The sequence below is a fragment of the Micromonospora sp. NPDC047134 genome (assembly GCF_040643455.1).
Taxonomy (GTDB): Bacteria; Actinomycetota; Actinomycetes; order Mycobacteriales; family Micromonosporaceae; genus Micromonospora.
This window is the reverse complement of record NZ_JBEYUI010000009.1, coordinates 114,330-169,095: the sequence shown is the minus strand read 5'-3', so window position 1 is coordinate 169,095 and position 54,766 is coordinate 114,330. Positions and strand designations below refer to the sequence as shown.

Here is a 54,766-nt window from a genome sequence, read left to right as displayed (position 1 = left end):
GGCGGCCTGCTATGGCCTGGCTATTCCGTACCAGAAGAAGTTCGTCGCGGGCAGCAAGCTGTCCGGGTTGTCGCTGTCGGCTGCGCAGTTGGTGCTCGCCACGGCCCAACTCGCCATCGTGGCGCCGCTGGTGGCCGGCGCACCGCCCGCACCGACCAGTCTGTCGCCGAGTGTGGTCGTCGCCGTGCTGGTGCTGGGCGCGATCGGTACCGGCCTGGCCTTCGTCATCAACCTGCGCAACATCCGGATCGTGGGTGCCACCACGGCCGCCATGGTGACCTACCTGATTCCGGTCTTCGCCATCGTGATCGGTGTGCTTGTGCTCAGCGAGCGGCTCACCTGGCATCAGCCGGTCGGTGCGCTGATCGTGTTGCTAGGGGTGGCTGTGTCGCAGGGGCTGATCGGCCGCCGCCGACCCGTCGCGCGCCCTTCCGACGCAGTGGCCGCCGGGACGACCCCGGCCGCGGAGCTGGCGAGCCGCTGACCACCAGCGACTGGTGCCGGCGCCGTTTCGGCGTAATGGCGGTGACGCGGCGCTGCGGATACCGCCATTACGGCGATACGGAGTGGATCAATGGGTCCAGGTGATCAGGTTGTCGGCGGTCCAGGTGTTGATGACTCGGTCGGTGGGGACTCCGCAGAGGGCTGCCCGTTCACAGCCGAAGCGTTGCCAGTCGAGCTGGCCCGGGGCGTGGGCGTCGGTGTCGATGGCGAACAGGCAGCCGGCCTCCAGGGCGCGGCGGATCAACCGCTTCGGCGGGTCCTGACGCTCCGGGCGGGAGTTGATCTCCACGGCGGTGCGGTGTTCGACGCAGGCGGCGAAGACCGCGTCGGCGTCGAAGTCGCTCTCCGGGCGGGTACGGGCCCGGTGCCCCCGATCCCCGGGGCCGGTCACCCCGGCCGGGCGGGAGGAGACCATTCGGCCGGTGCAGTGGCCGAGGATGTCCAGGTGGGGGTTGGCGATCGCGGTCAGCATCCGGCGGGTCATCTTCGCCCGGTCGTCGCTGAGGCCACTGTGTACGGAGCCGACGACCACATCCAGCCGGGCCAGCAGCTCCTCCTCCTGATCCAGAGAGCCGTCGGCGAGGATGTCCACCTCGATGCCGGTGAGGATCCGGAATCCCTCCGGCAACGCCTCGTTGAGTTGCGCCACATGGTCGAGCTGTCGACGTAACCGATCCGCGGTCAGGCCCCGGGCCACCTTGAGTCGGGGGGAGTGGTCGGTCAGCACCAGGTACTCGTGGCCCAGTTCGACCGCGGCCAGGGCCATCTCCTCGATCGGGGAGCCACCGTCGGACCAGTCGGAGTGGGTGTGGCAGTCGCCGCGCAGCGCGGCCCGCAGCCGGGTGGCCTCGGCGTCCAGGTCGGTGCCCTCGGTGGCTAGCAGCCGCCGCAGGTAGACCGGTTCCTCGCCGGCCAGGGACTCGACCACACAGCGGGCGGTGACGTCTCCCACCCCGGCCAGCTCGGTGAGCTTGCCGGTGCGGGCCCGCTGGGCCACCTCCTGCGTGGGCAGGGCGGCCAGGGCATTCGCCGCCGACCGGAAGGCCCGGACCCGGTAGGTGGCCTCGTTCGCCCGCTCCAGCAGAAAGGCGATCCGACGCAGGTCGGCGATGGGATCACGGGTCATGTTCTGCAACCTACGCGCCCGCGCCGCCGGTCGGGAGACGACCGGCGGCGCGGAGTAGGTGGGACCGGGGCCACCGGGATCAGCTGTACGGCAGCCGGATCAGCGAGCGGTTGCCGATCCCCAGGGTGGTGGGGTTGGTGCCGATGGCGGACCAGACCTCCACCCGTACGGTGCCGCCGCGCAGGTTGCCCAGCGAACCGGTGCTGGAATGCAGCCCGGCGGCCTGGGTGTAGTTCTCCCAACCGGAGACCGGGTCGGTGGCGAAGTAGCGGTAGGTCTCCACCCGGTCCCAACTTCCGTCGCCGGTCAGGTCGTACGAGATGCGGGTCTGCACCCCGTTGCCGACCGCCGAACCGGCGTCCAGGAGAAGGTCGAACGCGGTCTGCCCGCCGTTGTGGTTGAGGTTCAGCCCGGTCGCGGTGAACACCATCGGGTTGCGCGGAGTGCCGTCGTAGTTGGCGCCACCGGCACCGGTCACCGTGGTCGTGCCGGCGTTACCGGCCGCGCCCAGGCCACCGCCGGACAGCAGGTACCGCACCGGCGAGCTGGACGGTGGCCCGGTGGGGGTCGGGGTGGGGGTGGGAGTCGGAGTGCGGGTAGGAGTCGGGGTGGGGGTCGGTGGGGGTGTGCCGCCACCGCCGCTGCCGCCGCTCCAGGTGTGCGCGCCGCTGGTGGCGGTCCGCCCCGGGGCCACGGTCAGCTGGGTCCCGTCGGAGAACCGTACGGTCAGTTGGGTGTTGGAGATGTTGCTGGCCACGTAGGTCCGGGCGCCGTTGCGGTTGAAGACGGCGGCCAGGGGATGGTTGGCGGTGACCCCGGTGTCCACCCGGCCCAGGGCGGCCAGGTTGCGTATCCAGTGGAAGGTGTGCGCCCGGCTCTCCCCCTCCTCCGGGGGGTAGCCGGGGTTGGCCCGCAGCTTGGCCAGGGCGGTGTCCGGGTCGCCGAGGGCCAGGTGCTGCCAGTGCAGGTCCTGCCAGATGGTCGGCTCACCGCCGTTGTTGCGGACCAGTTCGGCGTACTTCTGGGCGTTGTCGTCGGGGTGGTAGCCCAGGTAGAGGTGCCCGCCGGTGATCGGCAGCAGGTTGATGCCCTGGATCATCTCCGGTTCGGCGCTGAACCAGGTGGCGTACGCCCCGCCGTCTCCCCAGACCATGCCGACGTTGTTGTGGCCGAAGGCGGCGGGGAAGTTCTCGCCGCTGACGTCGAACCAGTACTCGTGGATGGCCGCCGCCTGGGTGGTGTAGATGAAGATCCCGGCGTCGCGTACGGCGGTGTTGCCGGTGGCCTGTCCCCACTGGATCAGGGCGTTGGCGAAGTTCATCCCCTCCGAGGAGGACTCCTGGTTGTTGCCGCTGGCGAACGCCCCGTGCCCGGAGGCCCAGTCGTGCCCGGCGTAGATGTCGAAGTCCCGCAGGTACGGGAAGCGGCTGTCGGTGCGGTCGTAGTTGTTGGCGTCCCGGATCAGCAGGTCGATCATGCCGCCGTACTGGTCCTGGCGGGCCCAGGTCGGGTCGAACTTGGCCAGGGTGGCGGCGGCGGCGATGTAGTAGCCGTAGTGGAAGTGGTGGTCGTTGAGTTCCTGGTCCGAGCCGTACGAGCCGGGGTAGCCGATCAGGGTGCCCCAGCGCTGGTCGTAGTAGAAGAGCCGCTCGGTCTCGCCGGGCGAGGCGGTGAGCCAGTCGGTCAGGGTGGCCCGGATGGCGTTCAGCGCGGCCGTACGGGTCTCGGTGTCGCCGACCTGGTCGGCGATCTCGGCGATCCGGGCCGCCCGGCCCAGTCCCTTGCCGGTCCAGTAGGTGTCCCCACCCCGCTGATCCATCGGGTTGCCCCGCACGGCCGCCAGGTGTTGCCGCAGGGTGGTCAGGTCGGCCCCGCCCCCGGTGGCGACGGCGGGCACCTCCGGCAGTACCCCGTGGAAGCGCATCGAGGTGCGGAACTCGGCTACCCCGGTGAGCACCTTCATCCGGCCCCGGGCCGAGGGGTAGGTCTGGGTGATCGGGGTGGCCCCGGTCAGGGCCTTCCACTGGTGCGGGTAGAGGCTGACGACCGTACGGGTCTCGGTGCCTTCCCGGGGGGTGGTGGTGAAGGCGTACCGGGTCTCCACCTGGCTGCTGGACTGCTGGTAGCTGTAGGACACCCGGGTGCCGGTGACGTGCGCGTGCGCGTACCGGCCGTAGGTGGTGGCCAGTTGGGTCCGGGTGGTGGCGTCCGTGCCGGCCGGCAGCAGGGCCAGGGAGAAATAGCCCCGCCCGGCCAGGTTGGAGCTGATCCGGCCGCCGCTGACCGTCCAGGTGGCCCCGGTCGGCGCGTACCCGACGTAGTCGTGGCCGCGCACGGTGAAGCCGATGGTGGCGCCGCTGTTGGACCAGACCGTCGGGCTGCCGCCGGTCACGTTGATCACCGCGTCTCCGCCGGTGCTGCGGAAGTAGGTGAAGGGCAGGCCGTGGCCGATGGTGGCCCGCAGGGTGCGTGACCCGTCGCTCCAGTACGGGGTGACCGTCCAGTCCGTCCAGTCGTCGACCAGCACGTTCGGGGCTGCCAACCCGGCCACCCCGACCCGGAGGTCCTCGACGTAGGGGTACTTGAACTCGCCGACCCCGGTGGCGGTGCCGGTGATGGTGGGGGTGGAGGTCGCGGAGAAGCCCAGCCCGTCGGTGACCGGTTGGTAGGCCAGCGGGTGGGCGTGCAGGGGCTCACTGAAGGTGCAGTTGAGGCGCTTCCACAGCAGGGAGGACCACCAGTCGTTGGTCGGCACCGGCCCGGCTGGTGCGGAGCTGGTGGCGTACTGCCGGGGGTTGGTGGTGATGTTTCCGCAGCCGCTGGGGAGCGGTCCGACCGGGGTGGTGGTGTAGCTGCCGGCGCCGACCGGCGCGGCCTGGGCGGCGGGGGTGGCGATGACGGCCAGCCCGCCGAGGACGAGGGCCGCGGCGGCACCGGCGGCCAGGAGTCGATGGTGGGTGCGGCGTGGGACGGGAGGTCGCATCTTTCCTCCAGCGCGCCCCTCCGACCGATGTCGGCGGCGCGTTTCGTCGTCATTGTGAGTTAAGTGCTGTCAGAGAGCGCTCTCTGAGTCATTAGCGGGACGGTAGTTCACGAATGAGACATCCGTCAATGTTGCGAGGTGATGACGTGCGAATGACGCGGGACGGGACCTGCGGCCTCCGCCCCGGCCTCAGCGCCCCGGTGGTTTCGCCGGACAGCCGTTGCGGCGGTGCCAGGCGGCCACCTCGGCCGCCGGTGCGCGGTTGCCGCCCTTGCGCCACGAGTCGAGGTACGGCGCCGGCCAGATCACCCCTCGACGGATCCACCAGCCGTCCTCACCCGGGCACGGCGGAGAGATGCCGAAGTGCAGATGGCAGACGTTGTTGGCGTTGCCGGTCCGACCCACCGTGCCGAGTTGCTGACCGGCCCGCACCCGTACGCCCGGCTCGATGCCCTCGGCGATCTCGGTCAGGTGCGAACCGTAGTACCGCACCCCGTCGTCGCCGAGCACGGACACCGAAAGACCACCGTTGTACGGGCCCTGGGGGCCCCGTCTGTCGTACCGGTCTCGGCGGCTGACCTCGCCGATGGTGCCGTCGGTGACCGCCACGACCGGCTCCCCGCAGTCGGCGAAGATGTCCGTCCCCGGGTACCCGGAGTGGGTCGGGTGGTAGTCCGCCTTCCGGGCGCGTACCGGAAAGACGTGCGGCAGCCGGTCCCGGCCCGGGGTGGCGGTCGGCCCCGGCTGGCCGGTGCCCTCCGGCTCACCGGCGGTCGGGGTCGCGCCGGGCGTGGGGGTGACAGCAGCCGTCGGGCTGGACGGGGCCGTCGGGTCCTCGCTCGGGGCGGACCAGGTGGGCGCGGGGCCGGTCGCGCAGCCGGCGGCCAGCATCGGCACGAGCAGCAGCGCCGCGTACGGCAGAGGTCGTCCGGTCAGCGCAACCACCCGGCCATCCTGACAGACCATCTCCCCCTGGGCCCGACCGCGTACGCCCGCCAGGGGCGTCGGCGACGACCGGGCCGGTACGGTGGCAGTACCACCGACCCAGCGTGGCAGGAGTGGCCAGCCATGATGCCGTACAGCCCGTCGGGCCTCTTCCCCGCCGGGCGCCGCCCGCGTCCCACCTACCGCGAACCACACCCGGTCAGCGGAGCCGCCGTCGCCGCCGGCGCCACCGGCACGGCCGCCTGGTTGGTCATCTTCGGGTTGCTCGGCCGCGACCTGGCCGGGTACGCCTGGTGGACCCTGCTGGCCGGAGCGCTGGCCTGGCTGGCGGCCCTGGTGCTGGTCCGGTACGGCGACCGGGGGGTGGCCACCGGCATCGCCATCGTCACCGCCGGAGGGTGGAGCATCGCCGCAGCCGCGGTGGCCGCCCGATGGTGGATCGGTGGTGACTGGCCCCTCTGGTGATTCCTGTCGACATCGACTGCGTTGCGTCGTCGTGCAGGCACTGAAACCCATCTTGACTGGGCCGCCGGGACTCGGCACTCTCCCGGTATGGCCTGGACCACTCCGCGGCTCGATCCGGATCGCAGCCGCCGCCGGATGCAACTGCTCGCGCAGTTGGCGGACGCCCGCGCGTTACGCGAACGCGAACGGCCACAGCGGGTGCGTACCGAGCGGCTGCGCGAACTGATCGCCACCCGCCGTCGGCTGGCCGGCTGAGCGGGGCAGATACTTCCCCAGGAATGCCGACCCTTCGGGGCGTTGACCGCTCTCCTGCCGATCCGACCGGCTAACGTGCACGCGTAACGGCTGGCGTGAGCTGTGCCAAGGGCTACTTGGGGGGAACGTGTCGTACTTCGCTGCGGCCGTGGTGCGCGAGAAGGGTGGCTGGACGGCCGCCGAGTTGAGTCTGCGGGGTGCCACCGACGTCGACGAGGTCGCCGAGCGACTGCGCGATGTCGGTCCGGACGCCGACCTGTCGCTGCTGTTCGTCGAGGCGGACGACACCTACCTGGTCATCCTGCGCCTGGACGAGGGCGAGGACCTGCGCATCTTCGGCTCGGACTCGGCCTTCGCCGAGGAGTCCCGGCTGGGTGCCCTGCTGATCGGTGACCTCAACGCCTCGGTCACCGGTCTGGAGGAGGCCGAGGAAGCACCTGCGCCGACGACCACGGACGACGACAACGAGCAGCCCGCCCTGGACCCGGAGGCGGACCCGGTGGGTGAGGCCGACCTGTTGGCCGACCTGGGCATTCCCGCGCAGCAGTTGCTGGCCCTCTGCGCCCACGAGGGGATGATGCCGGCCGACGTCACCGCCGAGGTCTGCCAGGTGCTGGGCTGCGTCGACGACGTAGAGGAACTGCGTGAGGTCTGATCCAGTCGGCGGAGCGCTGCCGGGTGGTGTGGGATCTGCCGGCGGATCGTCGCTGGGTAGCGCCGGATCCGCTGGCGCGCCGATGGGCGGTGGGGAACCGGCGGACGCGACCGATCCGGCGTTGGAGACGGTCCGGGCCGGGCAGCCCACCCCCGGTGCGGTCGGCCGGGTGGGGCCGGGCGCGCACGAGGGTCTGGCCGATCCGACCGGCATCGGCCGCCGGCAGCGCCACGAACTCTGGATGCGCCGGGCCCTGGAGGTCGCGGTGACCGGCCCGGAGGTCTCCGACCGCGCCCGGCAGGCCGACGACGTGCCGGTGGGGGCGGTGCTCTACGGCCCGGACGGTGACGAACTGGCGATCGGCCGCAACGAGCGGGAACTGACCGGAGACCCGACCGCCCACGCCGAGGTGCTGGCGCTGCGGCGGGGGGCCGAACGGCTGAGCCGCTGGCGGCTGGAGGGCTGCACCCTGGTGGTCACCCTGGAACCCTGCACCATGTGCGCGGGGGCCCTGGTGCTGTCCCGGGTGTCCACCGTGGTCTTCGGGGCCTGGGAACCGAAGACCGGCGCCGCCGGCTCCCTCTGGGACGTCCTGCGCGACCGCCGTCTCAACCACCGCCCGGAGGTGTACGGCGGGGTCCTGGCCACCGAGACCGGCACCCTGATGCGCGCCTTCTTCCGCTGACGCCGCTGCCGTTGGTGCTTCTGTCAGGCGGGGCGCAGCAGGGCGCCGGCGATGCCTCGGGCGAGGTCCGTCCAGGGGGCCGGGCGCAGGGTGGCCGGGTCCAGCCGGACGACAGCCCGCCGTCCCTCGGCGTACCCCGTCATGCCGTCGAGGGAGTGGAACCGGAAGCCGTAGACGGCGCTGCTGGTGCCGAGGTGTTCCACCCAGAAGTGCACCCCGACCGGGCCGGTGCCGGTGATCGGGGCCTGGTAGGTGATCGCGAACTCCCGGACCGCGTGGAACACGTCCGGGGTGGTGGCCTTCCCGTTGCGCAAGGCGACCCCGTTGGCGGACCAGTACGCCGTCAGCGCCCGCTCCAGCAGCAGCGCGTACCGGGCGTTGTGCAGGATGCCCATGGCGTCCAGGTCGTCGAAGTGCACCATGGCGTGCTCGACATGGCCGTACTCGACGGCGGTGGGCTCGGCGACGACATTGCTCATGGGGTGCCTTCCGGTAGCAGGGTGGGATCGGGGCACAGACCCCGCAGCCGGTCCAGCACGCTTCGGCGGGCGTGCCGGTAGGTGCTGTCCGGGTCGAAGAGTCGGGAGCGCATCGCGGCGGCGATCCCGAAGGAGTCGATCTCGTACGCCAGCAGGGCCACATCCACCTCGGCCGGGAGTTCGCCCAGCTCGACCGCCTCGCGGACGAGTCGCTCCAGGAAGGCGGTCCAGTCGGTGAGGACCGTGGCCAGCCGGTCGTGGACCGCACCCGGCCGAGCGTTGAACTCGAACTCGGCCGTGCCGAAGAAGCAGCCTCCGGGCAGCACCCGGGTGGCGTAGAAGTCGATCCGGGCCTCGTGCAGGGCGTGGATGCGGCGTACCCCCCGGGGGGCGCGCAGGGCCGGGCCGATGATCAGCTCCTGCCACTGGGCCACCGCCCGGTCGATGGTGGCCAGCTGGAGGGCCTCCTTGGAGCGCCAGTGCGCGAAGATGCCGGACTTGCTAACCCCGAGGGAGTCGGCGAGATGCCCGAGCGACAGCCCGTCCAGGCCGTTCTCACTGGCCAGCACGACGGCGGCGTCCAGCACTGCGCTGCGGGTGCGCTCACCCCGGGCCAACCGGCCGTCAACGGTCATACCGTGACCCTACACAATCCGACCGACCGGTCGTACTTATTTTCTCGTCGAGTGCTTCGCCGTTTCGGCGTAGTGGCGGTGACGCGGCAGCACGGATACCGCCATTACGGCGATATGGAGTGGATCAAGCCGGTGCGCGAAGCGTCCCGCCACCGACTAGCGGTGACGGGACGCCGACGGGTGCCGCCAGGTCAGGCGACGATGGTGTCCAAGGCGATCTCGACCATCTGGCTGAAGGTCTGCTCCCGCTCCTGGGAGGTGGTCTTCTCGCCGGTCTTGATGTGGTCGCTGACGGTCAGCAGGGTCAACGAACGGGCCTTGAACCGGGCCGCGATCGTGTAGAGCGCGGCGGACTCCATCTCCACCGCCAGCACCCCGTAGTCGGCCAGCCGGTCGTAGAGGTCCGGCCGGTCCGTGTAGAAGGCGTCCGCCGCCAGGATCGGCCCGACCCGCATCGCGATGCCGCGCCGCTCGGCCACCTCCACCGAGGTACGCAGCAGCCCGAAATCGGCCACCGGGGCGTAGTCGATCAGCCCGTCGAACCGCACCCGGTTCATGTTCGAATCCGTCGAGGACCCGATCGCCGCGATCACGTCCCGCAGCTGAAGATCCTCGGACAGGGCGCCACAGGAGCCGACCCGGATCAGGGACTTCACGCCGTACTCGTTGACCAGCTCGTGGGCGTAGATCGAGGCCGAGGGCATCCCCATCCCGGACCCCTGCACGGAGACCTCGACCCCGTTCCAACGGCCGGTGAAGCCCAGCATCCCCCGGACCGTCGAGTAGCAGTTCGCCCCTTCCAGGTAGGTCTCCGCGATCCACTTGGCCCGCAGGGGGTCACCCGGCATCAGGACCCGCTCGGCGATCTCGCCCGGCTTCGCGCCGATGTGCGTACTCATGCCAGTGATCCTGCCAGGCCGGGCGGCCGGGGACCGGTTCGGCGTCCGAACCGGGAGTCCTGTAGCCTCTTCGGCGGTGGCGTGTCCGAGTGGCCTAAGGAGCACGCCTCGAAAGCGTGTGAGGGTTTACGCCCTCCGCGGGTTCAAATCCCGCCGCCACCGCTCGTGAAGTGCGAGAACGCCCGGTCGATCCGCGAGGATCGGCCGGGCGTTCTGCTGTCTGCCCCGGTTCTGGCGGTGTAGGCCCCGATGTCTGGCCGTACAGACATGGCTTCCGATCTACGTGTCCCTATGCTGTGAGAGCTACTTACGGGATGCGGGGGTTTCGATGCGACGCAGGCTTGCCGGGCTGACGGTTCTGACGATGGTGGCAGCCGGGTTGGCGGTGAGTGCTCCCGCCCAGGCGGCCGACGAGTTCCGGACCATCACCCGGGATGGTCTGACCATGCAGTTCCACCGGGTGTCGAAGGCGGTCACGCCGGTGAAGGGGACCGGGGCGACCCGTTCCGACTTCGACGGCGACGGGGTCGACGACATCGCGGCCTCGGCCAGCTGGCTCACCCACAGCCTGCCGCGCTATCCGACCGGCGTGGTGGTGGTGCGCTACTCGTCCGCGCCGCACGTCGACTACTTCATCGGCACCGGGGTGGACAACATCTCCAGCTTCGGCATCGCGCTGGTGGCCGGCGACTTCAACGGTGACGGCTACGACGACCTGGCGATCGGTGACGCCGACGAGGCCGACACCAGGAAGAACAATGCGCATGGTGGCGGTGTCTGGATCATCCCAGGCAGTCGCACCGGCCTGGTGGTCGACTCGACCAAGCACTTCAACCAGAGTTCCCCCGGGGTACCCGGCGAGTCGGAGGACCGGGACGCGTTCGGCGCCTCGCTGGCGGCCGGTGACATCAACGGCGACGGACGGGACGACCTGGCGATCGGGGCCTTCAAGGAGGCGATCGGCAGTGTCAAGGAGGCCGGTGCGGTCACCATCCTCTACGGCGGAACTGGTGGCCTGACTGGGACCGGGGCCCAGCAGTTGCACCAGAACCAGGCGGCGGTGCCCGGTTCGGCGGAGCGCCGCGACCATTTCGGCATGTCGCTGGCCATCGGCAAGGTCAACAACAACAAGTACGCCGACCTGGTCATCGGCGCGCCGCACGAGAACGACGGCAGCGGCGCCAACGGCAGCGGCATAGTGACCCTGATGTGGGGTTCAGCGAGCGGGGTGAAGCTCAGCGGGGCGACCTCGGTCACCGGCGCGGGGGTGTACAAGGCGACCGGGCGCAAGGACACCATCGCCTGGTACCTGGGCATGTCGCTGGCGATCGGTGACGTGAACGGTGACGGGCTGGGCGAGGTGATCGCCGGGGCACCGAACGCGCAGACCCCGCACCTCGACGGTGGTCTGATCGCCGTCTTCACCGGTCGTACCGGCGGGGCAGGGCTGTCCGGCAAGGCCGTGAAGATCATTACCCAGCGTACGGCCGGGGTGCCGGGTTCACCGGAGGACGGTGACCGGTTCGGCGCGACCCTGGCGGCCGGTGACGTGACCGGCGATGGTCGGGCCGACGTGCTGGTCGGTGCCCACACCGAGGCGATCGGTACCAAGGACGAGGCGGGCATGATCACCCTGCTCAAGGGTTCCTCGTCCGGGCTGACCGGCACCGGCGCGCAGGGGTTCGACCAGAACCACTCCGTCGTTCCGGGTGGGGCCGAGCGCGGCGACCGGTTCGGCGGTTCGGTGGCGCTGCTGAACCTCAACGGCAAGGGCCCGCTGGACGCTCTCGTGGCGTCGACCCGGGAGGAGGTCGCCGGGGACATTCCCGGCTATCCCTCCGCGACGTTGTCCCGGTTCCACGGCTCCTCCAGCGGGATCGTCGCGCAGTCCGGTTCGTGGAGCGGGCGTGCCCTGAACACCGATCGTCTGGAGTTGCTGGAGTACGGCCAGCGGATCGCCGGGCCGCAGAGCAGCGGACCGTGGTACTGAGCAGGGAGAAGGGGGCGCAGATGCGGCGCAGGCTTGCCGGAGTTTCCGTGTTGGTGGTTGCGGCGAGCCTGATGGTGGGCACTCCCGCCCAGGCGGCGGAGGAGGAGTTCCGGACCATCAGCCGGGAGGGCGTGATCCTCCAGTTCCACCGGGTGCCGAAGCCGATGACCCCGGTGAAGGGGACCGGGCCTACCCGTTCCGACTTCGACGGTGACGGAATTGACGACGTCGCGGTCGCCAGCGACCTCACGCAGGACAGACTGGCGCACCGGGCGACCGGACTCGTGGTGGTGCGCTACTCGTCCGCACCGCATGTCGACTACTTCGCCAGCGTGCTCGTTGCGGAAGGCGGCTGTCGCTGCTTCGGCATAGCGCTGGCCGCCGGCGATTTCAACGGCGATGGTTACGACGACCTGGCCATCGGTGACTCGGTCGAGGTCGACCCAGTGCAGAGGACCCGTGCCGGTGGGGTGTGGGTGATCCCGGGCAGCCGGGATGGTCTGGTGGTCGACTCGGCGCAGCACTTCAACCAGAGCAGTCCCGGGGTGCCCGGGGCGTCGGAGAGCGACGACTGGTTCGGTACCGCGCTGGCCGCCGGTGACATCAACGGGGACGGTCGGGACGACCTGGCGATCGGGGCGCCCGGCGAGTCGATCGGCAAGGTCAAGCAGGCCGGTGCGGTCACCGTGCTGTACGGCGGGGTGGGTGGCCTGCGGACGACCGGTGCTCAGCAGCTGCACCAGAACCTCGCCGCCGTGCCGGGTGCCGCCGAGCGTCGTGATTACTTCGGCCGGACCCTGGCCATCGGCAAGGTGAATGAGAACAAGTACGCCGATCTGGTCATCGGCGCGCCGCACGAGAACGGCGATCAGAACCGCAACGGCAACGGCATGGTGACCCTGATGTGGGGCTCCAAGAACGGGGTGAAGCTCAGCGGTGCCACTTCGGTTACCGGCGCAGGAGTGCGCAAGGCGACCGGCCGTCAGGACACCATCGTCTGGAATCTCGGCGAGTCGCTGGCGATCGGCGACGTCAACGGGGACGGACTGGGCGAGGTGATCGCCGGGGCGCCGAACGCGCAGACCCCGCAGACCACCGCCGGTCTGCTGGCGGTCTTTACCGGTCGTTCCGGTGGCGCGGGCCTGTCCGGCAAAGCCGTGAAGATCATTACGCAGCGTACGGCTGGTGTCCCGGGAAGCCCGGAGCCGGGCGACGGGTTCGGGGCGACGATCGCGGTGGGGGACGTGACCGGTGACGGCCGGGCCGACGTGCTGGTGGGTGCCCCTACTGAGGCGATCGGTAAGAAGACCGGGGCAGGCATGATCGCTCTGCTCAAGGGGTCAGCCGCCGGGTTGACCGGCGCCGGCGCCCAGGGCTTCGACCAGGACCATGCGGTGGTGCCGGGCGGTACGGAGCGCTTTGACCTGTTCGGCGCCTCGGTCGCCATCCTCAATCTCGACGGCAAGGGGCCGCTGGATGCTCTGGTGGCGTCGACAGGTGAGAACGTAGCCGGTGATCAAGACTTGTATCCTTCCGGGACGTTGTCGCGGTTCCACGGCGCCCCGGGCGGCCTCGTGCCGCAGGCGGGCTCTTGGAGCGCCGCGTCGCTGCGCACCGATCGACTCTGGCCGTACTGGTACGGCTCAAGGATCGCCGGCCCGCAGAGCGGCGGACAACGGCATATCTACTGATCATCTGAAAGCGGGGGTTCTTGATGCGGCGAAGTGTCGCAGGAGTGTCCACCTTGGCCATCGGCGTTGGCCTGGCGGTGAGTGTGCCCGCCCCGGCGGCGGCGAACGACTACCGGACGGTCACCCGGGACGGGATCGTCCTTCAGCACTACCGGGTGGCGAAGGCGACCACCCCGGTCAAGGGGACCGGGCCTACCCGGTCCGACTTCGACGGTGACGGCATCGACGACATCGCCGCCTCCGCCGACCCCTCTGAGTACCGCTTCCCGCAGGCGCCGATGGGTCTGGCGGTGGTGCGCTACTCCTCGGCACCGTACGTCGACTACTTCGCGACAGCGGTCACGCCGGGCGCCGGTGAGCCCGCCTTCGGCGAGGTACTCGCCGCCGGGGACTTCAACGGTGACGGCTACGACGACCTGGCCGTCGGCGACTACGGCGAGTACGACCTGAGCGCGAAGGCGAACGCCGGCGGGGTCTGGGTGATCCCGGGCAGCGGCACCGGCCTGCGGCTCGACGGGGCCAAGCACTTCACCCAGAGCACGCCGGGAGTGCCGGGCGCCTCGGAGCAGGGCGACTGGTTCGGTTCGGCGCTGGCGGCCGGTGACATCAACGGCGACGGCCGGGACGACCTGGCGGTCGGGGCGTACGGCGAGGCGATCGGCAAGCTCACCTACGCCGGGGCGGTGACCGTGCTGTACGGCGGGGCCAGCGGGCTGACCGGCACAGGTGCGCAGCAGTTGCACCAGAACCAGGCCGCCGTTCCGGGTTCCGCCGAGCGCAACGACCACTTCGGCTGGACCCTGGCCATCGGCAAGGTCAACGACAACAAGTACGCCGACCTGGTCATCGGCGCACCCGGCGAGAACGAGGACAGCTCGCCGACCGGCAGCGGGATGCTCACGCTGATGTGGGGCTCGGCGAACGGGGTGAAGCTCAGCGGTGCCACCTCGGTCACCGGGGCGGCGCTGCGAAAGGCGACCGGTCGTGACGACAGTTACGTGCGGAGCCTCGGCATGGCGCTGGCCATCGGTGACGTCAATAGCGACAAGTTGGGCGAGGTGATCGCCGGGGCGCCGTACACGCAGTCCCCGAAGGGCAACGAGGGCATGGTCGCGGTCTTCACCGGTCGTACCGGCGGTGCCGGCCTGTCCAGCAGCGCGGTGAAGCTGTTCAGCCAGCGTACGCCCGGGGTGCCCGGTTCGGCGGAGGTCGGTGACCTGTTCGGTGCCACCCTGGCGGTCGGTGACGTGACCGGCGACGGTCGGGCCGACGTGCTGGTGGGCGCGCCCGGTGAGGCGATCGGTACGAAGAAGCGGGCGGGCACGGTTGCCCTGCTCAAGGGTTCCGCCTCCGGGTTGACCGGCACCGGCGCCCAGGGCTTCGACCAGGACCACCCGGTCGTGCCGGGTGGGGCCGAGAGCAACGACCTGTTCGGCGGCGAGGTGGCCATCCTCAATCTGGACGGCAAGGGACCCCTGGACGCGATCGTGACCTCGCCCGGGGAACTGGTCAGCGCGGACCCGGAGCGGCCCGCCTCCGGGTCGGTCGCCCTGTTCCACGGCGGTTCCGGTGGGTTGGTTCCGCAGTCCGCCTCGTGGAGTGGGGCGAGTATGCGTACGGACTTCGTCTGGCCCAAGTGGTACGGCCGTCGCCTGGCCACCGCCCAGTCCGGCGCCCTGATGTACCACTGATCTGCACCCCTGACCTGATCTGACCTGGCTGGGCCGGCTCGCGTGCGAGCCGGCCCAGCCTGCTCAGCAGGGGCCGTGGCCTTCCAGGAAGAGGCGGTGGGCCCAGTGGGCGTACCCGGCGATGATCTTCTGGACGGTCCGGCCGTCGTGCAGGAAGAGGTAGGCGCGGTCGCCGTCGCGGGCCAGCAGACCGTCGAAGCGGTACGTCCCCTGTGGAGCGCGCAGCTCGCGTACGGTCGGGTAGCTGGCCCGGACCTCGGCGATCGGGGTGCCGGCGGTGATTCCCTCCGGGGTGCGGGCCGGGTCACCGGCCCAGAGCAGCACCAGCCGATCGTCGATGAAGATCGGGCTGACCATGGCGTGCCCGGCCAGGGTCGGGCCGCAGGCGTCGACGTCGGTACGCAGGATCCCGCGCCGGGTCAGCTCGTCCTCGGTGTCGCCGAAGTCCACATCGGCCAGCCCGTCCAGATCGACCACGGTGACCGAGGCGACCGGTTCGGGCATGGCCAGGTCCGCCGGTGGCATGGGTCCGCTGCCCGATACCGAGGCAGCCAGAAGCAGTGCGGCGATGAAGCCGAATTGTCGCAATTTCATCAGAATCCCCCAAGTCCCCAACGGGACGGGAGGGCTGAGGTTATTGCCGGGCTTCCCATTCCTCGGCCAACTCGTCCCAGTAGTCGGCGCTGAGCCCACGCCGCCCGTGCGTCAGCCACCCTTCGGTGCTCCGCTCGACGTGTAACCCCAGCTCGGCGAAGGGGTCGATCCATGCGCCGGGCTCCGCGCCCAACTCGATCAGGGCTGCGTTGATCGGCCACTGCGGGCGCGGCAGGTCGAAGGTCGAGTCGAAACGCGGCCCCCAGGCCAGCACCCCGTCCAACCAGACCGCCGCCGCCTGGCGTCCGACACCACCGGCGAACTCCGCCTCGAGGTACGCCACCGGCCCTCGCAGCGACCAGCGGGCCAGTACCTCGGTCAGGGCGGGGGAGAAGGTCAGCGTGAAGGGCTGCTCCGGGCCGGGCTCGTCGGTCGCGTAGTCCGGCGCGTTGCCGGTCAACTCCTGCACCAACTGCGGAGTCACCGGCAGTAGGGCGAAGTCCTGCCGCAGCTCGCCGAGGACGGCATGATCCAGCTCGCGGGTCTCCTCGCGGAGCAGTTCGGCGTCCGCGACAATCGCGCTGAGCTGGTAACTCACCCGGCGTCCACAGCCTGTGGATAGCACATGTGTACGACGGGGGTCAGTTGATCTCAGCGAGGAAGGCCCGCCAGGCGGTCGGGGTGAAGACCAGCGCCGGCCCGGTCGGATCCTTCGAGTCGCGTACCCCGACCAGGCCCGGCAGGTTGTCCGCGACCTCGACGCAGGCGCCGCCGTTGCCGCTGCTGCGGCTGCTCTTGCGCCACCGGGCGCCGGTCAGCCCGGCATCGTTGTGCTCCACGACTCCGCTACCTCCCTGATCAGGTCGACCGACTGCCAGCGCGACAGGGTCTCGCCGCGCACGTTCTCCCACACGGCCAGTATCGCCGCGATGTCGTCCTGTTCGCTAACCACCTGGCCCTGCAACTGGTTGTCCAGGTAGCCCGCGATGCGGTGATCTTCCGCAGTGGCGAGGATGAAGGGCCCATTGAGCCCGGCATATTCCCCCACAGTGGACGGCACCACGTACACCCGGATGTGTGGCTGGCCGGCGGATTCGGCCAGGGCCAGCAACTGCTCACGCATGACGGCCGGCCCGCCCACCGGGCGGCGCAGCACCGCCTCGTCCAGCACCACGGTGATTCGCGGTGGCTCCTCCCGTTGCAGAATCAGTTGGCGGGACATTCGGTGGGCCACCACCCGCTCCACCTCGCTGCGGGGGATCAGACCGCCGCCGGTGAGCACCGCGCGGGCGTACGCCTCGGTCTGGAGCAGGCCGGGTAGGACGTTCGGCTCGAACCAGCGCAGGGTGGTCGCCTCGCGTTCGATCTCCTGCCAGGGGCGGAACCAGACCAACGCCCGACGCCGCGAAATGTCCGGCCAAATGTCCGAGACATTCTTCTGGAGGGCATCTGCCGCCGTGAGCCGGTGCCGGGGGTGTGGGATCCGATCTTCCAGCAGCCAACGGCTGACCGTCTTGGGGTCGACCCCGACGCGTTCCGCTAGGGACTCGATGGTGTGCCCGGTGTCCCGCAAGGCGACTCGCAACGCGTCATTCATGGTGCCTCCCGAGTGGATGTCCGGAATATCTGGGCACCATATAGCTACGCCATGTAGTTGTCCCGTCACCTGCGCCAAATTGGGGTATCGACGGCGTGGCCGGTGGAGGTTCATCCCCCTTGACCCGGCGGCCACGGCGTCCGGGGGCCGCCGTCGGCGACCAACGGCGGCGGCTCCCATCCACTCATCAGGCCCTGTCGAGCTGATAGCGCAGGCGGATCACCAGAGACGGCCCGCCCACGACCGATGAGCCCGCACCACCGCGACCGGTGCGTCCGCGCCGGTCGCGAACGGTGCTCCTGCCCGTCGCGAGTGGCACGGCCGTCCACATTGTGGCCGTGCACATCGCGACCGGTGCGTCCGCGCCCGTCGCGACCGCTGCGGCCGTGCCCGTCGTGACCGGGTGCGTCCGCGCCTGTCGTGACCGGTGCGCCCGTGCCGGTCGGCTCGGCCGACGAGCAGATCGGGGTGAAGTCGTGTCGAATCAGGTTGGACGCTCTCGGCGGGAGCAGAGCACCGGGGACGAGGGCCGATGAGCCGTCGCCGGTCGTACCCGTCCCGGCGGCAGGAGCACCTGCCGTCCCGGCCGACGTGGCGGTGCCGGGCCTGCGGCTGCGCGTGGCCGTGCAGTGCGGCCAAGCTGCGGCTGCTGGGGAGGTACCGGGAGGATCGGGCCGGACTGTTGACCCACCTGGCGGCGCTGCACGCCGAGGCCGCCGCCGAACTCGGTGACGTCATCTCGGCGGTCATACTGCTCGACCGCTTCGTGTCCTGGGCGCGTGTCCGAGGGTGAGGAGACTGTCCGCGTACCTCCTGGGGTGTTGGATCCGGCGACGACCGGAAGCCGCGCGGCGTCGCCGGCGGCCCCCGTTGGCGTCGCGCTCAGCCCGCCGCGACCGCGGATTGTGGTGGTTGCTCCCCGGGCTGGGCCACGAGCACCGCCACCACGACGGCCAGCAGCCCGGCGATGCTCAGCCCGAGGATCAGCCAGGCCGGGCCCGCCGGGTAGTAGTAGTCGCCCGGGGTGAAGGCACTGTGCACGGTCAACAGCCCGCCCTCGTCCGCACTCCTGCCCAACACCCGCACCAGGTTGCCGTAGAGCGCGACCGCCGGCAGCGCCAGCGCCAACAACGCCAACCCCCAGGCCCCGGCACCGGTCACCCGCCGTCCGGGGGCAGCCCCTGCTATCCGGTACGCGACGGCCGCCGCGATCAGCCAGCCGACGACCAGCCCCAGCAGGGTGCCGACCAGGACCAAGGGCACAAACGCGGCGGTACGCGTCTGCCGGGCATCGACCGAGACGACGCCCCGATCCTCGGCCAGGTACCCGCGAACCTGGATGATCAGGCCGTTGGATTCGGCGGTGAACCGATCCCCGCTCAACGGGGTCTCGACCACGGTCCCGTTCTCCCCGGTCGTGACAGTCCTGCCGGAGAGTGGAGTCAGCCCGGAGACCGCCCACCCCTCATCGGCGAACCGCTGCCGCACCTGCTCCGCATCCCAGCCCGAGGCGGAACCGGTGGCGTCGACCCGATCGGCGTGCCAGTTCGTGCTCTGCCGGTGCGCCTGCACCTCACCGGTCGCGCCGGCCTGCTGGGTGAGCCGGGTCATCGCGGCGTCGTCCGGCAGGCTCGTGAAGGTCTGGGCACCCAGCCACGAACCGGCGGCGGCACCGAAACCGCCCAGGGTGAGTGCGGTGAGCAGCGCCGCCACCACCATGATCGGACGACCGGCGGGCAACCTGAACCGCAGCCGCAGACCGCTGCCGACCAGGTGCAGGGCATCGCCGAGACCGGGACGGCGCTGCCCGGGTGCCGCCATCTCCAACAGGGTGGTCACCAACTCCGTGCCATGCCGGTGCCGGTGCCGACCCGGATAGGCCAGCAACAACCGCCGGTACCCGCGCTCCAGCCGCTCATCCGCCGCCGGCCAGCCAACCGCGTCGACCCCTGCCTGCTGCCCGGCGGCGGTGTCGGGCGGCCAGGCGGCACTGTGGTCGGCCGGCGGCCAGGCGGCGGTCATGCGGTCACCGTGCCGAAGCTCAGGGCGTTGCCCAGGCGCTTGCCGAGCTGGGTCTCAGCGGCGGCGGCGTGCCGGCGCAACCGCTCGATCTGCGCCTTGAGGGCGGCGGCCCCCGGATCACTGAGCCGGTAGTAGCGGCGTAACCGGCCCTCGACGGCCTCCTCCCGGTCCACGGTGACCAGGCCCTGCTCCGCTAGCCGGTCGAGGGCGCCGTAGAGGGTGCCCGGTCGCAGCTTGACCTCGCCCCCCGACAGCTCATCGACCGCTCGGATGACCCCGTAGCCGTGCAGCGGCTGCGCGGCGAGTGCAGTGAGGATCAGAAAAGTAGGTTCCTGCATGCCGCCGACAGTACGCCCACCGTTATATACCGTCAACCGAGTGTCGATGACGACTGTGGTTGCTGCTCTGCCCTCTGCCGTAGGGGGCCTGCCGTGAGCGCGAACACCGCCAACTCATCGACCAGCGGGCGCTAGCATTGATAGCGGGATGGTTGTCTGCACCGCGAAGGAGGCAAGGCGATGGCTGCCCTCAGCATCCGAGACTTGGATGACTCGGTGAAGGACAAGCTCCGTCTCCGCGCTGCTCGGCATGGTCGGTCGATGGAGGCCGAAATCCGAGCCATCCTGACCACCGCAGTTGCCGAGGACACTCAGCGCGCTGATCTGTTCGGCGCCCTCACCGAGCGGTTCCAGCAACTCGGCGGCGTGGATCTCGACATCCCGGAGCGGACCACGCCGCCCCGGGCGGCGGATCTGGTCGAATGATCGTCCTCGACACGAACGTCGTCTCTGAACTCATGCGCGCGGAGCCAGCCCCAAGAGTGCTTGCCTGGGTACGGGCGAATTCGGACAGCGGTCTCTACACCACGGCGGTCACCGTCGCGGAGATCCGCTATGGCATCGCTCGCCTGCCCGAGGGCCGACGTCGGGAGTCGCTACATCAGGCGGCGAACGAGATATTCTCCGCCTTCCCGCGGCAGATCCTTCCCTTCGGTCTCGGCGCAGCCAATGCCTACGCCGACATTGTCGCTGACCGGGAGACCGCCGGCCATCCGATCGACGGCTTCGACGCGCAGATCGCTGCGATCTGCCGCTCCCAGGCGGCCACTCTCGCCACCCGCAACCCGAAAGATTTCGCCAACACCGGCATCGTCACGGTGGATCCCTGGGACGAGCCGTTCGACTGAAGGCGTCCGCTGTCCTGGCGATCAGGACGACTCGGAGTCAGTCGCCATGGCTGACTCTGAGACAGAGCGACCGTAGAGACGACTCAGGGCCGGTCCCGTTGGGGGCCGGCCCTGTCGTTCGTGCAGCTCTTGCGAGCGGAGGATACGAGATTCGAACTCGTGAGGGTGTTAACCCAACACGCTTTCCAAGCGTGCGCCCTAGGCCTCTAGGCGAATCCTCCGCGAGCCAGGATACAGGTCCCCGAGACGTTGCCCACCCCACCACCCCCTGAAGATCGACGAGGGGTCGGGTAGGCTGGGGCTACCTCCCGTGCGGCGGTACCTCGTGAACCTCCCCAGGGCCGGAAGGCAGCAAGGATAAGCGAGCTCTGCCGGGTGCACGGGAGGCCTTTCTGTCTCAAGGCCCCATGATCGACCTCAAGGCCCCGTGATCGACGCCGTTACGGCGGTGTGGGGGTGTCCCTGGCCCGTCGATGCCCCCACAACGGCGTAACGGAGTCGATCTCAGCTCTGGGCCCGGCGGGGTGGGTGGTCAGTCGGGCGTGGGCGGCGGAGAATGGCGCGGTCGAGAGGAGGCGGGACGCCGTGGCACTGGCGCTCTACCGCAAGTACCGGCCGCGTACCTTCGCCGAGGTCATCGGGCAGGAGCACGTCACCGAGCCGCTGTCGCAGGCACTTCGCAGCGGGCGGCTCAACCATGCGTACCTCTTCTCCGGGCCGCGTGGGTGTGGCAAGACCTCCAGCGCCCGGATCCTGGCCCGCTCCCTCAACTGTGAGCAGGGTCCCACCCCGGAGCCCTGCGGGGTCTGCGCGTCGTGCCGCTCGCTGGGCAGCGACGGGGCCGGCTCGATCGACGTCATCGAGATCGACGCGGCCAGCCACGGTGGTGTGGACGATGCCCGTGAGCTGCGGGAGAAGGCCTTCTTCGCGCCGGCCAGCAGCCGCTTCAAGATCTATGTCATCGACGAGGCGCACATGGTCTCGTCGGCCGGCTTCAACGCCCTGCTCAAGCTGGTGGAGGAGCCCCCGGAGTACGTCAAGTTCATCTTCGCCACCACCGAGCCGGAGAAGGTCCTCGGCACGATCAAGTCGCGGACCCACCACTACCCCTTCCGGCTGATCCCGCCGAAGGTGCTGCGGCCCTACCTGGAGCAGCTCTGCCAGGCCGAGGGGGTTCAGGTCGAGCCGGCGGTGTTTCCGCTGGTCGTACGGGCCGGTGGGGGTAGCGCCCGGGACAGTCTCTCCGTACTCGATCAGCTCATCGCCGGTGCCGGTCCGGACGGTGTCACCTACGCGCGGGCCGCCGCGCTGCTCGGTGTCACCGACTCGGCGCTGATCGACGAGATGTGCGACGCCCTGGCCGCCGGGGACGGCGCCGCCGCGTACGCCACGGTCGACCGGGTGGCCGAGGCCGGGCACGATCCGCGTCGGTTCGCCTCGGACCTGCTGGAGCGGTTGCGTGACCTGATCGTGCTTCAGCAGGTGCCGGACGCCGCCGCCAAGGGCCTGATCGACGGCCCGGACGACCAGATCGAGCGGATGACCGCCCAGGCCCAGCGGCTGGGTCCGGGCACCCTGTCCCGGTGTGCCGACATCGTGCACGACGGCCTGGTGCAGATGCGCGGTACGACCGCCCCCCGGCTGCTGCTGGAGCTGATCTGCGCCCGGATGCTGCTGCCCGGGGTGGACGACTCCACCGGCGGCCTGCTCCACCGCCTGGAACGCATGGAACGTCGGCTGACCCTCGCCGGCACGGAAACCCCGTCGGCCGCCGCCGACTCCGCGTCGGCCACAACCCCCCCGACGGTACGCACCCAGCCTCCCGCCCCGCCCGCGGCTGCCGCCGCGACCCGGGCCGCCACCGCCGCTGCCGCGTCGGCTACCGCCAACGGCGCCGGGGTGACCCGGGCTGCCTCGCCGGCTCCCGAGACCCGGGCCGGAAGTGCCGCCCGCCACGACGGCGGAGCGCCCCAGGCCGGGACTGCGGCCGACAACGGCTCGGTCCCGGCGGGCGAGGCAGCACCTGCCCCACGTCGGCAGGTTCCGCCCTCGGCCGTGATGCCCGATCCGGTCACCCCCGAGCCGCCCCGACCGGGTGCGGTGACTCCCGGGGTGCTCGACGCGGTCGCGGTACGGCGGGTCTGGCCGGAGGTGGTCGGCAAGGTCAACCGGAGCAACAAGAAGATCGCGGCGCTGATGCGTGACGCGGTCGTACGCGACCTCGACGGCGACACCCTCGTACTGACCGTGAAGTCGGCCGTACTGGCCCGGATGATGTCCGACCACGCGCAGGTGCTCACGGACGCGCTCTACGAGGAGTTGGGCGGACGCTGGCAGATCCGGTTCGAGGTGGCCGGCGAGCGGAGCGGAATGTCACCCGGCAACCCGCGCGCCACCGCCCCGTCGCGTCCCCAGTCTCCAGCACCCTCGAACGGCACGACCCCCGCCGCACCACCGATGGCTTCGACCCCGTCGGCCGGGGCCCAGGGCGGAGGTCACCCCGCAGCGCCCGGAGGATCGGCGGATCCTTCAGCGGCCGACGGACTGGCGGGTCGTCCCGCAATGGCCGGGGGACCGGCGGGTTCCGCAGCGGCCGGGGCTCCGGCCGAGGAGGACGAGGGGTGGCCCGAACCGGCCCGCCCCGGCGGCGCTGCCGCCACCGGCACTGCCGAGGCGAGCGAGGCGGACAACGACTGGCCGGAGGCGGCGCGCCCCGGTGGCGCCAGTGGTGTCGGCTCCGGTACCTCCACGAACGGTGCTTCCGGCGAAGCCCGGTCGACTGCAGTGGACCCGGGCCAAGCAGGTCGGTCCGGCGCAACCGGGTTGGGCAGATCCGCTACTAGCGGGATGCAGCCGGGCGGTCCGGCCTCCGGCGGAGCGCAGTCCGGCGGAGCGCAGTCCGGCGGGCTGGCTACCGGCGGGGCACAGTTCGGTGGGCCCGCTGACGGCGGGGCACAGTCGGCCGGATCGGCCACCGCCAGGGCCCAGGCGAGCGGGGCAGGACCGGTCGGGTCGGCTGCCGGCGGGGCGCCGAGCACGCGGGCGGGTACCGGGACTGCGGTCGCAGCAGGGGCGAGGACGACCCGGTCGGAGGTACCGGCCCCCGGAGGCGGCAGAAGCGCCCCGGCAAGCAGTGCGATCGCGGCAGCCCGTGCGGCAGCGGCCGGACGGGGTACCCGTACCAGCCAGGCGGCCCGGCAGACCGCGGACGCCGAGTTCGCCGGCGAGCCGCCGTACGATCCGGATTTCGACGGCCCGTTGCGCGGCGGCGGCGGCGTCAGTGCTGCCCCCACGGCCGCCTACGAGGGATTCGACCCGGGCGACGAGCCCCTGGACGAGATCATCGATGAGAAGACCGCCCGCCAGTCGAGCGAGGAACAGGCGCTACGCCTGCTCCGCGAAGCCTTCGCCGGCACCGAAAAGATCAGCGAATCCGACACCCGCTGACCCACCCCCACCCCCACCCCACACCCACGCCACCCCCACTCTCCGGCGATCTTGCACTTTTGGTCGGGGCAAATGCCGTGTTCGGGGGCAATAAGGCGACCGAAAGTGCAAGATCGGCGGGGGAGGGTGGTGGGGGTGTGCGGTGGTGGGGTGGGGTCGGTGGGGGCGGTTAGGGTGGGCGTGAATTACGTAGCCGAGTCATAGGGAGCCGTCGTGCGGCCTGGTGGACAGCCGAACATGCAGCAGATGCTGAAGCAGGCGCAGAAGATGCAGCAGCAGATCGCCAAGGCGCAGGCCGAGTTGGCCGAGGCCGAGGTGTCCGGCACCGCCGGTGGTGGTCTGGTCACCGCGACGGTCTCCGGTGCTGGCGAGATCAAGAGCATCAAGATCGATCCGAAGGCGGTCGACCCGGAGGATGTGGAGACTCTGGAGGACCTGGTCGTCGCGGCGCTGAACAACGCCAGCGAGGCGGCCCGCCAGTTGACCGAGCAGAAGATGGGCCCGGTGGCGGGCGGGATGGGCGGCCTCGGCCTGCCCGGGTTCTGAGCCCGCAGATGTACGAGGGTGCCATCCAGGACCTGATCGACGAGTTGGGTCGGCTGCCGGGGGTCGGTCCCAAGAGTGCCCAGCGGATCGCCTTCTACGTGCTGTCCGCGGACCCGGCCGACGTCAATCGGCTGGCGGGGGCGTTGCGGAAGGTCAAGGAGTTGGTGCGGTTCTGCACCAACTGTTACAACGTCGCCGAGTCGGACCAGTGCCGGATCTGCCGCGACCCGCGCCGCAGCGACGAGGTGGTCTGCGTGGTCGAGGAGCCGAAGGACGTCGTGGCGATCGAGCGGACCGGTGAGTTCCGCGGGCGCTACCACGTGCTCGGTGGAGCGATCAATCCGCTGGAGGGCATCGGTCCGGACAACCTGCGGATCCGGGAGCTGATGACCCGGCTCGGTAGCGGGGTGGTCCGTGAGCTGATTCTGGCCACCGATCCGAACACCGAGGGTGAGGCGACCGCTACCTACCTGGCGTTGCTGGTCAAGCCGATGGGGATCTCGGTGACCCGGCTCGCCAGTGGCCTGCCGGTCGGCGGCGACCTGGAGTACGCCGACGAGATCACCCTGGGGCGTGCCTTTGAGGGGCGTCGGGCCGTCTGAATCGGTTACCGAACCGTCTAAAGAGGCGCCCGTGTGGGAGTCCACGGGAGACCTTGCGGGCCGTGTCCGCGTGCTGCGGGCACGGCCCGGCGGGGCCGCCGGGGTGTGACAGCGCCTTGATCCGGCGGTCGATCGATGTAACAGAATGATATCGATTGGCGTGGGCTTATTGAGCCGTTTGTCCGATAGTCCGAGGGGTCGTATTACAGCGGCTGGTCACTAAGGACACGATCCGGTACCAAGAGCCTGTCGTGACGTTTCCGCTCTGTCCGAACGGGAGCTATGGTCACCGCCAGCGGTGACCCTGTCACCACGTTGTCCGTACCCCCTAGGACGAGGTGAAGCACCATGCGTGCATCCAGGCCGAAGGTCGCTATCGCGGCCATGGCGGCCGCGGCCCTCGCGGTAGCAGGCTGTGCCGAAAGCGACCGCGAAGAAGGTTCCGGCGGTAGTAAGAAGGACACCCTTGTCTTCGGCGTTGCCGGAGACCCGAAGGTGCTGGACCCCAGCCTCGCCAGCGACGGTGAATCGCTGCGCGTGGCCCGTCAGGTTTTTGAGACCCTGGTACGCCCGGAGGAGGGCGGCACCAAGGTCAGCCCCGGTCTCGCCGAGTCCTGGGAGCCGGACGCCGCCGGCACGACCTGGACGTTCAAGCTGCGTTCCGGCGTCAAGTTCCACGACGGCGAGGAGTTCAACGCCGAGGCCGTCTGCTACAACTTCAACCGTTGGTACAACGCCAAGGGTCTGATGCAGAGCCCGGACGTGACCGCGTACTGGCAGGACATCATGGGCGGCTACGCCGCCAACGAGGACCCCACCCTCGGTGAGAGCCTCTTCAAGTCCTGCACCGCCACCGACCCGACCACGGTCAGCCTGGCCTTCACCCGGGTCTCCAGCAAGATTCCGGCCGCGCTGATGCTGCCGTCCTTCTCCATCCACAGCCCCAAGGCGCTGGAGCAGTACGAGGCCAGCAACATCACCGGCAGCGCGGATGACATCAAGTACCCGGCGTACGCGACCGCGCACCCGACCGGTACCGGTCCGTTCAAGTTCAAGTCCTGGGACGTTCCGAACAAGACGCTGACCCTGGAGCGCAACGAGGACTACTGGGGCGAGAAGGCCAAGCTCAAGAGCCTGATCTTCAAGACCATCTCGGACGAGAACGCCCGTAAGCAGGAGCTGCGTTCCGGCGGCATCCAGGGCTACGACCTGGTTGGTCCGGCCGATGTGGAGCCGCTGAAGGGCGAGGGCTTCAACGTCCTGACCCGTCCGGCCTTCAACATCCTCTACCTGGCGATCAACCAGAAGGGGAACCCGAAGCTGGCCGACCTCAAGGTCCGGCAGGCGCTCGCGCACGCGATCAACCGCCAGGCCCTGGTCGACTCGAAGCTGCCCCCGGGCGCTCAGGTCGCGGTGAACTTCTTCCCCGACACCGTCGAGGGCTGGAACGGCGACGTCACCAAGTACGACTACGACGTCGAGAAGGCCAAGGCCCTGCTGGCCGAGGCCGGTGCCTCCGACCTGACCCTGCGGTTCCACTACCCGACCGAGGTCACCCGGCCGTACATGCCGAACCCGAAGGACCTGTTCGAGCTGGTCTCGGCGGACCTCCAGGCGGCCGGCATCAAGATCGAGGCGATCCCGCTCAAGTGGAGCCCGGACTACCTCAACGCCACCACCTCCGGTGACAAGCACGACATCCACTTCCTCGGATGGACCGGTGACTACGGCGACGGCTACAACTTCATCGGTACCTTCTTCGACCGGCAGAAGGACGAGTGGGGCTTCAACAACCCGGCCCTGTTCGAGAAGTTCAAGAAGGCTGACAGCACTGCCGACATGGCGGAGCGGATCGCGCTCTACAAGGAGCTGAACGCCGACATCATGAACTTCCTGCCCGGTGTGCCGATCTCGCACTCGCCGCCGGCCATCGTGTTCGGCAAGGACGTGACCGGGGTCAAGGCGAGCCCGCTCACCGACGAGCGGTTCTCCACCGCCGAGTTCAAGTCCTGACCTGAAGCACCGACCGCGGGCGGGCGCTGTTACCCACAGCGTCCGCCCGCGATCCTCAGCACACCCACGAGGCGGCCGTGTTCCGGTTCATCGTCAGACGCCTACTACAGCTGATACCCACGCTGTTCGGGCTCTCCATCCTGTTGTTCATCTGGCTCCGGCGGTTGCCCGGTGGCCCCGAGACCGCCATCCTCGGCGAGCGGGGTACGCCCGAGATGCGGGCCGCCATCCGCCGTAACCTCGGCCTCGACGAGCCGATCCTGATCCAGTACGGCCGGTTCGTGAAGCGGATGGTCCGCCTCGACCTCGGCACCTCCATCTCCACCAAGCGCGAGGTGACCACGGAGTTCCTCCAGCGCTTCCCCGGCACGATCGAGCTGACCATCACCGCCATGGTGATCGCGATCGGCATCGGCATCCCGCTGGGCTACCTGGCCGCCCGCAAGCGCGGCCGGTTCCTCGACTACGCGTCCGTCGGCGGGTCGCTGATCGGCATCTGCATCCCGGTCTTCTTCCTGGCGTACGTGCTCAAGGCGATCTTCTCGGAGAACCTCGGCTGGTTCCCCTCCAGCGGTCGCCAGGACCCGATCCTCGGGGCCACCCGGATCACCAACTTCTTCGTTCTGGACGGGCTGATGACCCGGGAGTGGGACGCCGCCGCCGATGCGCTCTGGCATCTGATCCTGCCGGGCATGGCCCTGGCCAGCATCCCGTTGGCGATCATCGTCCGGATCACCCGGGCCAGTGTGCTGGAGGTGCTGGGCGAGGACTTCGTCCGCACCGCCGAGGCCAAGGGCCTGACCGAGAACGTCGTACGCCGTCGGCATGTGCTGCGCAACGCGATGCTGCCGGTGGCCACCTCGATCGGTCTGCTCACCGGCGGCCTGCTCTCCGGGGCGGTGCTCACCGAGACTGTCTTCGCCTTCAGCGGGATCGGAGCCTTCCTCGCCGAGTCCATCAGTAACCGTGACTATCCCGTTCTGATGGGCTTCATCATGATCATCGCAGTGGTCTACGTACTGGTGAACCTGATCGTGGACCTCTCGTACAGCCTGATCGACCCGAGGGTGAGGGTCCGATGACGATCATCAGCGGGAAGAAGCGCGAGAAGATCGACCGCCTCGCCGAACTGGCCGCCCGGGAGGACGAGCGCGGGGTAAGCCTGTGGCAGGACGCGTTCCGCCGGCTGCGGAGTAACCCCGCCGCCATCGTCGGCGCGGTCATCCTGGCCATCTTCGTCCTGGTAGCCATCGTCGGACCGTTCTTCGTGCCGTACGGCCCGAAGGACACCATGGGCATCCGCGAGGGTGTGGTCAAGGTGGGGCAGGGCCTGATCCCCGGCCCCTCCTCGGAACACTGGCTCGGCTACGACCACCAGGGTCGGGACGTCTTCAGCCGGATGATCATCGGAGCCCGGCAGACCCTGCTGGTCGGCGTGGTCGCCACTCTGATCGGTTTGGCGATCGGTGCGCTGATCGGTGGGGTGGCGGGTGCCGCCGCCGGGCTCGGCGGCCGCTGGGGCCGCATGGTGGACACCACCCTGATGCGTTTCATCGACATGCTGCTGGCCCTGCCCAGCCTGCTGCTCGCGGTGAGCATCGCGGCCCTGCTCGGGCCCAGCCTGATCACCGTCATGATCGCCGTGGGTATGGTCTCGGTGCCGGTCTTCGCCCGGCTGCTGCGCGGTTCGATGATCGTCCAGTCGAACAAGGAATACGTGCTGGCGGCCACCTCCCTCGGCGTCAGCAAGCCGAAGATCGCAGTGGCGCACGTGCTGCCGAACTCGCTGGCCCCGGTCATCGTGCAGGCCACCCTGACCCTGGCCACCGCGATCATCGAGGCCGCCGCCCTGTCCTACCTGGGCCTCGGTAACCCGGACTCCTCCGTACCCGAGTGGGGCGTGATGCTGGCCGACGCGCAGCCGTGGCTCGGCATCCGGCCCGCTCTGGCTATCTATCCGGCGGTCGCCATCATCATCACCGCGCTGGGCTTCACCCTGCTCGGTGAGGCGATGCGTGAAGCCCTCGACCCGAAGCTGCGGAAGTAGAACAATGGCCCTCCTTGAAGTGGAAGACCTCTCGGTCAGCTTCGCCCGGCGCGGTCAGCGCACCGTACGCGCCGTCGACGGGGTTTCCTTCACGGTCGACGCCGGTGAGGTGGTCGGCCTGGTCGGCGAGTCCGGCTGCGGTAAGTCGGTGACCTCGCTGGCCATCATGGGGTTGCTGCCCAAGCAGCCCGGGTTGTCGGTGGGCGGCAAGGCCGTCTTCGACGGCACCGACCTGCTCCAGCTCGACGACCGATCCCGGCGCGACATCCGGGGCCGGGACATCGCGATGATCTTCCAGGATCCGCTCTCCTCGCTGAACCCGGTCATCCCGATCGGCCTCCAGGTCACCGAGGTGCTGACCCGGCACCGCGGGATGAAGGGTGACGCGGCGGCGAAGGAAGCCGCTCAACTGCTGGACCGGGTGGGCATCCCGGACCCGAAGCGGCGGCTGAAGGAATATCCCCACCAGCTCTCCGGTGGGATGCGGCAGCGGGCCCTGATCGCCATGGCGGTGGCCTGCCAGCCCCGCCTGCTGATCGCCGACGAGCCGACGACCGCCCTGGACGTCACCATCCAGGCGCAGATCCTGGAACTGCTCAAGGACCTGGTCCGTGACTCCGGCACCGCCCTGGTGATGATCACCCACGATCTCGGTGTGGTGGCCGGCATGTGCGACACGATCAACGTCCTGTACGGCGGCCGGGTGGTCGAGACCGCCCGACGGCGTCCGCTGTTCCGCGAGCCCCGGCACCCGTACACCGTGGGGTTGCTCGGGTCGGTGCCGCGGCTGGACGCCGGACGTGGCGAGCGGCTCACCCCCATCCCGGGCTCGGTACGGGATCTGCTGCCCTGGGTGGAGGGTTGTGCCTTCGCGCCGCGCTGCACCCGGCAGGTGGATGCCTGTGTGGGGCAGCCGCCGGAGCTGGTGACGGCGCACGACGGTCACAGCTACCGTTGCGTCAACCCGGCCCCGCCGGCGGGCGCCACCCCGGCAGCGGCACCCGTCGACCCGGCAGCACCCGTCGACCCGGTCGACCCAGCGGCTACCGGCGAGGCGACCTCGGCCGGTGGCCAGGTGCCGGCGCCGCGCGAGGAGGAGAAGCCATGACCGACAGCGACATCCTCGTCGAGGTACGGGACCTGAAGGTGCACTTCCCGATCAAGCGGGGAGTGCTGTTCGACCGGACGGTCGGCCACGTCAAGGCGGTCGACGGGGTGGATCTGCGCATCCCGCGCGGCAAGACCTACGGGCTGGTCGGCGAGTCGGGTTGCGGCAAGTCCACCCTCGGGCGGGCGCTGCTCCAGCTCAACCCGCCGACCGCCGGGCAGGTCAGCTTCGACGGTGTCGAGCTGACCACCCTGGCCCCGAACAAGCTGCGCGCCATGCGCAGGCGGATGCAGATGATCTTCCAGGACCCGATGTCCAGCCTGGACCCCCGGCAGAACATCGAGTCGATCCTGACCGAGGGCCTCCAGACCCACGGCATCGGGGGCAGCCGGGAGGAACGCCGGAAGATCATCTCGGAGACCCTGGACAAGGTCGGGCTGCCCCGCTGGGCCCTGTCCCGCTACCCGCACGAGTTCTCCGGCGGCCAGCGGCAGCGCATCGGCATCGCCCGGGCCCTGGTGCTGGGGCCGGAGCTGATCGTCGCCGACGAGCCGGTCTCCGCGCTGGACGTGTCGATCCAGGCGCAGGTGGTCAACCTGCTGGACGAGTTGCAGGACAGCCTGGGCCTGACCTACCTGGTGATCGCGCACGACCTGGCGGTGGTCCGGCACATCTCCGACACCGTCGGAGTGATGTATCTGGGTGCCCTGGTCGAGGAGGCCCCGGGGGACCGGCTCTACACCGAGCCGCTGCACCCGTACACCCGGGCCTTGATGTCGGCGGTGCCGGTGCCGGACCCCGACGTCGAGGACCGTCGGGAGCGCATCCTGCTCGCCGGTGACCTGCCCTCACCGGCCAACCCGCCGGCGGGCTGCCGCTTCCACACCCGGTGCCCGTGGGCCCAGCCGACCCGCTGCGCGGACGAGCGTCCGGTGCTGCGGGAGATCGGCGAGAGTCGGGTCGCCTGCCACTTCGCCGAGCGGATCGCCAGCGGCGAGCTGCGTCCGCACAAGGTGAGCGTGGAGATCGTCCGGCCGGCCGGCGAGGGCGAGGAACCCGAGGTGGTCTCCGCCCCCAGCGAGCCCGGCTCCTTCGTGTAGAGCAGCAGCCCCTTCCGGTACGCGCACCGGAAGGGGCTGCTGTCCACGTCTGCGGGGTTCAGCCCTCGGGGCGGTTCAGCAGGCCGACCGCGATGTTGTGCACCGCGTCCAGCCCGGAAGCGGCCTCCAGCGCGGCCTTGCCGCCGCTGACCACGTACCACTCGTCCGCGTCCTTGTACTGGACATGCAGGGTGACCTGCCCGTCGGCGAACTCCGTGCGCAGGGTCAACTCGCCGGTGACCACCCCGACCTCGTCGGTCATCACCCCGCCCGGGCCGGGCACGATGTCCGTGGTGCGGCTCTGCGGACCGGCCGGGGCTTCGGCGTCGGCCGTCATTCCCGCGCCCGGCACCGCGACCTCGCTGGCGGCGGTGCCGTCCGCGGTCATCCCCGCGGTGGTCGGTCCCGGGCTGCCGGTCGCCTCCGCTGCGCCGGAATCCGGCGCCTGCTCGGGCGTCGAGCCGCCGTCGGCCCCGGCTACGGCTTGCTCTCCCATGTGCAGCCCTCCAACATGTCGGCCAGCGCGGCTTTCTCGGCACTGGTCACCGTCAGCTTCCAGTGGTGCTTGACCGCCACCCAGTCCCCGGCGTATTGGCACCAGTACGACTGGCTTGGCGGTTTCCACTGGGACGGATCCTGGTCACCCTTTGCCCGGTTGGAAGAGGCGGAAACCGCGAAAAGCTGCGGCCGGTCCAGGTCGTTGGCGAAATCACCCCGTTTGGTGTCATCCCACTCGTCGGCACCGGATCGCCAGGCGTTCGCCAGCGGCACCATGTGGTCGATGTCCACCTGCGACGGATCGGTGAAGCTGCGGCCGTCGTACACACTCTCCCACTGGCCGCCCACGACGTTGCAGCCGGAATGCTCGATGCCCTTGCCGTCCCGTTCCAACACGGTGTCGCGGACGTCGCAGTTCTGGCCGGTCTTGCGCCAGTGCGGGAAGCGCTTGCGACTGTAGCCGCGCATCGAGCCCGCCTCGGCGACGGTGAGCTGGGAGAGCATCTGGTCGGCGGTGCCACCACCACCGCCGCTGCTGGGTCGCGCGCCCGGCTCCTCTTCGAGCGGGACACACCCGGCCGCGCCGAAGGTCAGCGCCGCGACCAGCGCGAGCGCCCCCAGGGCGCGGGGTCCTGATCTGGTACGCACAGACGACACCTCTCCAGCTTGCGGGCATCCGCCGATCCCGCACAGTACCCGTACGGTGTTTTGGCGTTTCGTGGTGTCTGGCAGATGGTGCACGGCAGATTGGTAGACATGGCTGAACCCGTACGCGTGCTCCGGATGAACACGGCAGCCGGCCGGGGCACCCTGGCGGCCGCCGTACTCGCCTCCGGCATGGTCTTCCTGGACAGCACCGTGGTCAACGTGGCGCTGCCCAGGCTCGGCGCCGATCTGGGCGCCTCCGTGGCCGGCCTACAGTGGACGGTCAGCGGGTACCTGCTCACCCTGGCCGCCTTCGTACTGCTCGGGGGTGCCCTGGGGGACCGGTTCGGCCGGCGGCGGATCTTCCTGCTCGGGGTCATCTGGTTCACCGGCGCCTCGGTGCTCTGTGGCCTGGCCCTGCGGACCGACTGGCTGGTGGCCGCCCGGCTGCTCCAGGGGGTCGGCGGCGCCCTGCTGGCCCCGGGCTCCCTGTCGCTGCTGCAAGCCAGCTTCCACCCCGACGACCGGGCGAAGGCGATCGGTGCCTGGTCCGGCCTGTCCGGGGTCTCCACCGCCCTGGGGCCCTTCATCGGCGGCTGGCTGATCGACGCCCTCTCCTGGCGGTGGATCTTCTTCCTGAACGTGCCGCTGGCCGTGCTCGTGGTGCTGGCCGCCCTGCGGTGGGTACCGGAGAGCCGGGACGAGAGCACCTCACGGACCCGGGGGGCGGGCCGGCGGTTCGACGTGGCCGGGGCGTTGTGGGGGGCGCTGGCCCTGGCCGGGATCACCTACGCCCTGGTCGACGCCCCGGAGCGGGGAGCAAGTGCCCCCTCGGTGGTCGGGGCGGCCCTGGTGGCGGTGCTGGCCGCGGTGGTGTTCGTCCTGGTGGAGCGGCGGCGGGGGGAGACCGCGATGCTGCCCACCGGGCTGTTCGGCAGCCGACTCTTCTCCGTCCTGAACATCTTCACCGTGCTGGTCTACGCCGCCCTCGGCGGGTTCACCTTCTTCATCGCGGTCTACCTGCAGAACGTGGTCGGCTGGTCGGCGCTGGGGACCGGTCTGGCGTTGCTGCCCATGACCCTGTTGCTGCTGGTCGGCTCACCGGCGGCCGGAGCGCTCTCCACCAAGATCGGGCCACGGCTGCTGCTGACCGTCGGGCCGGCCCTGGCCGCGGTCGGTCTGCTGCTGCTGCGCGAGGTCGGCCCGGGCGCCTCGTACTGGCGGCAGGTGCTGCCCGGGGTGGTGGTGTTCGGGGTAGGCCTGACCATGGTGGTGGCACCCCTGACCGCCTCCGTGCTGGCCGCGGTCGCCGACCGGTTCGCCGGGGTGGCCAGCGGCTTCAACAACGCCGCCTCCCGGGTGGGCGGGCTGCTGGCGGTAGCCGCCCTGCCGCTGCTGGTCGGGCTCTCCGGCACCGGGTACGAGCAGCGCGCCGAACTGACCGCCGCCTACCGGGGTGCCCTGCTCTGGTGCGCCGGGCTGCTGCTGATCGGGGCGGTCATCGCCGCCCTGCTCGTCCACCGCCCACCCCGCAAGGAGTAGGGGAGGGCCGCAACGGCCCTCCCCTGGCAGCTCAGTGGTGGGCGCGGTTGACGGCGCTGGTGACCGCCTTGATGGAGGCGGTGACGATGTTGGCGTCCATGCCGACCCCCCAGACCGTACGACCGTCGACCTCGCACTCGACGTAGGCGGCGGCCTGGGCGTCCCCGCCGGAGGAGAGGGCGTGCTCGTGGTAGTCGAGCACCCGTACCGCCACCCCGGTCGAGCCGAGGGCGTTGACGTACGCGTCGATCGGACCGTTGCCGATCGCGCTCAGGGTCTGCGGCTCCCCGGCGAGGGCTACCTGCGCGGTGACCTCGACCTTGCCGTCGGTGGTGCCGATGGCGTACTCGGTCAGGGTCACCTTCGGGTCGCTCTGGTGGTCGAGCAGGTACTGCCCGGCGAAGATCTGCCACATGGTGTCCGGGCCGACCTCACCACCGTCGTGGTCGGTGACCTGCTGCACCACCCCGGAGAACTCGATCTGGAGCCGGCGGGGCAGGTCCAGCTGGTGCTCGGTCTTCATGATGTACGCGACCCCGCCCTTGCCGGACTGGGAGTTGACCCGGATGACCGCCTCGTAGCTGCGGCCCAGGTCCTTCGGGTCGATCGGCAGGTAGGGCACCGCCCAGGTGAAGTCGTCGACCGGTACCCCGGCCGCCGCCGCGTCGGCGTTCAGCGCGGCGAAGCCCTTGTTGATGGCGTCCTGGTGGGAGCCGGAGAAGGCGGTGTAGACCAGGTCACCGGCGTACGGGTGCCGCTCGTGCACCGGCAGTTGGTTGCAGTACTCGACCGCCCGCTTGATCTCGTCGATGTTCGAGAAGTCGATCATCGGGTCGATGCCCTGGGAGAACAGGTTCAGCCCCAGGGTCACCAGGTCGACATTGCCGGTGCGCTCGCCGTTGCCGAACAGGCAGCCCTCGATCCGGTCCGCCCCGGCCAGCAGGCCCAGCTCGGCGGCGGCCACCCCGGTGCCCCGGTCGTTGTGCGGGTGCAGGCTGAGCACCAGGCTGTCCCGGCGGGGCAGGTGCCGGTGCATCCACTCGATCGAGTCGGCGTACACGTTCGGCATGGCCATCTCGACCGTGGCCGGCAGGTTGATGATCAGCTTGTGGTCCGGGGTCGGGTCGATCACCTCGATGACCTTCGCGCAGACCTCCAGGGCGTACTCCAGTTCGGTGCCGGTGTACGACTCCGGGGAGTACTCGTAGTGGATGTCGGTGTCCGGGGTGTGGATCTCGGCGTACTTCTGGCAGAGCCGGGCGCCCGTGGTGGCGATGTCGGCGATGCCGTCGCGGTCCAGCCCGAACACCACCCGACGCTGCAGGGTCGAGGTGGAGTTGTAGAAGTGCACGATCGCCCGGCGGGCGCCCCGCAGGGACTCGAAGGTCCGGTCGATCAGGTGCTCCCGGCACTGGGTGAGCACCTGGATCGTCACGTCCTCGGGGATCAGATCCTGCTCGATCAGCTGCCGGACGAAGTCGTAGTCGGTCTGGCTGGCCGACGGGAAGCCGACCTCGATCTCCTTGTAGCCCATCTGCACCAGCAGTTGGAACATCCGGCGCTTGCGCTCCGGGGACATCGGGTCGATCAGGGCCTGGTTACCGTCGCGCAGGTCGACCGCGCACCAGCGGGGGGCGGCCTCGACGTGCCGGGTGGGCCAGGTGCGGTTCGGCAGGTCGATGCGGAACTGCTGCTGGTACGGCTGGTACCGGCGAAACGGCATCCGGCTGGGCTGCTGCCGGGCGATCTGATCGGAATCGATGTCGGTGGTGCTGGCTTGGTGGGCCATGGCGAAGTTCTCCTGGGTCATGTGACGTCAGCAGTGGCTGTCGGCGGCGATGTGCCGAGCGGAGGGATCCGGGGACGTGCTGGCGGCGCGGTTCGACTCCGCGACGAGGTGCCGGCCTTCAGGCCTCGTCGCGGCGACCAAGAAGAAGGCTCGCCTGCCACATGACAGAGTCACCCTACGTGATGGGACGGAAGGTGGGAAGGTGGGTCCGCACTATGAGACGCAATTCGCATCCGCCCGTTCAGGGTGCCGTGTTTCCGCAGCTCAGGACCAGTTCGGCGAGGGGTTGCCGGTGTCGCAGGCCGGTCTCCTCGGCCACCAGGTCGGCCGGCAGGCTCAATGGATCACCCAGTTGGCCCACCGCCACCACCACGTACGGTCGCAGGTCGGCGGTCAGGTCGAGGTCTGCCGCCAGGCTAGCGCGGTCCAGCTCGGTCACCTGGCGTACGTGCAGCCCCAGTGCGGTGGCCTGCACGGTGAGATGGGCCACCGCCTGACCCAGGTCGTACGCGGCCGTCGGGTGGCCGGCGCGGGTGTGCGCGACCAGCACCAGCAGGCTGGCCCGCCCGGCCCAGCGCTGCTCGTCCGGGGACAGGTTGACCAGGATCCGTTTGAAGGTGTCGTCGTCGCGGTGTCCGACCGCGAACCGCCACGGCTGCCCGTTGCCGATCGAGGGGGCCCAGCGGGCGGCCTCCAGCAGGGTCGCCGCCTCGGCCGGGGAGAGTTCGGCGTACGGGTCGAAGGCCCGGGGGCTCCACCGGAAGGCCAGCAGCGGGGTGAGGTTGGTCATGCGAACAGTGTCCCCTATGGGGCATTTGATCGCTTTGCTGCGGGTAGCTGAATGTGGGGTAAAGCACCCGTAACGGATGGCCGATCAGGGCGTTCCGGTGGCCTCCTGATCAGGGGATTCACCGGTACCGGTCGGGGGTGCCTCGGTGACCGGGGCCGCCAGGCCCAGGGGGTCCCCCTCCACCACCGGGCCGGCCAACTGCACCGAGGCCGGGGCCGGCTCCGGGGTACCGGTCAGCATCAGGGTGCCGAAGGCCGCGCGTACCGCCGTCAGGGTGCCGTCGGCGTCGAAGCAGTAGATCCCCACATCCAGCGGCGGATTGATCGAGGCTGCGGTGGTCTCCACGGAGTAGCAGGAGCCGCCGGCCCCCTCCGGTGCCATGGCCGGCGAGACGGACAGCGGGGCCCGGCGGTCGGTCAGCACGTCCAGCCAGTCCGTGAAGGGGTGCTGCACCCGGGGGTCCAGCCGCCGGGGCAGGGTGTCGTCCCGCTCGCCGAGGCGTACGCAACTCGGGGGTTCCGGCCGGGTCGGGGTGGGCAGGGCGCACTGGAACAGCCCGTCGGTCGTGGCCGCCAGGGCGATGTCCGCCTGGCCACCCAGGGCCCCGCCGGGCACATCCACCCGCCAGCTGCCGTCGTTCGCGCTGGTCACCTGGATCAACCGGTCGGCGGCCCCGTCGACCCGCAGGGTGTAGCGGGCGACCAGGTGCCGATCCTGGGCGGCGGCGGCCAGGGCGGCCAACTCGTCGCGGGCGGCGTCCATCCCCACCGGGCGGGGAGCCGAGGTCGGCGGCGTCGGGTCGGCGGGCGGATCTGCCGAGCAGGCGGCGAGCAGCGCGGACAGGGTCAGCACGGGCAGGGCAGGCACGAGCGGGGCGACCCGACGGCGAGCCGGACGGTGGGCGTACACCCGGTCATTCTCGGCGTTGTGGGCGTCGCGCGGACACCCCCGGGCGGGCACCCGTTTCCGGCGTGTCGTGCGCCACCTCACCCCAGTACCTGGGCCGGATCGTGGGATCACCTGACCCGGCGGTCAGAGGGGACCGATACGCTGACTTGGTCCGACCCGCGCCGCCGGCCCCGGTGCCGGCGGCGTCGGCACGCCAAGCCTCTGTGCCGGCGGCGTCGGCACGCTCAGCCCCTGTGCCGGCCGCCAAAGCCTGCCGGCACGCTCCGAGCAACCGGGAGGGAGTGCACCGTCGTGGCACTCGTGGTGCAGAAGTACGGCGGGTCCTCCGTCGCCAACGCCGAGCGGATCAAGCGGGTGGCCGAGCGGATCGTGGCCGCCCGTAAAGCCGGCGACGACGTGGTGGTCGTGGTCTCCGCGATGGGTGACACCACGGACGAACTGCTCGATCTGGCCAACCAGGTGAGTCCGCTGCCGCCCGGTCGCGAGCTGGACATGCTGCTCACCGCCGGGGAGCGGATCTCCATGGCCCTGCTGGCCATGGCCATCCACAACCTGGGGTACGAGGCCCGCTCCTTCACCGGTTCCCAGGCGGGCGTGATCACCACCTCGGTGCACGGCCGGGCGCGGATCATCGACGTCACCCCGGGGCGGCTCAAGGGCGCCCTGGACGAAGGTGCGGTGGTGATCGTCGCGGGGTTCCAGGGGGTCTCCCAGGACACCAAGGACGTCACCACCCTGGGGCGGGGTGGTTCGGACACCACGGCGGTGGCGCTGGCCGCTGCGCTGAACGCCGATGTCTGCGAGATCTACACCGACGTGGACGGCATCTTCACCGCCGATCCGCGAATCGTGCCGAACGCCCGGCACATCAAGCAGATCACCTACGAGGAGACGCTGGAGCTGGCCGCCTGCGGTGCGAAGGTCCTGCACCTGCGCAGCGTGGAGTACGCCCGCCGGGCGGGGCTGCCGATCCACGTCCGTTCGTCATACTCGACAAACACCGGCACGATGGTCACCGGATCGATGGAGGAGCTTCCCGTGGAGCAGGCGCTGATCACCGGAGTGGCCCACGACCGCAGCGAAGCCAAGATCACGATCGTCGGGGTGCCCGACGAGCCGGGCGCGGCGGCGCGGATCTTCGACACGGTAGCGGGTGCCGAGATCAACATCGACATGATCGTGCAGAACGTCTCCACCGAGGGCACCGGGCGTACGGACATCTCCTTCACCCTGCCCAAGGCCGACGGGCCCACCGCGATGGCGGCCCTCAGCAAGATCAAGGAGGCGGTCAACTTCAAGGGCCTGCTCTACGACGACCACGTCGGCAAGGTCTCCCTGATCGGGGCCGGGATGCGCTCGCACCCCGGGGTCGCCGCCGGCTTCTTCGCCGCCCTGGGCCAGGCCGGGGTCAACATCGAGATGATCTCCACCTCGGAGATCCGGGTCTCCGTGGTCTGCCGGGACACCGACCTGGACGCCGCCGTACGCGCCATCCACGAGGCATTCGACCTCGGGGGCGACACTGAGGCTGTGGTGTACGCGGGGACAGGACGGTAGCGCGGGTGGCCGGGCTGCCCACCCTGGCTGTGGTCGGGGCGACGGGAGCCGTCGGCACGGTGGTGTGCGAGCTGCTCTCCGGGCGGCGCAACGTCTGGGGTGAGATCCGCCTGCTGGCCTCCGAACGGTCGGCCGGGCGGACGATCCGCTGCCGGGGCGAGGACCTGACCGTCCGGGCCCTGACCGAGCAGGCGTTCGACGGCGTCGACGTGGCGATGTTCGACGTACCGGACGAGGTAGCCGCGCACTGGGCACCGATCGCCGCCCGCCGGGGCGCGGTCGTGGTGGACAACTCCGGCGCCTTCCGGATGGACCCGGACGTCCCCCTGGTGGTTCCGGAGATCAACCCCGAACAGTTGCGTCACCGGCCGCGCGGCATCGTGGCCAACGGCAACTGCACCACCCTGGCGATGATCGTCGCGGTGGCTCCCCTGCACCGCGAGTACGGGCTGCGTGAGCTGGTGCTCGCCTCGTACCAGTCGGTCTCCGGGGTGGGCCGGGCCGGTGCGGACGCCCTGCACGACCAGTTGACGAAGGTGGCCGGCGACCGGTCCCTAGGCTCCCGGGCCGGCGACGTACGGCAGGCCGTCGGCGACGACCTCGGTCCCTTCCCGGCCCCCCTGGCGCTCAACGTGGTGCCCTGGACGGGCTCGCTGGCCGACGAGGGCTGGTCGTCCGAGGAGATGAAGCTACGCGACGAGTCGCGCAAGATCCTCGGGTTGCCGGACCTCAAGGTCTCCGCCACCTGCGTCCGGGTACCGGTGGTGACCGGTCACTCGGTGGCGGTACACGCCGTCTTCGCCACCGAGATCGACGCCGACGGGGCCCGTGAGGTGCTGCGCAACGCCCCCGGGGTGATCGTGGTCGACGACCCGGCCACGGACGAGTTCCCCATGCCGATCGACGCCGTAGGCACCGACCCCTCCTGGGTGGGCCGGATCCGCCGCGCCCTGGACGACCCCCGGGCCCTCGACTTCTTCGTCACCGGCGACAACCTCCGCAAGGGTGCCGCCCTGAACACCACCCAAATAGCCGAACTCCTAGCCAAACACCTAACAACCCACCCCTAACCCTCCCCCCCGGCCCCCCGCCTTTGCGGCGTTGATCATGAGGTTGGCGGCAGTGTGGAGATCGACAACTGCCGCTAACCTCATGATCAACGCGGAGAGGGGCGGGAGGGGGCCCGGGTGGGGAGGGGTTAGGCGGCGGAGAGGCGGACGCCGTCGCGGCCTTGGCGTTTGACGGCGTAGAGGGCCTGGTCGGCGCGGCGTAGCGTCAGTTCGGGGGACTCACCGGGGCGGGGGAGGGCGACTCCGACGCTGATCGTACGGCCGATGCGGCGGGCGGCTGCGGTTAGTCGTTCGGCGACCCGGACGGCTTCCTCGGGGCGGCTGACCTCGATCACCGCGACGAACTCGTCCCCGCCGATGCGGTACAGCTCGTCGCCTTGGCGCAGCGCGCCTTCCAGGGCCCGGGCCAGGCCGACCAGCACCCGGTCACCGGCCTGGTGGCCGTACGTGTCGTTGACGGTCTTGAAGCCGTCGACATCGATCGCCAGCAGGGCGGTACGCCCCGGGGTGACGGTGGCGATCCGCTGCCCGAACGGGCCGGTGTGCCGCAGCCCGGTGAGGGGGTCGGAGCTGGCCTGCTCCCGTAACCGCTCCAGGGTGCGCAACCGGTCCAGGCAGCTCCAGGCCTGGCCGGCCAGCAGCTCCAGCAGGTTGACCGTCTGGGAGTCCGGGCGCAGCAGCCGTTCGTCGGCTACCAGCAGCACCCCACCGCCCTCGGGCGGCCCCACCGGCACCGCCACCAGGGTGCGTACCCCGGCCCGGACCAGTGGCTCATGTTCCTCGACGGGTGGGTGACCGGCCTCGCCGAGGGTGTGACCGGCGCCGTACCGATGGGCTCGGGCGATGATGGCACGCATCGCCTGCGGACCGGCCTCCGTCAGCTCGGCGCGCATCCGGGTCTCCAACTCGCCCGGGGTGGCGGTCGGTTCGCTGAGCCGGGGCCCGCTGCGGCCGGCGAGCACCAGGATGGCCGTGTCGAGGGCGGACACGTCCCGGGCGGCCCGGATGGCGGTGGCCAGCAGGTCATACTCGGTGGTGGCGGAGGTCATCGCGGTGGCGTGCCGCAGCAGCTTCTCACCGCAGCTCTCCGCCGGCCCGCCGAGCGCCATGATCCGGGCCCCCAGCCGGCCGGCTACCCGCTCGGCGGTCGCCCGCCACGCGGCCAGGTCGGCCGGGCCGGTCCACTGCAAATCGAGTACGCCGATGCGGCGGCCCGCCGGATCACATATCGGCACGCAGACCTCGGCGGTGACGTCGGGGCGTACCGGAATGTGGTCGGTGTCGGCGGTGACGTCCGGGACGATGGCCGGGTTGCCGCCGGTGAAGACCCGGCCGACGATCCCGGCGTCCGGGGCCACGGTGGCGAAGACCTGCCAGGACCCGGTGGCGGCGACGCAGCGGAGTCGGCCGTTGACGTGCAGCAGGACGGCGATGGTCGCGGGGGTGTAGCGGGCCAGCGCGTCGACGCTCGCCTGGCAGACCTCGGCGACGGTCGGCGCCAGAGAGAGACGGACCGTGACGTCACGGATGACTTGCGGGTGATCCACTTGTGCGTCGTTCCAGGTAGGTAGGGGTCCCGGCCGGGTACCGGGGCGCTGATCAAGCGTACTCATGGTGTGCGGAAGCAGGCTGATGCTCGTACACATGTGCTATCCACAGGCTGTGGACGGGGCCTGTGGACCGGCCCCCGGGGAGGCTGCCGCAGCGATAGCGTGAGGGTTCCGGTCGAGTGGAGGCTCTCCATGCTCATCGCCCACCTCAGCGATCCGCACCTCACCGCAGGGGCGCTCGGCGCCGAGCCGGTGGCCGGGCTGCATCACGCCCTGGGTAGGGTCCTGGCGCTCAATCCCCGGCCCGACTGTGTGGTGATCACCGGGGACCTGGCCGACCATGGTCGAGCGGACGAGTACGCCGCCCTGCGGGAGGTGATCGGACGCTTCCCGCTGCCGCTGTATCTGACCACCGGCAACCATGACGACCGGGAGTCACTGCTGGACGCCTTCGGTGGCACCCCCTGCCTGGGGGGCGGCTTCTCGGCCTACTACCAGGTCGAGCGGCCCGGGCTGACCCTGGTGATGCTCGACTCGCTGGTTCCTGGCTCGGATGCCGGTCGACTCGGCGCGGAGCAACTCGACTGGCTCAACGGGGTGCTCACCGCCCGCCCCGACGTGCCGGCGATCGTCTGCCTGCACCATCCGCCGGTAGAGGTGGGGATTCCGGCGGCCGACGAGATCCGCCTCACCGACGGGGAGGCCCTGGCCGAGGTGCTGCTGCGCCACCCCCAGGTCGTACGGGTAGCCGCGGGCCACCTGCACCGGCCGGTGACGACCGCCTTCGCCGGTACGGTGCTGACGGTCGCGCCGAGCACCTGGCGGCAGGCCACTCTGACGATGACGGAGGAGGAGCAGATCGGCTGGGTGGCCGAGCCGACCGCCCTGCTGCTGCACCAGGTCAGCGACCGGGGATGTGTCACCCACACCGTGCAGGTGAGTCACACCGCCGGCATGACCTGCGGGTACTGACCAGCGTTCTGGTCGACCGCAGTCGGTTCGGTCGGCTGCGGTCGCCCTTTGGCGGATGGGGATCTGGACCTCGGTCGATCGCGACCGTCCATATTGGCCGATTGAGGCGAGCCGGGCGGAGGCCCGGTTCCGCCGCTCGGATCGTATTCCTCGGCGCGACCCTCGTGGATGTTCACGTCGCCGGGCTTCGTCGCTAACCTCGCTGCGGTCACGCGCGTCGGCGTGATCAAACCGCGCCGTTCACGGCGCTCTCAGTGGGGGTAGACGCATGACGAGAAGGCTTCTCGGACTCATCACCGCGGTTGCCATGACGGTGGGTGGCTCGCTGGTCGCCGCCACCCCGGCGCAGGCCGCCACCCCGGCGGTCGAGATCACCAAGGTGTACTACGACTCGCCGGGTACGGACAACCGCTCGAACGCCAGCCTCAACGCCGAGTACGTGAAGCTGACCAACCGCCGGTCCAGCACCATCAACCTGAAGAACTGGACCCTGCGGGACAAGGCCAACCACGTCTACAAGTTCAGCGGCGACTTCAAGCTCGGCAAGGGCAAGAGCGTCATCATCCGTACCGGCAAGGGCAAGAACACCGCCAGCACCCGGTACTGGGGCTCGGGCAACTACATCTGGAACAACACCGGCGACACCGCGTACCTGCGAAACGCCAGCGGCAAGCAGATCGACAAGTGCTCGTGGAGCAAGAAGGGCAAGGGCTACACCAACTGCTGAGCCCGTACGCGGTGCCGGCCCCGTCCGAGGGCCGGCACCGGGGCCTCTCGCGTGGATTCAGCCCTCGATCGGCGGCCGGTCGATGTTGAGGTGGAAGGCACGCTCCTCGGCCTCCTGCCGAGCGGCGACGAAGTCGCGCTGCCAGTCCTGCGCGTTGTCCGGGATACGTGCGACCACATGCTCACCACGGATCCGGCCCTCGGAGTCGGTCAGCGCCACCCCTACGACGGTGTGCCCGCGACCCGGGATGGCGTAGTGACGTACCGCCCACCGGGCGGAGGCCTCCAGGGCACGGCTTCGTCGTCGGGCGTTGGCCGTCACGATCATGGAGACCAGCACGACGGCGGTCGTCACGACAACGAGGCCGAACACAATCGCGATGATCCGCACCCGGGTCAGGCTACCCGGCATCCCGCCCGCCTGCCCGTCCAAGCCCTGGCCGCCGCCGGGGTACGCCTTAAAGCCATCAGGGCTGGCTCTCCGTGACGGAAAGCCAGCCCTGATGGCTGTTACCTCTGGTCGGGGTGGCCGGATTCGAACCGACGACCTCTTCGTCCCGAACGAAGCGCGCTACCAAGCTGCGCCACACCCCGAGGCGTGCCGACAAATAGTAGCCCACCCGCTCCGACGGTCAAACTCGGTACCCCGGCCAGCGGTGATCCACTCCGTTACGCCGGAATGCGGGGTCAGCCGGGGCTGGTTACCGCCGTATCGCCGTAACGGAGTGGATCAGGCTCAGCGCGGAATCAGGGTCAGCAGACTGGCCTCGGGGGGGCAGGCGAACCGGACCGGGGCGGTCGGGTGGGTGCCGAGGCCGGCGGAGACGTGCAGCCAGGAGTCGGAGCCGGGCCAGCGGTGTAGACCCTTCGCCATCGAGCGGGGCAGGCCACAGTTGGTCACCAGGGCGCCCACCCCGGGGACACAGACCTGACCCCCGTGGGTGTGGCCCGCGAGCAGCAGGGCGAACCCGTCGGCGGCCATCTCGTCGAGCAGGGCCGGCTCGGGGGAGTGGGTAAGGGCGATGGAGAGATCCGCCGAGGCGGAGACCGCGCCGGCCACCGCGCTGTAGTCGTCGCGTTCGACGTGGGGGTCGTCCACGCCGGCCATGTCGATGGCCCGGCCACCCGCCTTGACGGTGGTCCGCCGGTTGTTCAGGTCCGCCCAACCGGCCCCGACGAGGACGTCCCGCAGCTCCTCGGAGGGCAGCTCGACCCCCTCGGTGTACTCCCGCTCGGGCAGGAAGTAGCTGAACGGGTTCTTCCAGACCGGGCCGGTGTAGTCGTTGGAGCCGAAGACGAAGGCCCCGGGGTAGTCGAGCAGGGGTTGCAGGGCCCGCAGGACCCCGGGTACCGCCTCCGGGTGGGCCATGTTGTCGCCGGTCACCACGACCAGGTCGGGGTCCAGGGCGGCCAGCGAGGCCACCCAGTGCTGTTTGCGTACCTGGTTGGGGGTCATGTGTAGGTCGGACAGGTGCAGGACGCGCAGCGGCTCGGTGCCGGCCGGCAACACCGGGACGTCGAAGCGCCGGAGGGTGAACATGTTGCGTTCGACCAGGGAGGCGTACGCCAGGGCGGCGGCGCCCGTCGCGACGGTGGCGGTCGCGAGCCGGAATATTGTGCGCTTTCGCATGGCGATCAGGGTAGTTTGGGCGTCCATGAGCACGCTGAAGGACCGCCTGACCGCCGACATGCGCGTCGCCCTCAAGGCCCGCGACGAGTTGACCACCTCTACCCTGCGGATGGCCCTGGCCGCCGTCGGCACGGCTGAGGTCGCCGGCAAGGCCAAGCGTGAGCTCAGCGACGACGAGGTGCTGGCCGTACTGACCAAGGAGGCCAAGAAGCGCCGCGAGGCCGCCACCGCCTTCGCCGAGGCGGGCCGCGCCGAGCAGGCCGCCAAGGAGACCGCCGAGGGCGAGGTGCTGGAGCGCTACCTGCCGCAGCAGCTCTCCGAGGCGGAGCTGACCGAGCTGGTCGCGGGGGCGCTCGCCGCGGGCGGCTTCACCGGCAAGGCCCAGATGGGCCCGGCGATGAAGGCGGCCCAGGCCGCGGTGGCCGGCCGGGCCGAGGGTGGCCGGGTGGCCGCCGAGGTACGCCGCCAGCTGGGCCTCTGACCCGCCGGCGGTACAGCACAAAGCGATCGGGCGGGCACTCCGCGAGGAGTGCCCGCCCGATCGGCGTTACGGGGTGACGGTCAGCCGCCAGGCCGGCCCGGCGCCGGTCGGGTGGGCGGCCCGCCCGGTCGACCATTGCCGCCGTCGTCATCGTCGTTGCCGCCACCGCCACCGGCGCTGACCGTGATCATCACGATGCCGCCCTTGATGGTGCGACCCTCCGGACTGGTGCCGGCGGCGCTGCCGGCGGGGCAGTCCGAGGCGACCCGGCTGCTCGACACGACCGGTGTGAAGCCGGCACCGGAGAGGCGGGACTTCGCCTGATCGATGCTGAGGCACCGGACCCCGGGGATGCTCCGCTGGTCACCCAGAGCGATCTTCTGGCCGGGTGGCTCGAAGTTGATCGCCTTCTTGCCGCTCATGGCGGCCTTCAGGGTCTCGAAGACCGGGGGGTTGATGCCGTCGGTGGGCTTGTGCTTCATCTTCACGTTGGTCTGCGGCCAGTCCGGGTCGGCCAGAATGCCGGCCACCGCGTACTGCTTGGTCATCGCGACCAGGGAGGCGCTCTTCTCGCCGTCGGTGGTGCCGGACTTGCCGGCGATCGGCTTGCCGACCTTCCAGCGGCCCTCGCCGGCCGTACGGCTGCCGCCGCACTTGCTGGTGGAGGAGTTGTCACCGACCGGGCAGCGGGCCGCGTCGACGGCCGCCCGGGCCACCTCCGTGCTTACCCGCTTCTCGCAGCGCGGGTTGGCCACGTCCAGCTTGTTGCCGTCCAGGTCGCGGATCTCCTGCACGGGGATGGGCTCGCAGTACTTGCCGTCCGCCGCCAGGGTGGCGTACGCGTTGGCGAGTTCCAGGGGAGTGGTCTGTGAGACACCCAGGGTGAAGGCGCCCCACTGGTTGGCGGCTTCCTTGTTGTTTGCGAACTTCGCGTCCTCGCTCTGCCGGAACTGGATGCCCAGGCGCTTGGCCGCGTCGACCACGTTCGCCGCACCGACCTGCTGTTGCAGTGGCACGAAGTAGGTGTTGGTCGAGGCCGAGAAGGCACTCCACATGTCCTTGATGCCGCCCGGCTTGCGGTCGGAGTTCATCGGGCAGTAGAAGTGCGTGCCCGCGCAGGTGGCCGGGGCGCCCTGGCGGAGGATGTACTCGGACTTGAACTGCTGCGGCGCGTTGATGGAGTAGCTGAGGGGGATGCCCTTCTCCAACGCGGCCACGATGGTGAAGATCTTGAACACCGAGCCGGCCTGGTAGCCGGTGATGCCGTCACCGCCGGTGAGCAGCGGGTTCACCGTGTTCGGATAGTTGCCGAGCTTGCCCTTGTTGCGTTGGACCGGATCGCTGTGCGGGCGGTTCTTCGGGTTGTTCGGGTTGTCGAGCTTGAAGTTCCGGTTCACCGACAGGGCGCGTACCCGGCCGGTGCCGGGCTCGACCACGGCGATCATCACCGCTTCCTTGGAGGTTACCGGCTTGGCGGCGCGGACCGCCTTGTCGGCGCCGTCCTGGGCCTGCTTGTCCAGGGTGGTGACGATGGTGTAGCCGCCGCTCTTGAGCCGCCGCTCCCGGTCGTACGAGGTGGAGCCGAAGGTCTCCTGCGACATCCACCAGCGGTAGAAGTAGTCGCAGAAGAAGCCCCAGGCGTTCTTGTTGGTGGCCACGCAGCCGTTCGGCGCCCGCTTGCCCTTGACCACCAGCTTGACGGCCTTGGCCTCGTCGGCCTGCTGCTGGGTGATCGCGCCGGTCTTGACCATGTTGTCGATGACGTAGTCGCGCCGGGCGACCGCCTGCGGGTAGCCGCTCTTGGTGGTCGGGTCGAACGAGGTGGGCGCCTTGACCAGGCCGGCAAGCATGGCGGCCTCTTCGATCTTCAGGTCCTTGGGCTTCTTGTTGAAGTAGACCTGACTGGCGGCGAAGACGCCGTACGCGCCGTTGCCGAAGGCGGCGAGGTTGAGGTAGCGCTCCAGAATCTCGTCCTTCGACAGCTCCTTGTCGAGCTGGATCGCGTAGCGCATCTCGCGCAGCTTGCGGGCGCTGGTGTCCTCGGTAGCGGCGAGCACGTCGGCGGGATGGGTGGCCGAATAGGCGATGCTCATCCGGACGAACTGCATGGTCAGGGTCGAGGCGCCCTGCCGGTCGTTGGTGGCGGAGCTGTTGTTGACGAAGGCCCGGGCCACCCCGTTGAGATCGACTCCGTTGTGCTTGTAGAAGTCGTGATCCTCGGCGGCGATGATCGCGGCCCGCATGTGCGGAGAGATGTCGTCGAACTTCACTTCCCGCCGGTTCTCGTCGTACATGGTGGCCAGCGGGGTCTTGCCGTCGGAGGCGAGCAGATAACTGATCTGGGGAGGGCGGGCCAGGGTCAGTTCCCTGGGCAGGGCACCGAAGGTGTCCGCCCCGGCCTTCGCGGCCAGGCCTGACATCGCCACTGCGGGAAAGGCCGCGGCGGCGACCACCACGCCGGCCAACAGCCCGCAGATGAGCAGCGATGCGGCATTGGTCAGGACATTGTGGTCACGTTTCCGCATCCAGGTCACCTCGTCAGGGTACGCGAACAGGTAACGAGGGGCGCTGGGGCGTCTTTTCCCCATTTCCTGCGCGCGCCGGCCTCGTTGTGCTAAACGCGTGACACCGGGTGTCCGGTTGCGTGATCGAGTCGAGTTTCCTCCGTGCGGGGGCGACTCGCAGCGTTTTCGTGGACTCCGGTGGGGTAAGCGGGGGGCCCGAGCCCGAGAAGCCGGGAGTGTCCGGAATGATGGATTTAGCCGACAACGTTGCGTAATCGGGCAACTACAGAGCATGATGAGGGCGGCGACAGCGCCACATGAGTCGTCCGTGCCGCCTTGGGGTGAGGTGTGCCGGACGACGGGGGGAAATGCCGGCTGGCCCGCGACGGCGTCGGTAGTACTGCAAGGGGGGACGAGTACAGATGGGCATGATCACTGACTGGCCGTCGCTGGCGGCGTGTCAGAACGGGGACCCGGACGCGTTGTTCGTACAGGGCGCCGAACAGAACGTGGCGAAGCGGATCTGCCGTAGCTGCCCAGTCCGGTACGAGTGCCTGGCCGACGCGCTGGACAATCGCATCGAGTTCGGCGTCTGGGGCGGCATGACCGAACGCGAACGCCGGGCCCTGCTGCGCCGCCATCCGCAGGTAGCCAGCTGGCGCAAGATGTTCGAGGCGGCGATGAAGAAGAACGCCAAGGACAAGAGCGGCAAGGACAGGATCCTGGTCACCACCGGCGCGGTCGGCAACGACTGATCGCCGCACCGGCCCGGGGTCCAGGGCGGCTGATCGCCGTACCGACGCCCGGAGTCAGGAGCGGCTGATCGCCGCTGCGATCGTGCGTAGCCCGTCGACGTCGTGCACGTCGGCGGGCTGCGCCGTCACCGACACGGTCGGCACCTGCGGAAACTCGTCCGTGAACCGCGCGGCCACCTGCTGTTCGCGTACCGACTGCTCGGCCAGGGCGGCATGCGCTAGCAGCACCTCGACGGTGCCCTCATGGCCCCCGACAGACCGCAGCCGGTCGGCGGCGGCCCGGCTGGTCTGCGCGTCCAACTCGACAACCGCCGGGCGGTGCACCCGGTTGAGCACCAGACCGACCAGCGGCATCTTCTCCTCGCGGAGCCGGCCGGCGAAGTAGGCGGCCTCCCGGACCGCGTCCGGCTCGGGCGCCGCGACCAGCAGAAAGGCCGTCTCCCGGGCCTGGAGGATGCGGTACGTCTGCTCCGCGCGCTGCCGGAAGCCCCCGAACATGGAGTCCAGGGCGGCGACGAAGCCGGACAGGTCGGTCAGCAGTTGGGTGCCGAGCACCTTCTGCACCACCCGGGAGAACATCCCGAACGACGCCGTGACCAGGCTGAACATGCTGCGTCCCCCGGTACGCGCCGGGGCCAGCAGCAGCCGGAGCATCCGCCCGTCGAGGAACCGGGACAGCCGGGCCGGTGCGTCGAGGAAGTCCAGCGCCGAACGGGACGGCGGGGTGTCCACCACGATCAGATCCCACTCGCCCCGGGCGTGCAGCTGGCCCAGCTTCTCCATGGCCATGTACTCCTGGGTGCCGGAGAAGGTGGAACTCATCGCCTGGTAGAAGGGGTTCGCGAAGATCTCCGCTGCCTTCGCCGGATCGGTGTGCGCCAGCACAACGTCGTCGAAGGTGCGCTTCATGTCGAGCATCATGGCGTGCAACTCGCCGCCGCTGGTCTCGACGTCGATGCCCTTGACCTGCCGAGGGGTGTTGTCCAGCTCGGTCAGGCCGAGCGACTGGGCCAGCCGTCGGGCCGGGTCGATGGTGAGCACCACCGTCCGCCGGCCGTGCTGTTCAGCCGCTCGGAGGGCGAGCGCCGCGGCCGTGGTCGTCTTGCCCACTCCGCCCGCCCCACAGCAGACCACGATGCGTACGCCGGGGTCGGCCAGGATCTGGTCGACGTCCAGCGGCGGCGCGGCGTTGTCGGAAGGCACCAATCGAGCGTATCGGGCCAACCCCGGCCGCGCGTGGGGCCGGCGTCAGGTGTGAGTCAATCGCCTGGGACCAGCGCCGCGGCGAGCAGGTCCAGGCCGGCGCGGTCCACCCCGCCGGGCAGCAACGGCAACTCCAGGAGGGGTACCCCGACCTCCACCAGGTCGGCCCGCAGGGAATCCTCCAACTCCCGGCGAATCACCTGGTCACGAGCCTCCTCGTGTAGCCCGGCGACGATCCTGCCCTCGGTCGGCAGCCCGGCGGCACGCAGCCCACGCGTCAGCTCCGACTGGGTGACCAGTCCTCCGGTGGGCAGCGGCGGCCGAGCCCCATTGATGATCACCTTGCCGACCCCGAAGCCCAGGGAGGCCAGCTCGCCGATCGCGTCGACCGTCTCCTGCACCGGCATCTCCTCCAGCAGAGTCACCAGGTGCACGGCCGTCATCGGTGAGCGCAGGAGTGCCGCGACCCCCTCGCTCTGGGTCTTGATCGGGCCCACCTTCGCCAGTCGGGCGGTTTCGGCGGTGACGTTCAGGAAGCGGCCGATCCGGCCGGTGGGGGGTGCGTCCAGCACCACCGCGTCGTACACCCGCCGCTTGTCGACCGTACGGGTGGTGGCCTCCTTGACCTTGCCGGTGAGCAGCACGTCCCGTAGCCCGGGGGCGATCGTGGTGGCGAAGTCGATCGCGCCCAGCTTGCGCAGGGCCCGCCCGGCCGCCCCGAGCTTGTAGAACATGTCGAGGTATTCCAGCAGCGCCTCTTCGGCGTCGACCGCCAGCGCGTACACCTCGCCACCGTCGGGTGCCTCGACCAGGTGCCGCTCGGCGTACGGCAGGGGGTCGGTGCCGAACAGTTGGGCGATGCCCTGGCGCCCCTCCACCTCGACCAGCAGGGTGCGACGCCCACCAGCGGCCAGGCCCAGGGCCAGGGCGGCTGCCACGCTGGTCTTGCCCGTGCCGCCCTTGCCGGTCACCACGTGCAGACGAGCGGGCCAATCGGTGCCGGCCCGCTCGGCCGGTCGCTGCTTCGCTCCCACCTGACGAGCCTATCCACCCGACGGGCTCAGGCCACCTCGCAGACCCACCAGCCCGTCTTGCGGATCACGGTGAAGCGCAGCGCCTGGTCGGCGATCTTCTCGTCGGCCGTGGTCACCGTCACGGTGGCGGTGACCGTGGCCCGGTCGCCGGTCTCGTTGTTCACCGTCGGGGTGTCCCAGCGGAACCGGGGGCTCTGGTGGGCCGACAGGTACTCCTCGACCTCGGCGACCTTGGCGCGGATCTTCTCCTGGTCCCGGGCGGCCGAACACACCAGGCGGGCCGCCTTCGCCGCGTCCCGCTCCTGGTAGACGGCGGTGAGGAACTCGTCCACCGCCACCGAGGGCTCCGGCGCCCCCTCGCCGGCCTCGGCCTGGCGCAGGGTGAGGAAGGCGGCCACCCCACCGCCGGCACAGAGCAGCAGCACCACCGCGAGGGCCAGGGCGGCCAGCAGAGCGCCGCGCTTACGGGGCGGTCGACCTGCCGGCGGGTACGGCGGCTGACCGGCGGGTGGCTGACCGGCGGGTGGGTACGGCGGCTGACCGGTCGGCGGGTACGGCGGGTGACCGGGTGGGGTCGGCGGCAGGTTCACGGGGCCGCTCGGGCCGCTGGTGGGTGGCTGGGTCATCGCGTCCCCCCGGTGTGGGTGCGTCGCCGCGTGGCGCTGGCGAGCCGTGGGATCGGGCGGCCGGGCCGCGCGCCCGTCCAGACCGGAAGGGTAGCGGTCTGAGTGGGTAGCGCGGGGGGCGTGGTGCCTCCGGTGCCGGGGCGCGATCAGCAATCTGCTGGACGAGTGTCGCAAATGCGACCGAACTCAGTCGGATACGCGCGTCCTGTTGATGGGACCAGCGGGTCGTCCTACGGTCGCTCCGGCACGTTCGGGCCGGGGTCGCAGGCAACCGCTCCGGGCCGTCAGGCGGCGCCGTGACCAGGTACGACGCCCGGAGGAAGCGCATGCGCGACACGGAGAACACCCCCCGAACCCCCTTCCCGCCCCGGGCCCAGCGGGTCGGCTCCTCCGGCCGGCTGCCGGTCAACGAACGGTCGTACCGGCGTCCGGTCGACCCGCCCGGCCCGGAGCCGCTGGAGGCACGGGAGGAGGACCCCGGGTACGTCATCCACCTGCCGATCAAGGTGACCGACCTGACCACGGCGACCAGCCTGGCCGGTTGGGTGGCCACCTCGTTGAACTTCCTGCCCGAGTTGGACGCGGGGGAGACCGAGGTGTCCACCGCCGACGACCAGAACAACCGACACCGGGTCTTCTGCGATCTGCCCCTGCCGGACCGCACCCGGTGTCCTCAGCCGTACGACCACCATGGCCCCTGCGGGGAACTGCCGACCGCCCCCGAGTAGCGTCCCGCCTCCCGGCCGACCGGTGGACCGTAGGCTGTGGCCGGAAGTGTCCATGCCACCGAGGGAGCTCTCCACCGATGCAGAAGTGGGAATACGCCACCGTTCCGCTGCTGGTCCACGCGACCAAGCAGATCCTCGACAACTGGGGCGAGGACGGCTGGGAACTCGTCTCTGTCGTACCCGGACCCAACCCGGAGCAACTCGTCGCGTACCTGAAGCGGGCCAAGGCATGAGCAACGGGCCGCACGCCAAGCTGGCCGAGCTCGGGTTGGCCCTGCCGGAGGTGGTTCCGCCGGTGGCCAGCTACGTGCCGGCGGTGCAGTCGGGTCAGCACGTCTACGTCTCCGGGCAACTGCCGATCGCCGCAGGCAAGCTGCTGGCCACCGGCAAGGTCGGCGCCGGCATCTCCGCCGAGCAGGCCAAGCAGTTGGCCCAGCAGTGTGGCCTCAACGTCCTGGGGGCGATCGACGCCCTGGTCGGCCTGGAGAACGTCGTCAAGGTCGTCAAGCTGACCGGGTTCGTCGCCAGCGCCCCGGGCTTCACCGGTCAGCCCGGCGTGATCAACGGCGCCTCGGACCTCTTCGGTGCCGTCTTCGGCGAGGCCGGCCGCCACGCCCGCAGCGCCGTAGGCGTAGCCGAACTCCCCCTGGACGCACCCGTAGAAGTAGAAGCCATAGTCGAAGTCGCCTAACCCCCTCCCTCACCCCCACCCCCACCCCCTCATCCCCGCGATCTTGCAGTTTTGATCGGGACGAAGGGCGCTAATCAGGTCGAATCGTCGACCGGAAGTGCAAGATCGCGGGGGCAGGGGGTGGGGGTCGTACGATCGCAGCCATGGGAGGGCATGTGACGGGGGCGGTGACCGCCCTCGCCAGCGAACTTCCGGAGTGGGCGACGCTGCTGCGGGCACCCAATCCGGGCGTGATGACGCTGGAGGGCACCAACACCTGGCTGCTGCGGGCGCCCGGTGCGGCGTACGGGGTCCTCGTCGATCCGGGGCCGGCCGACGAGGGGCACCTGGCGGCGATCGCCGCCGAGGGGCCGATCGGTCTGGTCCTGATCACCCACGGGCATTCCGACCACACCGAGGGCTCCCCGCGGCTGCACGAACTGCTCGGTGGGGTGCCGGTGCGCGCGGTCGACCCGGCGCACAGCATCGACGCCCCGCCCCTGACCGGCGACGGGCCGGACGGCACCGAACTGGGCGGCGAGGGATGCGGGCTGTCCATCCGGCTGGTGCCCACCCCCGGGCACACCGCCGACTCGATCTGCCTGCTGGTCGAGCAGGAGGGTCGACAGGTGGTGCTGACCGGCGACACCATCCTGGGTCGGGGCACCACCGTGGTCGCCCACCCGGACGGTCACCTCGGCGACTACCTGGCCAGTCTGGAACTGCTCTCGGGGTACCGGGGGATCCCGGCCCTGCCGGGACACGGCCCGGCGCTGGCCGACTGCGGTGCCGCCGCCGACTTCTACCTGGCCCACCGACGTGCCCGGCTGGACCAGGTCCGGCTGGCCCTGGACGAGGGCGCACAGAACGCGGCGGAGGTGGTCGCGAAGGTCTACGCCGACGTGGACCGGTCGCTGTGGTGGGCGGCGGAGTGGTCCGTCCGCGCCCAACTGGAATATCTCGGCCGGGAATCCGGCACTGAGACCCCGGGGTTGGAAACACCGTGACCTGCCCGGTCTGTGGAACCGTCGCCGTACCCGGGGCCCGGTTCTGCCACAACTGTGGTGCCGCCCTGCCTGCTGCCGCGACCCTGCCGGCCGCCGAACGCCGGGTGGTGACCGTGCTCTTCGGCGACCTGTCCGACTTCACCTCCTGGTCGGAGGATCTGGACCCGGAGCGGGTGGGCGCGGTCACCGACCGGGTGCTGGCCTCCCTGGCCGGGGCGGTGAAGACCTTCGGCGGGCATGTCGACAAGCTGACCGGCGACGGGATCATGGCGGTCTTCGGTGCCCCGGTGGCCCATGAGGACGACGCCGAGCGGGCCGTGCGCGCCGCCCTGTCCATGCAGCGGGCGGTGCGCCGGGTGCTGGACGACGAGCGGGGCGGCGGCGCGCCGCTGGGGCTGCGGGTCGGGTTGAACACCGGAGACGTGATCGCCGGCATCCAGGCCGCCATCGAGTACACCGTCATCGGGGACACCGTGAACACGGCCGCCCGGCTGGCCGACGCCGCCGCCGTCGGCGCGGTCTACGCGGGGGCCCGCACCGCCGCGGCCACCCGACATGTGGCCAGTTGGCGGGCGCTGCGGCCGTTGCGGCTCAAGGGCAAGCGCGAGCCGGTCGAGGCGTACGAGCTGCTCGGCCTGCTGGACGCCCCGGGGACCCGGTCCGGCCTCGGCGACGAGGCACCCTATGTCGGCCGGGAGACCGAGATCGGCCGGGTGGCCGGGCGACTGGCCGAGGTGATCGACCGGGGTGAGCCCCGGGTGCTGCTGATGACCGCCGAGGCCGGCATCGGCAAGTCCCGGTTCGCCGCCGAGGTG

Annotated in this window: 55 protein-coding genes, 3 tRNA genes and 1 other RNA gene (2 of these 59 only partly in view); 33 read left to right on the top strand and 26 right to left on the bottom strand. The window is 70.3% G+C overall.

The annotated features are described in order from the left end of the window. A protein-coding gene (locus ABZ795_RS14195; RefSeq protein ID WP_357530595.1) for a DMT family transporter crosses the window boundary here: on the top strand, positions 1–484 show its 3' end. It extends 497 nt beyond the left edge of the window; only the last 484 of its 981 coding nucleotides appear in the window; its start codon lies off the left edge, out of view; it ends in the stop codon at positions 482–484. 87 nt (positions 485–571) lie between these two features. Here the strand turns inward: ABZ795_RS14195 and ABZ795_RS14190 are convergent, their stop codons facing one another. From ABZ795_RS14190 to ABZ795_RS14180, 3 genes are all read right to left on the bottom strand, one after another. After that, a complete protein-coding gene (locus ABZ795_RS14190; RefSeq protein WP_357530594.1) occupies positions 572–1,630 on the bottom strand; it encodes a PHP domain-containing protein in 1,059 nt (352 codons plus the stop codon). Positions 1,631–1,709: 79 nt separating this feature from the next. Beyond that, positions 1,710–4,613: a glycosyl hydrolase gene (locus ABZ795_RS14185; RefSeq protein ID WP_357530593.1), complete on the bottom strand. Its 2,904-nt coding sequence runs from the start codon at positions 4,611–4,613 to the stop codon at positions 1,710–1,712. A gap of 189 nt (positions 4,614–4,802) precedes the next feature. Then, positions 4,803–5,579 carry a peptidoglycan DD-metalloendopeptidase family protein gene (locus ABZ795_RS14180; RefSeq protein WP_357530592.1) on the bottom strand — a complete coding sequence of 259 codons (777 nt, stop codon included), beginning with the start codon at positions 5,577–5,579 and terminating at the stop codon, positions 4,803–4,805. A 102-nt stretch (positions 5,580–5,681) separates the two neighbouring features. On the opposite strand from ABZ795_RS14180, the gene ABZ795_RS14175 reads away from it, so the two are divergent. The 4 genes from ABZ795_RS14175 to tadA all read left to right on the top strand — a co-directional run bounded on the left by ABZ795_RS14175 (position 5,682) and on the right by tadA (position 7,618). Beyond that, positions 5,682–6,023: a hypothetical protein gene (locus tag ABZ795_RS14175; RefSeq protein WP_357530591.1), complete on the top strand. Its 342-nt coding sequence runs from the start codon at positions 5,682–5,684 to the stop codon at positions 6,021–6,023. Positions 6,024–6,110: 87 nt separating this feature from the next. Continuing rightward, entirely contained in the window at positions 6,111–6,278 is a 168-nt protein-coding gene (locus ABZ795_RS14170) for a hypothetical protein (protein WP_327023686.1), read from the top strand. Between the two features lie 127 nt (positions 6,279–6,405). Continuing rightward, positions 6,406–6,933: a tRNA adenosine deaminase-associated protein gene (locus ABZ795_RS14165; protein WP_327023687.1), complete on the top strand. Its 528-nt coding sequence runs from the start codon at positions 6,406–6,408 to the stop codon at positions 6,931–6,933. An 82-nt stretch (positions 6,934–7,015) separates the two neighbouring features. Continuing rightward, complete coding sequence (gene tadA / locus ABZ795_RS14160; RefSeq protein ID WP_357530590.1) at positions 7,016–7,618, top strand: tRNA adenosine(34) deaminase TadA; 603 nt, start codon at positions 7,016–7,018, stop codon at positions 7,616–7,618. A gap of 23 nt (positions 7,619–7,641) precedes the next feature. Here tadA and ABZ795_RS14155 read toward each other — a convergent pair whose 3' ends face one another. The 3 genes from ABZ795_RS14155 to deoD all read right to left on the bottom strand — a co-directional run bounded on the left by ABZ795_RS14155 (position 7,642) and on the right by deoD (position 9,631). Then, entirely contained in the window at positions 7,642–8,097 is a 456-nt protein-coding gene (locus ABZ795_RS14155) for a hotdog domain-containing protein (RefSeq protein WP_357530589.1), read from the bottom strand. Beyond that, positions 8,094–8,732 (bottom strand): TetR/AcrR family transcriptional regulator, encoded by a 639-nt coding sequence (locus tag ABZ795_RS14150; protein WP_357530588.1) that lies wholly within the window; start codon positions 8,730–8,732, stop codon positions 8,094–8,096. The genes ABZ795_RS14155 and ABZ795_RS14150 overlap by 4 nt, the downstream gene beginning before the upstream one ends. A gap of 191 nt (positions 8,733–8,923) precedes the next feature. Next, complete coding sequence (gene deoD, locus ABZ795_RS14145; protein ID WP_013736384.1) at positions 8,924–9,631, bottom strand: purine-nucleoside phosphorylase; 708 nt, start codon at positions 9,629–9,631, stop codon at positions 8,924–8,926. A gap of 75 nt (positions 9,632–9,706) precedes the next feature. Here deoD and ABZ795_RS14140 point away from each other — a divergent pair. From ABZ795_RS14140 to ABZ795_RS14125, 4 genes are all read left to right on the top strand, one after another. Next, positions 9,707–9,793, top strand: a tRNA-Ser gene (locus ABZ795_RS14140). A 166-nt stretch (positions 9,794–9,959) separates the two neighbouring features. Further along, positions 9,960–11,621, top strand: coding sequence for a hypothetical protein (locus tag ABZ795_RS14135; RefSeq protein WP_357530587.1), 1,662 nt, complete (start codon positions 9,960–9,962; stop codon positions 11,619–11,621). Between the two features lie 20 nt (positions 11,622–11,641). Next, entirely contained in the window at positions 11,642–13,312 is a 1,671-nt protein-coding gene (locus ABZ795_RS14130; RefSeq protein WP_357530586.1) for a hypothetical protein, read from the top strand. Between the two features lie 44 nt (positions 13,313–13,356). Continuing rightward, positions 13,357–15,003 carry an FG-GAP repeat protein gene (locus ABZ795_RS14125; protein ID WP_357530585.1) on the top strand — a complete coding sequence of 549 codons (1,647 nt, stop codon included), beginning with the start codon at positions 13,357–13,359 and terminating at the stop codon, positions 15,001–15,003. A 63-nt stretch (positions 15,004–15,066) separates the two neighbouring features. Here ABZ795_RS14125 and ABZ795_RS14120 read toward each other — a convergent pair whose 3' ends face one another. The 4 genes from ABZ795_RS14120 to ABZ795_RS14105 are packed head-to-tail and all read right to left on the bottom strand — an operon-like array spanning position 15,067 to position 17,194. Next, the gene (locus ABZ795_RS14120; protein WP_327023693.1) at positions 15,067–15,597 is read right to left on the bottom strand and encodes a hypothetical protein; all 531 of its coding nucleotides are present in this window, start codon (positions 15,595–15,597) and stop codon (positions 15,067–15,069) included. 40 nt (positions 15,598–15,637) lie between these two features. Further along, entirely contained in the window at positions 15,638–16,195 is a 558-nt protein-coding gene (locus ABZ795_RS14115; protein WP_357530584.1) for a hypothetical protein, read from the bottom strand. A gap of 43 nt (positions 16,196–16,238) precedes the next feature. Next, positions 16,239–16,415, bottom strand: coding sequence for a DUF397 domain-containing protein (locus ABZ795_RS14110; RefSeq protein ID WP_357530614.1), 177 nt, complete (start codon positions 16,413–16,415; stop codon positions 16,239–16,241). Beyond that, entirely contained in the window at positions 16,412–17,194 is a 783-nt protein-coding gene (locus ABZ795_RS14105; RefSeq protein ID WP_357530583.1) for a helix-turn-helix transcriptional regulator, read from the bottom strand. Before ABZ795_RS14105 ends, ABZ795_RS14110 begins: the two co-directional genes overlap by 4 nt. Positions 17,195–17,726: 532 nt before the next feature. On the opposite strand from ABZ795_RS14105, the gene ABZ795_RS14100 reads away from it, so the two are divergent. Then, complete coding sequence (locus ABZ795_RS14100) at positions 17,727–17,987, top strand: flavin reductase (protein WP_357530582.1); 261 nt, start codon at positions 17,727–17,729, stop codon at positions 17,985–17,987. An 89-nt stretch (positions 17,988–18,076) separates the two neighbouring features. Here ABZ795_RS14100 and ABZ795_RS14095 read toward each other — a convergent pair whose 3' ends face one another. Further along, positions 18,077–19,216: a hypothetical protein gene (locus ABZ795_RS14095; protein ID WP_357530581.1), complete on the bottom strand. Its 1,140-nt coding sequence runs from the start codon at positions 19,214–19,216 to the stop codon at positions 18,077–18,079. Next, entirely contained in the window at positions 19,213–19,554 is a 342-nt protein-coding gene (locus ABZ795_RS14090; protein ID WP_357530580.1) for a helix-turn-helix transcriptional regulator, read from the bottom strand. The genes ABZ795_RS14095 and ABZ795_RS14090 overlap by 4 nt, the downstream gene beginning before the upstream one ends. 180 nt (positions 19,555–19,734) lie before the next feature. Here ABZ795_RS14090 and ABZ795_RS14085 point away from each other — a divergent pair, with 180 nt between their 5' ends. Together ABZ795_RS14085 and ABZ795_RS14080 are read left to right on the top strand one after the other, a co-directional pair. Then, positions 19,735–19,980 carry an Arc family DNA-binding protein gene (locus ABZ795_RS14085; RefSeq protein WP_327023701.1) on the top strand — a complete coding sequence of 82 codons (246 nt, stop codon included), beginning with the start codon at positions 19,735–19,737 and terminating at the stop codon, positions 19,978–19,980. Next, on the top strand, positions 19,977–20,402 hold the full coding sequence (locus ABZ795_RS14080) for a type II toxin-antitoxin system VapC family toxin (protein WP_357530579.1): 426 nt from the start codon (positions 19,977–19,979) through the stop codon (positions 20,400–20,402). The genes ABZ795_RS14085 and ABZ795_RS14080 overlap by 4 nt, the downstream gene beginning before the upstream one ends. A gap of 136 nt (positions 20,403–20,538) precedes the next feature. Here the strand turns inward: ABZ795_RS14080 and ABZ795_RS14075 are convergent. Beyond that, positions 20,539–20,623, bottom strand: a tRNA-Ser gene (locus tag ABZ795_RS14075). 81 nt (positions 20,624–20,704) lie between these two features. Between ABZ795_RS14075 and ffs the strand changes: the two genes are divergently transcribed. The 9 genes from ffs (at position 20,705) to ABZ795_RS14030 (ending at position 31,265) form a co-directional block, all read left to right on the top strand. After that, positions 20,705–20,794: signal recognition particle sRNA small type (gene ffs, locus ABZ795_RS14070), an RNA gene on the top strand. Positions 20,795–20,987: 193 nt separating this feature from the next. Then, positions 20,988–23,849, top strand: coding sequence for a DNA polymerase III subunit gamma and tau (locus tag ABZ795_RS14065; protein WP_357530578.1), 2,862 nt, complete (start codon positions 20,988–20,990; stop codon positions 23,847–23,849). Positions 23,850–24,086: 237 nt separating this feature from the next. Next, a complete protein-coding gene (locus ABZ795_RS14060; RefSeq protein WP_327027373.1) occupies positions 24,087–24,395 on the top strand; it encodes a YbaB/EbfC family nucleoid-associated protein in 309 nt (102 codons plus the stop codon). Between the two features lie 8 nt (positions 24,396–24,403). After that, positions 24,404–24,997, top strand: coding sequence for a recombination mediator RecR (gene recR / locus ABZ795_RS14055; RefSeq protein WP_327023704.1), 594 nt, complete (start codon positions 24,404–24,406; stop codon positions 24,995–24,997). A gap of 348 nt (positions 24,998–25,345) precedes the next feature. Continuing rightward, positions 25,346–27,010: an ABC transporter substrate-binding protein gene (locus ABZ795_RS14050; protein WP_357530577.1), complete on the top strand. Its 1,665-nt coding sequence runs from the start codon at positions 25,346–25,348 to the stop codon at positions 27,008–27,010. Between the two features lie 77 nt (positions 27,011–27,087). Then, entirely contained in the window at positions 27,088–28,092 is a 1,005-nt protein-coding gene (locus ABZ795_RS14045) for an ABC transporter permease (protein WP_327023706.1), read from the top strand. Continuing rightward, entirely contained in the window at positions 28,089–29,057 is a 969-nt protein-coding gene (locus ABZ795_RS14040; RefSeq protein WP_357530576.1) for an ABC transporter permease, read from the top strand. The genes ABZ795_RS14045 and ABZ795_RS14040 overlap by 4 nt, the downstream gene beginning before the upstream one ends. Before the next feature lie 4 nt (positions 29,058–29,061). Further along, the gene (locus tag ABZ795_RS14035) at positions 29,062–30,165 is read left to right on the top strand and encodes an ABC transporter ATP-binding protein (protein ID WP_357530575.1); all 1,104 of its coding nucleotides are present in this window, start codon (positions 29,062–29,064) and stop codon (positions 30,163–30,165) included. Further along, positions 30,162–31,265, top strand: a complete 1,104-nt coding sequence (locus ABZ795_RS14030; protein WP_357530574.1) for an oligopeptide/dipeptide ABC transporter ATP-binding protein — start codon at positions 30,162–30,164, stop codon at positions 31,263–31,265. The genes ABZ795_RS14035 and ABZ795_RS14030 overlap by 4 nt, the downstream gene beginning before the upstream one ends. Positions 31,266–31,323: 58 nt before the next feature. Here the strand turns inward: ABZ795_RS14030 and ABZ795_RS14025 are convergent, their stop codons facing one another. Then, the gene (locus ABZ795_RS14025; protein WP_357530573.1) at positions 31,324–31,761 is read right to left on the bottom strand and encodes a hypothetical protein; all 438 of its coding nucleotides are present in this window, start codon (positions 31,759–31,761) and stop codon (positions 31,324–31,326) included. After that, positions 31,743–32,357, bottom strand: coding sequence for an HNH endonuclease family protein (locus ABZ795_RS14020; RefSeq protein ID WP_327027374.1), 615 nt, complete (start codon positions 32,355–32,357; stop codon positions 31,743–31,745). Before ABZ795_RS14020 ends, ABZ795_RS14025 begins: the two co-directional genes overlap by 19 nt. Positions 32,358–32,519: 162 nt before the next feature. Between ABZ795_RS14020 and ABZ795_RS14015 the strand changes: the two genes are divergently transcribed. After that, positions 32,520–33,950 carry an MFS transporter gene (locus ABZ795_RS14015; protein ID WP_357530572.1) on the top strand — a complete coding sequence of 477 codons (1,431 nt, stop codon included), beginning with the start codon at positions 32,520–32,522 and terminating at the stop codon, positions 33,948–33,950. A 31-nt stretch (positions 33,951–33,981) separates the two neighbouring features. Here the strand turns inward: ABZ795_RS14015 and leuA are convergent, their stop codons facing one another. From leuA to ABZ795_RS14000, 3 genes are all read right to left on the bottom strand, one after another. Then, on the bottom strand, positions 33,982–35,760 hold the full coding sequence (gene leuA, locus ABZ795_RS14010) for a 2-isopropylmalate synthase (RefSeq protein WP_327023712.1): 1,779 nt from the start codon (positions 35,758–35,760) through the stop codon (positions 33,982–33,984). A 220-nt stretch (positions 35,761–35,980) separates the two neighbouring features. Further along, on the bottom strand, positions 35,981–36,529 hold the full coding sequence (locus tag ABZ795_RS14005) for a nitroreductase family protein (protein WP_327023713.1): 549 nt from the start codon (positions 36,527–36,529) through the stop codon (positions 35,981–35,983). 84 nt (positions 36,530–36,613) lie between these two features. Continuing rightward, positions 36,614–37,438, bottom strand: a complete 825-nt coding sequence (locus ABZ795_RS14000; RefSeq protein WP_327023714.1) for a hypothetical protein — start codon at positions 37,436–37,438, stop codon at positions 36,614–36,616. A 291-nt stretch (positions 37,439–37,729) separates the two neighbouring features. Between ABZ795_RS14000 and ABZ795_RS13995 the strand changes: the two genes are divergently transcribed. Next, positions 37,730–38,995: an aspartate kinase gene (locus tag ABZ795_RS13995; RefSeq protein WP_327023715.1), complete on the top strand. Its 1,266-nt coding sequence runs from the start codon at positions 37,730–37,732 to the stop codon at positions 38,993–38,995. Positions 38,996–39,000: 5 nt separating this feature from the next. After that, the gene (locus ABZ795_RS13990) at positions 39,001–40,065 is read left to right on the top strand and encodes an aspartate-semialdehyde dehydrogenase (protein ID WP_357530571.1); all 1,065 of its coding nucleotides are present in this window, start codon (positions 39,001–39,003) and stop codon (positions 40,063–40,065) included. 128 nt (positions 40,066–40,193) lie between these two features. Here the strand turns inward: ABZ795_RS13990 and ABZ795_RS13985 are convergent, their stop codons facing one another. Then, positions 40,194–41,612 carry a sensor domain-containing diguanylate cyclase gene (locus ABZ795_RS13985; protein WP_357530570.1) on the bottom strand — a complete coding sequence of 473 codons (1,419 nt, stop codon included), beginning with the start codon at positions 41,610–41,612 and terminating at the stop codon, positions 40,194–40,196. A gap of 195 nt (positions 41,613–41,807) precedes the next feature. Between ABZ795_RS13985 and ABZ795_RS13980 the strand changes: the two genes are divergently transcribed. Together ABZ795_RS13980 and ABZ795_RS13975 are read left to right on the top strand one after the other, a co-directional pair. Continuing rightward, positions 41,808–42,587 carry a phosphodiesterase gene (locus ABZ795_RS13980; RefSeq protein WP_357530569.1) on the top strand — a complete coding sequence of 260 codons (780 nt, stop codon included), beginning with the start codon at positions 41,808–41,810 and terminating at the stop codon, positions 42,585–42,587. A 268-nt stretch (positions 42,588–42,855) separates the two neighbouring features. Beyond that, the gene (locus ABZ795_RS13975; RefSeq protein WP_357530568.1) at positions 42,856–43,314 is read left to right on the top strand and encodes a lamin tail domain-containing protein; all 459 of its coding nucleotides are present in this window, start codon (positions 42,856–42,858) and stop codon (positions 43,312–43,314) included. 57 nt (positions 43,315–43,371) lie between these two features. Here the strand turns inward: ABZ795_RS13975 and ABZ795_RS13970 are convergent, their stop codons facing one another. The 3 genes from ABZ795_RS13970 to ABZ795_RS13960 all read right to left on the bottom strand — a co-directional run bounded on the left by ABZ795_RS13970 (position 43,372) and on the right by ABZ795_RS13960 (position 44,943). Further along, complete coding sequence (locus ABZ795_RS13970) at positions 43,372–43,704, bottom strand: hypothetical protein (protein WP_327023721.1); 333 nt, start codon at positions 43,702–43,704, stop codon at positions 43,372–43,374. A gap of 126 nt (positions 43,705–43,830) precedes the next feature. Continuing rightward, positions 43,831–43,907, bottom strand: a tRNA-Pro gene (locus ABZ795_RS13965). 142 nt (positions 43,908–44,049) lie between these two features. Then, a complete protein-coding gene (locus ABZ795_RS13960) occupies positions 44,050–44,943 on the bottom strand; it encodes a metallophosphoesterase (RefSeq protein WP_357530567.1) in 894 nt (297 codons plus the stop codon). Between the two features lie 25 nt (positions 44,944–44,968). Between ABZ795_RS13960 and ABZ795_RS13955 the strand changes: the two genes are divergently transcribed. Further along, positions 44,969–45,424, top strand: a complete 456-nt coding sequence (locus ABZ795_RS13955; RefSeq protein ID WP_357530566.1) for a GatB/YqeY domain-containing protein — start codon at positions 44,969–44,971, stop codon at positions 45,422–45,424. A gap of 80 nt (positions 45,425–45,504) precedes the next feature. Here ABZ795_RS13955 and ABZ795_RS13950 read toward each other — a convergent pair whose 3' ends face one another. Then, the gene (locus ABZ795_RS13950; protein ID WP_357530565.1) at positions 45,505–47,949 is read right to left on the bottom strand and encodes a transglycosylase domain-containing protein; all 2,445 of its coding nucleotides are present in this window, start codon (positions 47,947–47,949) and stop codon (positions 45,505–45,507) included. Between the two features lie 401 nt (positions 47,950–48,350). Between ABZ795_RS13950 and ABZ795_RS13945 the strand changes: the two genes are divergently transcribed. Continuing rightward, entirely contained in the window at positions 48,351–48,683 is a 333-nt protein-coding gene (locus tag ABZ795_RS13945) for a WhiB family transcriptional regulator (protein WP_357530564.1), read from the top strand. 54 nt (positions 48,684–48,737) lie between these two features. Here ABZ795_RS13945 and ABZ795_RS13940 read toward each other — a convergent pair whose 3' ends face one another. The 3 genes from ABZ795_RS13940 to ABZ795_RS13930 are packed head-to-tail and all read right to left on the bottom strand — an operon-like array spanning position 48,738 to position 51,546. After that, positions 48,738–49,889 carry an ArsA-related P-loop ATPase gene (locus ABZ795_RS13940; protein ID WP_357530563.1) on the bottom strand — a complete coding sequence of 384 codons (1,152 nt, stop codon included), beginning with the start codon at positions 49,887–49,889 and terminating at the stop codon, positions 48,738–48,740. Between the two features lie 53 nt (positions 49,890–49,942). Beyond that, positions 49,943–50,920, bottom strand: a complete 978-nt coding sequence (locus tag ABZ795_RS13935; RefSeq protein WP_327023727.1) for an ArsA-related P-loop ATPase — start codon at positions 50,918–50,920, stop codon at positions 49,943–49,945. A 26-nt stretch (positions 50,921–50,946) separates the two neighbouring features. After that, positions 50,947–51,546 (bottom strand): hypothetical protein, encoded by a 600-nt coding sequence (locus ABZ795_RS13930; RefSeq protein ID WP_357530562.1) that lies wholly within the window; start codon positions 51,544–51,546, stop codon positions 50,947–50,949. A gap of 326 nt (positions 51,547–51,872) precedes the next feature. Between ABZ795_RS13930 and ABZ795_RS13925 the strand changes: the two genes are divergently transcribed. From ABZ795_RS13925 to ABZ795_RS13905, 5 genes are all read left to right on the top strand, one after another. Then, positions 51,873–52,274, top strand: coding sequence for a hypothetical protein (locus tag ABZ795_RS13925; protein ID WP_357530561.1), 402 nt, complete (start codon positions 51,873–51,875; stop codon positions 52,272–52,274). A gap of 77 nt (positions 52,275–52,351) precedes the next feature. Then, the gene (locus ABZ795_RS13920; RefSeq protein ID WP_012184767.1) at positions 52,352–52,507 is read left to right on the top strand and encodes a DUF4177 domain-containing protein; all 156 of its coding nucleotides are present in this window, start codon (positions 52,352–52,354) and stop codon (positions 52,505–52,507) included. Further along, entirely contained in the window at positions 52,504–52,965 is a 462-nt protein-coding gene (locus ABZ795_RS13915) for a RidA family protein (RefSeq protein ID WP_357530560.1), read from the top strand. The genes ABZ795_RS13920 and ABZ795_RS13915 overlap by 4 nt, the downstream gene beginning before the upstream one ends. A gap of 143 nt (positions 52,966–53,108) precedes the next feature. Then, complete coding sequence (locus ABZ795_RS13910; RefSeq protein WP_357530559.1) at positions 53,109–53,951, top strand: MBL fold metallo-hydrolase; 843 nt, start codon at positions 53,109–53,111, stop codon at positions 53,949–53,951. After that, positions 53,948–54,766, top strand: the start of a protein-coding gene (locus ABZ795_RS13905) for an adenylate/guanylate cyclase domain-containing protein (protein ID WP_357530558.1). Its footprint extends 2,736 nt past the window's final position; only the first 819 of its 3,555 coding nucleotides appear in the window; the start codon lies at positions 53,948–53,950; its stop codon lies off the right edge, out of view. Before ABZ795_RS13910 ends, ABZ795_RS13905 begins: the two co-directional genes overlap by 4 nt.

Bases quoted from the DNA above. Each gene is read 5' to 3' on its own strand.
- leuA (WP_327023712.1), bottom strand. From the start codon at position 35,760: ATGACCCAGGAGAACTTCGCCATGGCCCACCAAGCCAGCACCACCGAC.
- ABZ795_RS13960 (WP_357530567.1), bottom strand. From the start codon at position 44,943: ATGCGAAAGCGCACAATATTCCGGCTCGCGACCGCCACCGTCGCGACG.
- ABZ795_RS14095 (WP_357530581.1), bottom strand. From the start codon at position 19,216: ATGACCGCCGCCTGGCCGCCGGCCGACCACAGTGCCGCCTGGCCGCCC.
- ABZ795_RS14180 (WP_357530592.1), bottom strand. From the start codon at position 5,579: ATGGTCTGTCAGGATGGCCGGGTGGTTGCGCTGACCGGACGACCTCTG.
- ABZ795_RS14105 (WP_357530583.1), bottom strand. From the start codon at position 17,194: ATGAATGACGCGTTGCGAGTCGCCTTGCGGGACACCGGGCACACCATC.
- ABZ795_RS14120 (WP_327023693.1), bottom strand. From the start codon at position 15,597: ATGAAATTGCGACAATTCGGCTTCATCGCCGCACTGCTTCTGGCTGCC.
- ABZ795_RS14130 (WP_357530586.1), top strand. From the start codon at position 11,642: ATGCGGCGCAGGCTTGCCGGAGTTTCCGTGTTGGTGGTTGCGGCGAGC.
- tadA (WP_357530590.1), top strand. From the start codon at position 7,016: ATGGGCGGTGGGGAACCGGCGGACGCGACCGATCCGGCGTTGGAGACG.
- ABZ795_RS14090 (WP_357530580.1), bottom strand. From the start codon at position 19,554: ATGCAGGAACCTACTTTTCTGATCCTCACTGCACTCGCCGCGCAGCCG.
- ABZ795_RS13930 (WP_357530562.1), bottom strand. From the start codon at position 51,546: ATGACCCAGCCACCCACCAGCGGCCCGAGCGGCCCCGTGAACCTGCCG.
- ABZ795_RS13910 (WP_357530559.1), top strand. From the start codon at position 53,109: ATGGGAGGGCATGTGACGGGGGCGGTGACCGCCCTCGCCAGCGAACTT.
- ABZ795_RS14100 (WP_357530582.1), top strand. From the start codon at position 17,727: ATGAGCCGTCGCCGGTCGTACCCGTCCCGGCGGCAGGAGCACCTGCCG.
- ABZ795_RS14085 (WP_327023701.1), top strand. From the start codon at position 19,735: ATGGCTGCCCTCAGCATCCGAGACTTGGATGACTCGGTGAAGGACAAG.
- ABZ795_RS14185 (WP_357530593.1), bottom strand. From the start codon at position 4,613: ATGCGACCTCCCGTCCCACGCCGCACCCACCATCGACTCCTGGCCGCC.
- ABZ795_RS14150 (WP_357530588.1), bottom strand. From the start codon at position 8,732: ATGACCGTTGACGGCCGGTTGGCCCGGGGTGAGCGCACCCGCAGCGCA.
- ABZ795_RS13945 (WP_357530564.1), top strand. From the start codon at position 48,351: ATGGGCATGATCACTGACTGGCCGTCGCTGGCGGCGTGTCAGAACGGG.
- ABZ795_RS14190 (WP_357530594.1), bottom strand. From the start codon at position 1,630: ATGACCCGTGATCCCATCGCCGACCTGCGTCGGATCGCCTTTCTGCTG.
- ABZ795_RS14040 (WP_357530576.1), top strand. From the start codon at position 28,089: ATGACGATCATCAGCGGGAAGAAGCGCGAGAAGATCGACCGCCTCGCC.
- ABZ795_RS14050 (WP_357530577.1), top strand. From the start codon at position 25,346: ATGCGTGCATCCAGGCCGAAGGTCGCTATCGCGGCCATGGCGGCCGCG.
- ABZ795_RS13950 (WP_357530565.1), bottom strand. From the start codon at position 47,949: ATGCGGAAACGTGACCACAATGTCCTGACCAATGCCGCATCGCTGCTC.
- ABZ795_RS14015 (WP_357530572.1), top strand. From the start codon at position 32,520: ATGGCTGAACCCGTACGCGTGCTCCGGATGAACACGGCAGCCGGCCGG.
- ABZ795_RS14025 (WP_357530573.1), bottom strand. From the start codon at position 31,761: ATGGGAGAGCAAGCCGTAGCCGGGGCCGACGGCGGCTCGACGCCCGAG.
- ABZ795_RS14155 (WP_357530589.1), bottom strand. From the start codon at position 8,097: ATGAGCAATGTCGTCGCCGAGCCCACCGCCGTCGAGTACGGCCATGTC.
- ABZ795_RS14175 (WP_357530591.1), top strand. From the start codon at position 5,682: ATGATGCCGTACAGCCCGTCGGGCCTCTTCCCCGCCGGGCGCCGCCCG.
- ABZ795_RS14005 (WP_327023713.1), bottom strand. From the start codon at position 36,529: ATGACCAACCTCACCCCGCTGCTGGCCTTCCGGTGGAGCCCCCGGGCC.
- ABZ795_RS13955 (WP_357530566.1), top strand. From the start codon at position 44,969: ATGAGCACGCTGAAGGACCGCCTGACCGCCGACATGCGCGTCGCCCTC.
- ABZ795_RS13975 (WP_357530568.1), top strand. From the start codon at position 42,856: ATGACGAGAAGGCTTCTCGGACTCATCACCGCGGTTGCCATGACGGTG.
- ABZ795_RS13920 (WP_012184767.1), top strand. From the start codon at position 52,352: ATGCAGAAGTGGGAATACGCCACCGTTCCGCTGCTGGTCCACGCGACC.
- ABZ795_RS14170 (WP_327023686.1), top strand. From the start codon at position 6,111: ATGGCCTGGACCACTCCGCGGCTCGATCCGGATCGCAGCCGCCGCCGG.
- ABZ795_RS13980 (WP_357530569.1), top strand. From the start codon at position 41,808: ATGCTCATCGCCCACCTCAGCGATCCGCACCTCACCGCAGGGGCGCTC.
- ABZ795_RS14080 (WP_357530579.1), top strand. From the start codon at position 19,977: ATGATCGTCCTCGACACGAACGTCGTCTCTGAACTCATGCGCGCGGAG.
- deoD (WP_013736384.1), bottom strand. From the start codon at position 9,631: ATGAGTACGCACATCGGCGCGAAGCCGGGCGAGATCGCCGAGCGGGTC.
- ABZ795_RS14135 (WP_357530587.1), top strand. From the start codon at position 9,960: ATGCGACGCAGGCTTGCCGGGCTGACGGTTCTGACGATGGTGGCAGCC.
- ABZ795_RS14060 (WP_327027373.1), top strand. From the start codon at position 24,087: ATGCAGCAGATGCTGAAGCAGGCGCAGAAGATGCAGCAGCAGATCGCC.
- recR (WP_327023704.1), top strand. From the start codon at position 24,404: ATGTACGAGGGTGCCATCCAGGACCTGATCGACGAGTTGGGTCGGCTG.
- ABZ795_RS13915 (WP_357530560.1), top strand. From the start codon at position 52,504: ATGAGCAACGGGCCGCACGCCAAGCTGGCCGAGCTCGGGTTGGCCCTG.
- ABZ795_RS14035 (WP_357530575.1), top strand. From the start codon at position 29,062: ATGGCCCTCCTTGAAGTGGAAGACCTCTCGGTCAGCTTCGCCCGGCGC.
- ABZ795_RS13925 (WP_357530561.1), top strand. From the start codon at position 51,873: ATGCGCGACACGGAGAACACCCCCCGAACCCCCTTCCCGCCCCGGGCC.
- ABZ795_RS14030 (WP_357530574.1), top strand. From the start codon at position 30,162: ATGACCGACAGCGACATCCTCGTCGAGGTACGGGACCTGAAGGTGCAC.